Here is a 42,563-nt window from a genome sequence, read left to right as displayed (position 1 = left end):
GACCGCGGGCAGGGCGCCGGAGCCGAACAGCTCGGCTATACCGGGATCGACCGGCTGGGCCGAGTTCGGCGCGCCCAGCCGGCCAGGACCGCGTCCGGCACCGCGCGACCCGCTCTCACGCGCCTCGGCGCGGAACGGGCCGAAGGGGTCGGCCGCCGGGCGCGGACCGGCCACGCCGAGCGGATCGTTCGGATCGGGAGCGGAGAACCCCGAGTGGGGATCGAAGCGGGTGATCGGCCCCGACATCGGCGAGAACGCCGGCTCGGCCGGGCCCGGCGGCGGATACGGCGCGGGCTGATAACTCGCGGGAGGTTCGTAGACGGGAGCAGGGGCGGGCTCGGGCTGATAGACCGGGGCGGGCGGCTCGGGGTCCGGAGCGGGCGCGGCGTGCGAGGTCGGCCGGACGGCCGCGTTCTCCCCGGTCAGATCATTGACCGAGAGTCCGCGACCACTACGCCGTCGCCTGCCACCGCCACCGCCGGCCGGCGGCGAGGCGCCCTGCGCGGCATTGCGCGCGAGTAGTTCGGCGACCGATAGCTGTTTCGAATCGTCACCGCTCATGCCGACTCCGCTCTCGCCACGGGGGCGACCGGCGGGGCGACGGCCGGACCCCCGTTCGGCTCGGTATCCAGCTTGCGCAGGATCAGGCCTTCACGCAGCGCCCATGGGCAGATCTCGATGCTGTCGAGCGACAACGCCCGCATACTCGCCTCCGCGACCAGTGCGCCGGCCACCAACTGCTGGGACCGGTCCGAACTCACGCCTTCCAGCTCCGCGCGGTCGGCCGCGGTCATCCGGGAGATGAACGCGATCAGCTGGCGCAAACCGGAGCTGGTCAGTGTACGGCGCACCCGCGGACCGGCGGCCGAGGGTGCCGCTCCGGTCAGCCTGGCCAGCGAGCGGAACGTCTTCGAGGTGCCGACGGCCAGGTCGGGCTTGCCCGCCTCGATGATGGTCTTGGTGGGGACGACGAGTTCGGCGTCGAGCCAATCGCGCAGGACCGCGATCTTGCGCTTGCCCGGCGGATCGTCGCGCAACCACTCCCTGGTCAGCCTGCCCGCGCCGAGCTGCAGCGACAGCGCGACATCGGGCTCCTCGTCGCCGCCGTTGGACATCTCCAGCGAGCCGCCGCCGATATCGAGGTTGATGATGCGGCCCGCGCTCCAGCCGAACCAGCGGCGCACCGCGAGGAAGGTCAGCCTGGCTTCGTCGTCGCCGGAGAGCACCTGCAGGTCGACCCCGGTCATGGCGCGCACCCGGGCCAGCACCTCGTCGGAGTTGGTGGCCTCACGCAGGGCCGACGTGGCGAACGGCATCAGCTCGACGCACTTGGAATTGCGCGCCAGATCGGCGAACTCGTCGATGGTCGCGATCAGCCGCGCCTCGCCCGCCTCGGTGATGCGCCCGTCGCCGTCCATGTTCTCCGAGAGCCGTAACGCCGACTTCGACGAGCTCATCGGCATCGGGTGACCACCACGATGCGCGTCCACCACGAGCAGGTGAACGGTATTGCTTCCGACATCGAGAACACCAAGCCGCACAGGAATACGGTACTTGGTGATCCGGTACTACAGGTCAGGCGACTGAACTGTTAGCGTCACAAGTTGTGACCGAAGGCGCATCTGGCACCGCGGAGACCCGGCTCCGACCTGGGCGAAAGATCGACCCGAGCCCCGAGGTCGAGCTCGACTTCCCCCGTGAGTGGATCGAGTTCACCGACCCAGCAAACGACGAGCACCAGATCGTCGCCGACCTGACCTGGTTGCTGTCGCGCTGGTCGTGCGTGTTCGGCACCCCCGCCTGTCAGGGCATCATCGCCGACCGCCCCGACGACGGGTGCTGCTCGCACGGCGCTTTCCTCGCCGACAAGGACGACCGCAAGCGCCTGGCCGGTGCTGTGAAGATGCTCACACCCGAGGACTGGCAGCTGATGGGCGAGGCCACCGAGAACGGCAAGGTGGTCAAGAAGGGTTACCTCGAACTCGACGAGCTCGAGGACGAACCCGCCCTGCGGACCCGCCGCTTCGACGGCGCCTGCATCTTCCTCAACCGGCCCGGTTTCGCCGCGGGTCCCGGCTGCGCGCTGCACATCATGGCCGTGCGCAAGGGCATCGAACCGCTCGAGGTGAAGCCCGACGTCTGCTGGCAGCTGCCGATCCGCCGCACCCAGGATTGGGTGGAACGCCCTGACGGAGAACAGATCCTGCGCACGGTGGTCACCGAGTACGACCGCCGCGGCTGGGGTCCCGGCGGGCTCGACCTGGATTGGTACTGCACCGGCTCACCCGACGCGCACGTCGGCGCCAAGCCGGTCTGGCAGTCCTACGGTCCCGAACTGCGGGAACTGCTCGGCGCTCCCGCGTACGAGGAATTGGCGAAACTGTGCCGCCGTCGCGAGGGCCTCGGCCTGATCGCGGTGCATCCGGCGACGGTGGAGGCGGAGCGGATCCACCCCGAGGCTCACATTTCGAATCAGTCCGCGTGAAAACCTCGTAACCTGCTGGTTCACCCCGTGGTCATGCGCAAGTCACTCCGGTCGGGTTGGATCGTTATCCATGTCGAAGAAAGCGCTCTCCCTGGCGACCCTCGTGATCGGCGCCACCCTCTCCATGACCGGCCTGGCCAACGCCGAACCGAACGGTGACCCGGCCAAGTACGCGGACTTCACCTCGAGCTTCGTGAACTACAACTCCCCCGAGGCGCTGACCGCGGCGCAGGACGGCAAGTACATCATCGTCAGCCCGCAGGGCACCTCGACCACGATCGCCTGCCGTGGCACCGGCACCGACGTGGCGATCTACGACTGCATGCAGGAAGACCCGTGGGGCTGGGTCCCGCTGCGCAAGATCGACACCCCGCTCGGCGCCGCCTGGAGCACGATCTAATTCCCTCCGAACACGAGAGCCCCGTCGGTCCGACCGACGGGGCTCTGTTCGTTCGCGGGATCAGGCTTCGAGCTTGTACCCCAGGCCACGCACGGTGACCAGGTGCTCGGGCTTGGCCGGATCGGCCTCGATCTTCGAGCGCAGGCGCTTGACGTGCACATCCAGGGTCTTGGTGTCACCGACGTAGTCGGCGCCCCAGACGCGGTCGATGAGCTGCCCACGGGTGAGCACGCGGCCGGAGTTGCGCAGCAGGTATTCGAGCAGGTCGAACTCCTTGAGCGGCAGGGTGACCTGCCCGCCGTTGACGTGGACCGTGTGCCGGTCCACGTCCATCCGCACCGGACCGGCCTCGAGCACGCCGTTCTCGCTGCCGGAGTCCAGCTCGTCGCCCGCGCCGCGGCGCAGCACGGCGCGGATGCGGGCGATCAGCTCGCGCGCCGAGTACGGCTTGGTGACGTAGTCGTCGGCGCCCAGTTCCAGGCCCACGACCTTGTCGATCTCGCTGTCGCGGGCGGTCACCATGATCACCGGCACGCCGCTGCGGGTGCGCAGCTGCTTGCAGACGTCGGTGCCGCTCATGCCGGGCAGCATCAGGTCCAGCAGCACGATGTCGGCGCCGGAGCGGTCGAACTCGGCCAGCGCGGACGGACCGTCGCCGACGACGGTGACGTCGAAGCCCTCCTTGCGCAGCAGGAACGCCAGCGGATCGGCCAGCGACTCCTCGTCCTCGACGATCAACACACTCGTCATCTGCGTGCCTCCACACCGTTCGTTCGTCCAGCGGGGGTGCGCTGGATGATGGGTTCTCTCGTGGCGAGCTCCGGCGTCTGCTCCGCGTCCTCGTCCCCATCGGTTTCCAGATGGGCGGGGATGCGCAGCGTGAACGTCGAGCCGGTGCCCAGTTTGCTCCACAGGGTGATCTCACCGTTGTGGTTGGCCGCCACGTGTTTGACGATGGCCAGGCCGAGCCCGGTGCCGCCGGTGGACCGCGAGCGCGCCTTGTCCGAGCGGAAGAACCGCTCGAACACCCGCTCCTGGTCTTCCTTGGCGATACCGATGCCACGGTCGGTGACGGCCATCGCGACGTGATCGCCGCGCAGCGACCGGCTCACCGACACGTGCGAACCCTGCGGCGAGTACGCGATGGCGTTCTCCACCAGGTTCGACAGCGCGGTGACCAGCAGCGTCTCGTCGCCGAGCACTTCCAGCCCGCTGGGCCGGTCGGTGCTGACGGTGATGCCGGCGGCCTCGGCGGCGGTGCGCGACCGGTCCACGGCCTGCTGCACCACGGTGTCGACGTCGACGACGGCCAGATCGGGCAGCTTCTCGGCGCCCTGCAGCCGCGAGAGCGCGATCAGCTCGGTCACCATCTTGCCCAGGCGCCGCGATTCGGCCAGCACGCGCGAGCCGAAGTGGCGCACCGCGTCGGGATCGTCGGCGGATTCCAGCATGGCCTCAGCGAGCAGGCTCATCGCGCCGACGGGGGTCTTGAGCTCGTGGCTGACGTTGGCGACGAAATCGCGCCTGGTCGCCTCCATGCGCGCCTGCTCGGAGTCGTCGTCGGCGAAGAGCACGACGAAGCTGGTCTCCTCGCGCGAGAGCTTGCGGGCGATGCCGCGCACGGCGATCCGGCCACGGCCGGGCAGCGGGTTCTTGGCGGTGAGGTCGTATTCGGCGGACTCGCCGGTGGCCAGCACCTTCTCCACCGCGGCCCACGCGCGTTCGTCGAGCAACCGGTTGCGGACCAGGCCGAGTTCCTCCGCGCGCGGGTTCACCAGCACCACGTCGCGGTACTCGTCGACGACGGCGATGCCGCTCTCGGACGCCAGCACGATCAGGTCGAGCACCTGCGACATGGTCAGCCCGGTGTCTTCCTGGGTGCGGGCGGCCTGTCTGGCGTTGACGTACGGGATCAGCAGGCCTCCGACTGCCAGTCCGACGACAGCCGCGAGGACTGCCAACAGCACGGCCTGCGGAACACTCACACTTTGATCGTACGAGTGCCGACCGACGTATCGGTGGCGGGTCGTCGAAGTTTCGCGCAGGTCACAGGCCCTTGGCGTGGCGTTCTCGTGCCGTTCACCCGGCAGGCACCTGGAGTGTCGGCGGGCGTGTCAGTCCGCCGGTTCGCCGTACATCGCGAGGGTCACCGCGGCCCCGTGCCGGTCGACCCATGCGCCGAGCGCATAAATCGGCTGGAGCAGATCGCGGCCGGCTTCGGTGAGTTCGTACTCCACCCGCGGCGGCGCTTCGGCGTAGCGCTGCCTGCGTACGAGCGTCATCTGTTCCATCCGCCGCAACGTCTGGGTGAGCATCTTCTGGCTGATCCCACCGACGGCGGTACGGAGGTCACTGTGACGAAGCGGACCATCCCGCAGCATGTACACGATCACGGGTAGCCAGGAATTCCCGAACAGATCCACGCCCATCCTGGCGGGGCAGTCGGACTCGTAGTCGCCATACGGCGCGTACTGCGCCGGTTCGGCCGGTACCGCGGTCATGCGAGTCAGCCTGCCACCGCCGAAAGGCACCCGGGAGTGCCCATCGGAATTCCTACCGTCGGTGCTGTCGATGCCACCGGGCTCGGCAACCACGGATCTCGGGAGTTCTCATGCGAATCGGAATCATCGGCGCGGGTGCGATGGCGGCCGCGCTCGGCGGCGGCTGGGCGGCGGCGGGTCACGAGGTGTGGATCGGCGCGCGGTCGGCCGACGCCGGACGCGAGCCGGCCGCCCGGATCAGCTCGACTCCGCGCGATCCGCGCCCGTCGGCGACCGGATCCACCGAGGCAGCTGTCATCGCTTCGGCGGCCGAGCCCGCAGTACACGCCGGGGACATCGGCTCGGCGATCGCGGCCGCCGACGTCGTGCTGCTGGCGGTACCGGTGGACGCCCTGACCCTCTTGCTCGGCGAACACCGCGACGCCTTGGCGGGAAAGGTCCTCATCGACTGCACCAACGCCTTCCTGCCCGACGCGGCCGCACCCGAGGGCGTGACCGCGTTCGTACTGAGCGAGGACGCGGTGGCCGAACGCATCGCGGCGAGCGTTCCGAAAGCCCACGTGGTCAAGGCCTTCAACCTGCTCGCCGCCGAGGTCTGGGCCGGCGCGGATCGCGTCTTCGACGGCGAGCGGCTGGCTGTCCCGCTCTGCGGTGACAACGCCGAGGCCGTACGCGCCGTAGCGTCTCTCGCCGAAGACCTTGCCCTGCAACCGTTCCCCGCGGGCGGACTGCATCGCGCGAAATACCTGGAAGCCACCTCGGTCTTCACCGTCGGCTTGTGGTTCGCCGGTGCGAACGCACGGGCCATGCTGCCCCCGCTGTCGGCGGCGTTCGCGGTGGCCGACTCCTAAGTGGTCTTCCTCCGCCACCTGCCGCGGGCCCGGCGGTCCCCGGTGCACGGTCGCCGGTCTCAGTCACCTCGCGCGGGAGCGGTCGCGATGGCCTCGATCGCGTCGATCAGGCGTTGCTTGCCCGCGGGTTCGATGTGCAGATCCTGGTAGCGCCGGTAGCTGAGGTAGCGGCCGTCGTCGGCGACGTCGAGCCAGGTCAGGTAGCGGGCCGGGATCGCGCGCGCGGCGTGCAACCCCACCCTGGCCTCGATGTGGCCGGACGCGGCGCGTTCGGCAGCCGTGAGCCGGTGCATCCGCTCGGCGACGGAATCCGGTGCGCGCTGCCAGGATTCGAAGTGCGCGGCCAGCCGGTCGACGTCCTCGACGAGATGCCCGGCCTGCCCGGCGGGCAGTTCGCCGAGGAAGGAGGCGAACGCGCGCGACACCATCCCGGCACTGCCGGAGAACACCTCGACACTGTTGTCGTGGTACTGCCGGATCACGACCCCGCGCTCCCCCGACCGCGCGCCATAGGCACGCAACCGGGGCCCGGCCTGGTCGAAGGCCGCCATCGCGGTGTCCGGCCGCGCCGCGTGCCGCAGCACCGCGGTCAGGTCGGGATCGGCGCCGGTGGGCCAGCGCTGCGCGGCGGCCCGGGCGAGCTCCTTGTATTCGCTCTGGGTCAGGGCGTCCGAATACACGGTCAGCGGGAAGGGGTACCGGTCGTCGCCGGTCTCCCCTTGCCAGACCACGGCGAATTCGTCGGCGGTGAAGGTCCAGCTCACGATGCCCCCGCGCCGCCCTGATCCTGGTCAGCGACCCGGGTCGCCGGCGCGTCCGAGCCGATGGCTTCCGGCACCGCGGGAATGTCGTCCCCGAACAGCTCCGGCTGCACCCGGCGCAGGTAGTCGGGCGCGCTGTGTTCCTGCTCGTCGTCCTTGCCGCCGCCCCGCGCACCCGGCGCGCCCATCATGCCCGGACTCATCCCGCGCCCAGCCGAAGCCGCACCCGCCGCACCGGAAATACCGGCGGCAGCGAGGTTTTGGCCGACACCCGCCGGCGCCCTACCGGCCACGGACCCACCCGGCGTCAACGCAGCGCCACCCGGGCTCGAACCACCCGGCGACCCGGACCCCGGCGAACCACCACCGCCCGGGCTGGTCCCCGGCGTCGTTCCCGGGGTGGTCGACGCCGGTGTCGTCGAGGCGGGCGTGGTGCTAGCCGGATCGGTGGTGCTGTCGTCGCCCTGCGAGTCGTCGGAGCCGCCGCTGTCCTCGGTATCCGTGCCCGCCGTGGTCGTCTCGTCGTCGGTCGTCCCGGGTTGCGTGGTTTCCTCGGTGGTGCCGGGGTCCTCGCCGGTCGTCGTCCCGTCGTCAGTGGTGGTCCCGCTCCCGCCAGTGGTGGCGCCACCGTTGTTCGAGCCGCCACCACCGCTGCCCGGATCAAGGGGGTTTCCGGTGCCCGGCTGGGTGGGCGCGACGAAGGTCGGCACGTTCTCCCCGGCAGGGCCGTAGGTCGGCATGTAGGTCGTCTTCATTGCCGCGATCGCCTGGAGGCGCCGGTCTTCCTTTTCCCTCTCGGTAGTCGCCGCCGACCCGGGAACCGCGAGTTCCGCCAGAGTCGCGGGAACCGACGTCCCCGGGTCGGTCACCACCGTCGCGTTGATCGGCGCCGGCACAGCCACTTTCACCGCTTCGGCACCGTAGGCCGCGGCCTTCACCCGATGACCTACCGCCGACAACACCGTGTACACATCCGTCGCCTCGGTGACGAACTTCCGCCCAGCCGCCTCACCGGCGGAGGCGAACTCGCCGTGCAGGCTCGACGACGCCCGCGCGGTCTGGATCATCAGCCCGGTCACCGCACCGGAGATCTCGGTGAACATCGCGACCCACTGATCACCGAACTGCTGCATCACGCCGGGCTGCATCTGCTGCACGGCGTTGTAGATGTCCTCGTGTGAAAACCCGTCGAACGGCTCGAATTCAGAGATGTACTTCGGATCGACGCCGCCATGACTGAGCGATTCCTGCTGCTTCTCGGCACCGGACTGCTGCTGCCGCCCGCTGACCTGCTGATCCAGCCCCGGCAGAATCACGCTCAGCGGATTCTGCGACCCTCCCCCGTCAGCCATGGTCAGTTCTCCTTACCGATGGATTTCTCTACGACCGAGGCGATTTCCATGATGTTGGCGCAGGGGTCGAGGTTCTGGCGTTGGCCGAGGCTGAGGACAAGGGTCCTGACGAAAACGACACCGGCCTCGGTTCGAAGGTGCACCTTGCAGGCGTTCTCACTGCCCGGGTCGCCGCGTACCAGTCCGGCCTGGCGTCCGTTGACAGTTGTTTCCTGCAACCAGGCGCCGTTCTTCTGAAGGTTCTCGTCCCACGTGATGTTGCCGGAGTCCAGCCCGAGAGAGACGGTATTACCCGAGTCACGGAAATCGCAGGTCAAAAAGGTGTACTCGGCAACCAGGTCCGACCCCCGCTTCCGCGACGTCGGCTGGAATCCGACGGCCGTGATGTCAGCGTCGCTGATCCAAGTGCACGGGTCGAAGACCACCTTCGAGCGTCCGGTCGACTGCGTGTACTTGTTGTCCTGGGATGGCGGCTGAAGCTTGGGGTCGGTCAGCGTCGAACGCGCCGCCTGGGTCGTGGACGACCCGCCCTGAGCCGAGGGTTCGGGGCCGGCGGTGCCGGTCGACGAGCTACACGCCGAGGCCGCCAGAGCAACGAGGACGCCGCCCGCGATCACTCTCGTTTTCATGTGTTATGCCTGCCTAGCTATCTCGCTCAACGCATCCGCGTTGAGCTGGTCCGCCTCGCTCAGAATTCCCGCAGCCTGCAGATATCCATCTGCCATGCCCCTCGCTGCCGTCGCCAGCTGCTGCAACACCTGCTTCGCAGCGATCGCCTTGTTCGAGAACCCCTGCTGCAACGACAGGGCAGAGTTCAGTGACCCGAAACCACTGACATTCACCATCCGCTCAGCGTCTACGACCCACTCATCGCACATGGCCGCGAACCGCAGATACGCCTGCGCCACTTCCCGAGCCGCATCCGGCTCCATCGTCAACTGCCCCGACGACGCCGCATTCCACAGCTGCGCGGCAGCATCCCCACCGATAGCCACAGGATCCCCTCCCAACGGTGCTCTCCCCGGCATCCTAGCGCCCGATCCTCCGCACTCGACATGACGCTGTGATCAACACCTGGCCTGAGACGCCGCACCCGTCTCATCGGGCCGAGGCTCACCGGACAGCGCCCAGCTGTCGGCGTCCGTTCCCGGCAAGGTCGGTGCGCCGGCTGACTGGTAGCCTCACGCCGGACATGGAACGGGGGAGAAATGTCGCGACCAGCCACCTACGTAGAGACGACCTGCCGTCGAGTGCGCCACCCGACTTGCAGCCGCCTCGGCGCGATAGATCCGATCTCCCGAATCCGGCACGGCGGATCAGCTGAATGCGTCACTACCGCCGCGCGCCGAACTCACTTCCGCCGGAGTGCGGTCAACCCATGGAGAACAATACTCAAGGCCGACATCGACCAGATTCACGCTCTCTCGGTGAAACTCACCACTGGCAGGAAAAGTAGTTGTTCCGGCAAAGCCTGAAAAATAGGCGCGGCCGCATCCTGACTTTCATGGCATTCGCATCAGTGAGCGGGGTGATCGCGTGTGGCGCGCCTGAGCCCTCGTCGCCGAGAGATGAGATCGGGTTTCCGACCACGTTCAACCCGTGCACCGACGTTTCGGCTGCACTGCGCGGTCGGCACCATCTCGATGATCCCGAGCTCGCCAGCCTGTCACAGAACGGGAGAATGGCACCCGCGAGCGAGGCCTCCGCCAGCTGCACCTACGCCAGCAGCGGCGCTATCGGCCAGGACTACACATTGCAGGTCGCCGCGAGTAGCGACTGGATCCCTGGGTTACCAAAGATCGGAACTCGGGAGTTTCGCGCAATTCAGGTTTCCGGCCGAGCTGGCGAAATCGGGTGTGTCACGGAGGCGGTTTACGACAAGCCGTACTGCGACCTTGTAGTCCCGCAGAGCAAGGGAAAGATTTGGTTCAGCCTCCGATTCGATCTGCCTCAGGGCGACATCGAAACTTCTCGATCCGCAACCGAGGGGAAGCTCATCGAACTGGCCTCGGAAATCGCCACCGAGTTTCCTCCGGATTGATCAGGTGAGTCGACAATTAATGCGCCAGTTGTCAAACCTACCCAACAACATCCAATCCGCCATCAGTGACGCGGCCGAAACCATGATCGTCAGATATGCACTGTGCAATGGCGACGAAATTATCAGGCTAGGCAATCTGTTCGCGGATAGCGTCAAGAAGCTTTGGGAATCATTCGTCGAGCAACTGAAGGGGATTGCAGCGCCCGGCTTCTTCATAAGCACGTCGTTCGACTGGACCGACTTCACCAAGGAAGCCAACACCATGGCGTCAGACCTCGAATCCACCGCCGTAAAAGTTGACAGCTACTGGCAGGGTACAGCGGCGACCGCGTATGGAGCGGTGATCACACCTCAGCGGACAGCCACTGCTCGCGTAGGCACAATCGCCAACGCGGCCCGGTCAGCGATGATTACGGTCGGAACGGCTGGCGTCGCGTTTTACGCCTCCCTGCTGGGCGTCTGCATTTCTGTCATCGTCGAAGCGATGATGGAGGTCGGTGCCGCTGGAACTGGAGTCGGCGCTATTCCGGCAGCCATCGCCGGGCTCGTTACGGCTGCAAAATTCGCTGCAATGGTAACAGCAATAATCACAGGAATGGTGGCAATCATCAACTCCGCAGTAACCCAGGCGCAGGCCCTTCAGGTTGAACTTGACAATCCCCAAGGATTTCCAGACGGGCATTAGCCGGTCTCCGACTCCGGGAAGTATAATGACGCTACGGTCAAGGACGGCGATGCCGACTGGTCGGTGAAAGCCACATGATGAGTAGGCCCACTGAATCCAACGACATAAGTCATCGAAATCGAGACGGCACGCTAGTCCGCGCAATAACCGCTGTGAGCATTGCCGTACTGATGCTAGCCACGTCCGCCACTCTAGCGGTCCTGTCCCATCTCTCCGATCCATTTGCGACGGAGATATCGAATTCCAACAAAATCATCATTGCATTGTCGGCAATATCGGCGCTGGTTTTTTCCGCTACGGGAGTCACCGTCTGCCGACAGGGCGCGAGCGCCAATTCTATACGCATTGCGAAGTCTATGCTGTGGATCAACATAATCACGCTCGCAGCTACGGAAATCGCGTTGCTGGCAACTGGATCGATGGCAGTACTCGTCTGGATGGTCGTGATCGGAGTGGGGTTCGATCTCTCGAGGATTGGGCGTCGATGACAGGGTTTACGACAATGGTAATGCCCACGCATGTTCGTGCAGAGTTCCGGCGGGTTCGGGCGTTCTCGATTGACCAGCGCCGGTCTATCCCGATAGAACGAGGCCGATCGCGATGAAAGCGCTCGGCCTCGTCGGTTTGGCGGCGGGATCAGCCGGCGACGCCGAGGCCCAGGGCTACCGCGACCGGGAGAAGGTACAGGACTGGGAAAGCGACAGTCTTGTACGAGCGGGCGCGTAGGACCGTGATGACCGCGCCGAGGAAGTAGAGGATGAGGGCGATGGCGGCGGTGATGCCGAGGGCGGGGACCCAGAGGCCGAGGAGCAGGCCGAGGGCGCCTGCGGCTTTGGCGAGGCCGAGGGGGGTCCACCAGGTTGGGGGGACGCCGTAGTCGATCAGGGGGTCGACTACGAAGGGGGCTCGGCGGAGCAGCGAGAAGGCCGAGAAGCCGATCCAGAGGGCGGCGATGACGGTGACGATGATGTACGCGGTGTGCATGGGGAGCCTCCTTCGACAGCCGCGTTTTCGCGGCGTCTACCGAGGTGACGACGTAGCCGAGGTGGGTGTGACATCGCGGGGCTGATCGCTGAATCCTGGGGTGTCATCTGGTGATTCGTCGGTCGGGCCCCGTACTCCGGTCCGAGGCGGTGGCAGTACCGAAGACCGATGCGCGTGGCGGTCGGGGATTTCTACCGTCGGATCATGCGTACCCGAGTTCTTGCTCTCGCGATCTGCACAACCGCCGTGCTGCTGTCGTCCTGCACGACCGGTGCGGCGGAGCCGCTGTCCGTGCCCTCGGGTGCCGCTGTCCGTGCGGACACCGTTCAGGCGGATCTCGACGAGCTGATCAGCTCCGGCGCTGTCGGCGCGCTCGCGACGCTCACCGACAACGGCACCATCGTCCTGGCCGCGGGCACGACCGACCTCACGACGCCGATGCCCACCGATCCGCCGCAGCATGTCCGGGTCGGCAGTATCACCAAGACCTTCACCGCCGCGGTCGTGCTGCAACTGGTGACCGAGGGCGAGGTCGAGCTCGATCGGCCGGTCGATATGTACCTACCCGGGCTGCTCACCGGGGACGGCATCGACGGTCGCGTCATCACGGTTCGGCAGATCCTGGGTCATCGCAGCGGGCTGCCCGAGCCGATCGATGCCCTGGGCGTGAACGAGCACACGGCGGCACAGCTCGGACGCACCTTCACCCCCGCGCAGGAGATCGCCCTCGCGCTGCGGTACCCGGCGCGGTTCAGCCCGGGTGCGCGGTTCGAGTACACGAATACCAACTACATCGTCGCGGGGATGCTGATCGAGGCGGTGACCGGACGCGCCTACGGTGACGAGCTGCGTGAACGGATCCTCACGCCGCTGGGGCTGTCGGGCACGTACCTTCCGGCCACCGGCGAGACCGGTCTGCGCGATCCGCATCCGACCGGCTACACCACCGTCGACGGCACCGTCACCGACGAAACGCTGATGGAGCCGTCGGTTCCGTGGGCGTCCGGCGCGCTGGTCAGCACCGGGGCCGACCTCAATCGCTTCTACACCGCGCTGCTGGCCGGTCGGGTGGTGTCGCTGACACAACTGCTGCCCATGCTCGACGGGGTCGATATGGGCGGCGACGACGGCATGTCCTACGGCCTCGGCGTCGGCTACACCCGGCTACCGTGCGGCGCCCGTTTCGTCGGCCACATCGGCGGTGTGCGGGGCTTCACCGCCGTCTCCGGCGCCACCGAAGGCGGACGAGCGGTCACCTTCTCCTTCACCGGCATGCCCACCGCCACGGAGATCGGCACGCTGCTCACCCACGCGCTGTGCGACTGACCGGCAACGGATCGGCCCCGCACCGTGCGAACGATGCGGGGCCGTTCGGCATATCGACTACCTGCGGCCCTGGTGGCGGCGGCGCAACTGTGCCACCACCGAAACCGCTCTCCTCTCACTCGATGCGCCCGGTGATCCACCGAAGTCAACATTCAAACCAACAAGCGAACGACTTCATGCCCCAGTGACGCTTCTTGACACGCTCCACAGTGACCGTCAGAGTGTAGGCGGCAGTCGCGGTCCGTGTCGACGCGCAGAATATGGTGGGGGGATATGTTTGCTTAACTCGAATTATGCACATATGACGGCTCGTGTACAAATACGTTCAATCCAGGAGTGCTGTGCCTGAAAATAGCTACTACAATCGATACGAAGATTTCAATAGGCCATGGGATGGCCAGTCGGTCACAGATCGACGTAAAATTGACGCCAACCAGGGAACGACACCTGACATCAGGCTTCGCCAGAACGCAAAGTTGCCAAAAAGGTTCCCACCTGTCGTATATCTGCCAATCCTTTCGGAAGTCGACAAGGTCGAGCAAGCACAAATCATGTTACGACAGACACGGGATGGCCGCATAGCCTGCCTGGCTTACTCGGCGCTCGACCGACTCCTTGAATGCTGTGGAGAAGATCAGCCATGGATGTGGACACCGGTCGTCGCCCTGGATGCGCTTCAAGGCGAGCAGCCGTTCGACTTACTTCTCCTCGACCTGGACATACCCACAGAACACAGATGGGGAAGTGTTTGAATGGCTGAGCTATACATCGATTTCAACGCCCTTGAAACAATTTCCAGAACCTTGACGACATCCAGCACCGAACTCGATGGAACCAGCGAAAAGACGCCCGCTTCATTTGATGCAGGTTCGGTAAACCCATCGGCTCTGGCCATACTGTCCGTACTCCTGGAGAGCGCAGGCAACCTCGTACTCGGAATGGGAGCTAGCGCTAGTGCGGTAACCGATGCTGCAACGAAATACAAGGAGCAGGATGACACTACTGCAGACGAACTCCTCCGAGAGAATTGGAAGGCCTTGTAGAAGTGGCCCTGAATACAAAGATAGACGGAGATGCAGCTAGTACCCGCGCTGTCGCAAGTTGGCTACGCGATTCCTTGGCTCACCAACTGGATGAATCTGCAACCGACCTGAATGGCGTCAGAATGCTTGCCGAGGCCGGCTGGGATGGCGAATCCGGTGAGGTATTCGCCACGAAGGTCCGCGGCGCCTTCAACAAGACAGATACATTCGCCAATGATGTGCGAACCTACGCGACACATTTCGACACCCTTGCTGGCGATATTCAATTGGCCCAGACCGACATGGAGACCATTCGAACAAAAGCCACCGAGGCCGGGTTGTCTGTACGGGATGATCAGGTAATCGAAGAACCCAACGGCGATGATCCCGATAAGATGGCCGCATATAATACGGCAGTCCAAGCGGCGGGCCTGGTCAGACAGCGAGAGACATTCTGGGGTAACACCTGGACCAACATGCAGAACGACATCAAAGACAAGTGGTTTCTCGTCGTGGGAGATCTGGTCGGCGGTGGTGCCGCTGCCCGCGCAGTACTCAACTCGTCGATGTTGCGTTCCACTGCCGCCCAAGCATCCAGCGACGCGCTGAAGGCGCTCATCGAGGCGAAGAATGCGCCCGCTGGAACGCCACGCGAAACGATCTATCGTGACATGGATTGGTCACGTGAGCAGATGCAGAACGCCGGAAAGGCCCTGGACGACGCGGATAAGGCAAAGGCCAGAGGTAAGACGATTGGACTGAAAGTCGGCGGCGCGCTCGCCGTCGCAGGAATCGGCTACGACATCTACAACGGCAAACCGGTCGAACAGGCAGTTGTATCCGGTGCAGCCGGTTTCGCGGCGTCCGTCGCGGTCGGCGCGGCTGTCGGGTCGATTATTCCGGGCCCAGGGACTGCAGTCGGCGCCCTCGCAGGCGCCGTCGTGGGTGCCAGCGCTGGCATTTTCACTTCGGGGGCAGTCGATTCGCTCTACACAGATGGCCTCAGCGTAGGTGGTGCCGTCAACGGCGGATTGGATGCGCTGGAGGCCACCGGAGATGCAATCGGCGGCGGCGTTTCGAAGGCGTGGAATGCGATCTTCTGATAGGCGCAAGAATAATACTCCGTGGATATTACCGCCGGGACAGACACGTCGGCAGATCGTTTCGATAGTCGGTCTTTCCGCGCTCGTCGCACTCCTCGCGGCCATCAGCGCAGCGATGTGGCGAAGTGGTGACAACACGGCCGTTGCCGCCGCGAAGTACATCGCAATTTTCGCAGCTGGAATGGCATGCCTGCTTGTCGTTGCACTAACCCAGTACACCCAGATATTTCACCGTGGCGACCTCCGACCGGGAGCCGTGGCTGGAAATACTGCCACTATCGCCCCCGGCTCGAAGATATATTTCTGGGCCCAGCAAACGACGTGGCTTTGCTTCGCAGCTACTTTTCTACCAGCAGCGTATGAGACTGCAACGACCGCATGGAGAGCGTACTGGCACTTCGTTCTGATCCTCGCTTCAATCGGCACGATTGCGACAATCCCACTTGCGGCAGCATTGATCGGGCGAATTCGACCGGGAAAGCTTCTACTCACGTCCAGCGAGATCATTCATGAAGGCTGGAGTTCGCGGACCCGCTTACTTTGGGACGATGTCAACAGAGTTCGGACATCATTCGACCAGGTACCAATTATCGACATTGTGGGCCTGAGTGGTGCACGGTGGAGCTCCACATATTACTTACCGCACTCTTATATCGCGGGTAGACCGAATCCGTTCTGGAACCTCGATCGCCCGCCACACACCGGGTGGATTGTACTCGAATGCCCCAGGTTCTCTGTCGACCGAACCGTGCTGGTTAGATTTCTCAATTTCTATGCGGAGAACCCCAGACTTCGCACTGAGCTGGGGACGGACTCGGCGTTGGAGCGCTGGCGACTGCTGGCGAGCGAGCGATCTTGACCCACTGCGGCAATTGCGAAATCGGGACCGGCCCCGCACCGTGCGAACGATGCGGGGCCGATCCGGGGGAACGACTACTTGCCGCCCTGGTTGGCGACGGCGGCGGCGCCTGCGGCGGCGGCCTCCGGGTCCAGGTACTCGGCCGGCTTGACCGGGCGCAGGTTCTCGTCGAGCTCGTAGCGCAGCGGGATGCCGGTGGGGATGTTCAGGCTGGAGATGTCCTCGTCGGAGATGTTGTCGAGGTGCTTGACCAGCGCGCGCAGGGAGTTGCCGTGGGCGGCGACCAGGACGGTCTTGCCGGTGAGCAGCTCGGGGGCGATGGTGGTCTCCCAGTACGGGATCATCCGGGCGACGACGTCCTTCAGGCACTCGGTCTTGGGGACCTCGATGCCCGCGTAGCGCGGGTCGCCTTCCTGGCTGTACTCGTTGTCGTCGGCGATCGGCGGCGGCGGGGTGTCGTAGCTGCGCCGCCACAGCATGAACTGGTCCTGGCCGTACTGCTCGCGGACCTGCTCCTTGTTCTTGCCCTGCAGGTCACCGTAGTGACGCTCGTTGAGCCGCCAGTCGCGGATGACCGGGATCCAGTGCCGGTCGGCGGCGTCGAGCGCGTTGTTGGCGGTGCTGATCGCGCGGCGCAGCAGCGAGGTGTAGACGATGTCGGGCAGAACGTCGTGCTCGGCGAGCAGTTCGCCGGCCCGCTTGCCCTCGGCGATGCCCTTGTCGGTCAGGTGGACATCCACCCAGCCGGTGAACAAGTTGAGGGCATTCCATTCGCTCTCGCCGTGGCGCAGCAGCACGAGGGTGTAGGTCATGGGGTCATTCTGGCATTTCGCCGATACTTCGGGCCCACCCACCTGCTACGCGGGCGGGATGACGGCCACCGGGATGCCGCGGGGATGCCCCGCGAGGTTCACGCCGCCGCGGCTTCCGCCGCCAACACCCCCGCGCCGACGAGCGTCGCGCCGTCGGCCAGGGTCGACAACTCCACCGTGAGCCCGCGCACGAACTCCAGGCGCGCGTGCCGGGCGACCGCCGCGCGCAACGGCCCCCACAGCGGCTCGCCCGCGTGCGCGAAGCCGCCGCCGATCACTACCCGGTCCACATCGAGCAGCGCGGCCGCGCTGGACACCGCCTGTCCCAGTGCGGTTCCCGCCCGCGCCAGCGCGGCGGTGGCCACGCCGTCGCCCCGCTGCGCGGCCTCGGCGAGCTCGATTCCGGTCGTGCCGGTCCAGCCGTGCTCGCGCGCCCAGCGCACCGACGACAGGCCGCTCGCCACCGCCTCGACGCAACCGAACCCACCGCAGCCGCAGGGGGTGTCGTCCCCCCGGACCACGATGTGCCCGACATGGCCGCCGTTTCCGGTGCGCCCGACCAGGACTCGCCCGTCGGCGATGATCCCGCCGCCGACCCCGGACGACACCGTCAGCGCCAGCCCGTTGTCCACTCCGCGCAGCCCACCGACCCGGTGTTCGGCCAGCACCAGGCACGCGCCGTCGATAGCCAGCCGGACCGCTGCGGCCGGGAACAGCGCCCGCACGTGCTCGACGATCGCGAACCCGGCGCGCCACGGCGCCAGGTTCAGCGGACGGACGACCCCGGCGGGCACGTCGACCGGTCCGGCCGAACCGATCCCGACCGCCGTGACGACGGTGTCGCCCGCCACAACGCGCAGGAGCTCCCGACACACCGCCCACGGATCGTCGGCGGCGGTGGCGGCGCGGCGCACTCCGCGCAGCGTGAAATCCGGATCTACCAGTCCCGCAGCGAATTTCGTCGCCCCGATATCGAGCGCGAGTGCCGTCATCACCCCTCCTGTCCGCGCGGCGCCCGGCACCTCGTCGCCGCAGTACAACAGGGCCGCGCGGCCTATCCGATGTGAGAGATCACAGCGTGTGGCGCGCGACACTTTGACTACTGGTTGGTACGCACGGCCCATTTTCGTTAGATACTTCGACGCGGGTCGGGTCTTGTCAGCTGGGCAGCACAACTCTGATGAAGGATAGCTGTGTCGAAATTCGTTGTACTGGTGTTGAGCCTGCTGTCGGTGGGGTTCCTCGCCGCACCGGCGGGCGCGAACCCGTTGTATCCGACCCCCGATCCGGATCCGTTCTTCACGGCGCCGAGTGACATCGCGGCGCTGGCGCCCGGTGACGTCGTGCGCAAGCGTCGTATCGACACCCTGCTCTACCCCGGAACCGAGGGCTGGCAGATCGCGTTCCGCTCCACCAACTCCGCGGGCAACGCGATCATGGGCGTCACCACCGTGCTGATGCCGATCGGCGTGAAGAATCCGCCGCTGGTGTCCTACCAGGCGCTGATCAACTCCATCGGCACGCGCTGCAACCCGTCGCAGTCGCTGTTCAACGGCGAGCTGCAGGACGCGCCCGGCGCGATGCTGCCGTTGCAGCGCGGCTGGGCCATCTCGGTCCCGGACTACCTCGGCCCGACCGTCGCCTACGGCGCGGCGAGGCTCAGCGGCATGGTCACCCTCGACAGCGTGCGGGCGGTGCAGCGGGTCGCCGAACTGGGCGTGGGCAACTCGCCGGTCGCGATCGCCGGGTACTCCGGCGGCGGCATGGCCACCGCCTGGGCGGGTGCGCTGCAGCCGACCTACGCGCCGGAGCTGAAGCTGTCCGCCGTGGTCGCCGGCGGCATCCCCGCCGACCTGGAGCTGATGGCCGACGCCCTCGGTTTCGCCCCGCACCCCGGCTTCGGCCTGGCCTTCGCCGCGGCGATGGGCATCGAGCGCGAGTACCCCGAGCAGGTGCCGGTCTCGGACCAGCTCAACGAGAACGGCCTGTGGTTCCGTGAGTTCACCAAGGACGCGTGCCGTCGATTCCTGCTGTTCCACGGCATCTTCCGCAATGCCGAGCAGATGGCGGCGTCCAAGGAACTGATGACCAGCCAGGTGGCGCGCGGCGTGCTGCGCGAGAACAGCCTGGTGCACTTCACCGGCGCGCCCACCGCGCCGACCTACATCTGGCAGGGCAAGTACGACACCCTGACCCCGTACGGTCCGGTCGCCGAGTCCGTCGCCCACTTCTGCGCCAAGGGTGCCCCGGTGCAGCTGACGACGATCGAGATCTCCGAGCACATGACCGCCGCCGCGGCCGGTTTCGTCGACGCCTGGAACTACGTCGAGTCCCGGTTCCGCAACGAGCCGGTGCCGTCGAACTGCTGAGCTGACAGTGTTGCCGAAGCCCCGCCGGTCGTGACCGGCGGGGCTTCGGTTCTGTCGAGGACCAGGCCTCAGACCTGGTCGGCCTCGTCGATCAGATGCTCGAAGGCGCGCAGGTTCTTCAGCGACTCACCGCGCGAGACACGCCACTTCCATTCCTTGCGGATGGATTCCGCGAAGCCGAGTTCGAGCAGGACGTTGAAGTCGGTGTCGACGGCCTCGAGGATCTGGCCGAAGATCCGATCGAGCTCGTCGGGGGTGACCGACTCGGTCGACATCCGGCCGACGAGATAGATGTCGCCGACATTGTCGAGGGTGTAGGCCACCCCGTAGAGGCGGCGGTTGCGGCGCAGCAGGTACTTGTAGACGCCCTCGAAGTTCTCGTCGGGCTTGCGGCAGACGAACGATTCGATGCGCACGCCGTGCTTGCCGACGGTCAGCATCACCGTGGTCTTGAGCTTGCGCTCGCCGGGCAACACGACGATGAAGGTGTCGTCGGAATGGCGGGTGTATTCGATCTCACGGTCGCGCAGCGTTTCGTCGATGACCTGCGATACGGCGCTCACCTGCGTACTCCCGTCCGGCGCCGCCACAGCGCCCGCGATCTGGCCTGGCTGGTCTCGCCCGCGTGCAGGGCGATCGGGCCGCGTTCGGCGCGGAACCCGGCCATCGCGGCAGCGTAGCTGTCGAGCAGTCCCTCGGCGGTGTGCGCCCAGGAGAACTCGCTGGCGTGCGCGACGGCGGTGGCGCTCATCCGCGTCAGGCGATCCGGGTCGTCGAGCAGGGCGGCCAGCGCGTCGGCCCAGTCCGGGGTGCGGTGGCCCGGCACCAGCAGACCGGATTCGCGGTGCCGCACCGCGGTGCCGAGACCGCCGACGTCGGCGGCGAGCACCGGGGTGCCACTGGCCTGCGCCTCGATGGCGACCAGACCGAAGGATTCGTTGTAACTGGGCACGGCGACGACATCGGCCGCGCGGTATACCCGCACCAGCCGGTCGGCGGGCTGCGGCGGCAGGAAGGTGACGTGCTCGGTGATCCCGAGATCGGCCGCCAGCTCGATCAGCGCGTCGGGGCGGGCCAGGCCGGAGCCGGACGGTCCGCCGACGATCAGCACCCGCAGCTTGCGGCGGGGATCGCGGCGCAGCAGCGCGGCCGCGGCGCGCACCAGCACGTCAGGCGCCTTGAGCGGCTGGATGCGGCCGACGAAGGCCACGACCTGCTCGTCGGCCCGCAGGCCCAGCTCGGCGCGGGCCGCGAGCTTGTCGCCGGGCCGGTAGCGGGTCAGGTCGGCGCCGGGTGGCACCACGTCGATGCGATCGGGCGAGGCGCCGTAGAGGTCGACGAGCTGGCGGGCCTCGTCACCGGTGTTGGCGACGAGCCGGTCGGCCTCGGCGATGACCTGCTTCTCCCCGATCACCCTGGTCTCGGGTTCGGGGGCGTCGCCCTCGGCGAGCGCGGCGTTCTTCACCGCGGCCAGCGTGTGCGCGGTGTGCACCAGCGGCACCCGCCAGCGGTCCCGCGCCAGCCAGCCGACCTGGCCGGAGAGCCAATAGTGGGAGTGCACGAGGTCGTAGTGGCCGGGCAGGTGGCGCGCCTCCTGGCGCAGCACCTCGGCGGTGAACGGGCACAGCTGGGTGGGCAGGTCGTTCTTGTCCAGCCCCTCGAACGGTCCGGCGACCACGTGGCGCACCAGCACACCGGGGCCCGCCTCGGCGACCGGCGGCAGATCCGACGAGGTCGCGCGCGTGAAGATCTCCACCTCGGTGCCGCGTTTGGCGAGCTCGAGCGCGGTTTGCAGCACGTAGACGTTCATGCCGCCCGCATCGCCGGTTCCGGGCTGCGCCAGCGGTGACGTATGCACCGAGAGCACCGCGATGCGGTGGGGCAAAAGTTCCGGACGACGCTGACTCACACACTCCAGTGTGCACGCCGCGACACCGCCGCCGACATCCCTACCGGGATCGGTGACGGTAGTCACAGCATATTCGTGAGTGAGTTCACCTGTGCTTCGACACGAGCCTGCCGGATACGCGGCCTGTGTGCCAGCGAATTTCGGACATGGCGTTCGCGGCGGGATCAGCGGTGCAGCGCCCTCTCGAACAGCGGCCAGGACTTGTGCAGATCCTGCTGCCAGTAGCCCCAGGAGTGGGTGCCGTTGGGTCGCAGATCGACGGTCGCGGGGATCCCGAGCGATTGCAGCCGGTCGCGCAGCTGCTGGGTGCAGGTGCCGGTGACCGCCTCCAGCGACGCGCCGAAGAGCAGTTCCATGGTCCGCTGCACCGGGTCGTCCCCGACGCCGATGGTGTCGAACGGTCCGGGAATCCCGTTGCCGGAGGACAGGTACACCTCGGTGCCGCGGAAGATCTCCGCGTGCAGGTAGGGATCGTTGGCCGTCCACGCCGGATCGGTCGGCGGCCCCCACATGTTGCGGACGTTGCCGAGCCTGCTGCCGACCACCGCGCTCACGATCGCCTGTCCCCGCAGGTCGCTGGTGCGCACACACCCGCTGTAGGACCCGATCGCCCTATACAGCCCCGGTTCGGCGAGCGCGAGCTGGAACACCGCGGTGCCCGCCATCGACAGTCCCGCAATGGCATTGGCGCCGGTGCCGCCGAACGCGGCGTCGATCACCGGCGGGAGCTCCTTGGTGAGGAAGGTGGTCCAGCGCTGCTTGCCGAGCACCGGATCGTCGGCGCGCCAGTCGGCGAAGTAACTGCCCGCCCCGCCGAACGGGATCACCACATTGACCTGTTTGTCCTTGAAGAATTCGACGACGTCGGTGCGATCGAGCCAGTTCCCGTCGCTGCCGCCGCCGACCCCGTTGAGCAGATACAGCGTCGGCGCAGGCGAATTCGGGTCGGCGGCCCGCAGCACGCGTGCCCGGGCGACGGTGTCCATCGCGGGCGAGTACACCCCGATGTCGATGGTGCGATCGGCCTCGATCCGCCGGTCCTCGATCCGTGCCACGGGCTCGGCCGCGGCTGGCACCGCGACCACCGACCCCGCGAGCACCGCCAGCATCACCCCGGCGATCCGAGTGCCCACTGCCCGACCGAACATCATCGAACTCCGCTCTCGACGCCGAACCCACTTCCTCTGCGATCAAACGGCATTCCCGAACGCTACACACGAATTCACCGGAACATTGTGACGATTACCAGAAGATTTATGGCGCGCCTGTGCGTTCGAACTCCTTAGGCACAGGACACAATCACAGTCGTATCACATCGGCTCCCGACACCACGATGACCGGCCGAAACAGCGCCGACTACCTGCGGTAACAGCGCCCGAACCCGTACCCATAGAGTGCAATATTGCGAACTCCGCGGGCAGCCGGAATCGCCTCGCATTTGCTGTGAAAAGACCCACCGGATTCTTTTCCGGCATCGTTCGCTCGCGCGATCGGACAGCGAATATTCGATTCATCCGAGGCGCAGAGCGCGCGCGAACAACGGCCAGGAGCGGTGCAGGTCGTCGTTCCAGTAGCCCCAGGAATGGGTGCCGGCGGGACGCAGGTCGACGGTGGCGGGGATGCCGAGTTCGCCGAAGCGGACGGCCAATTGGCGGGTACACAGGCCGGTGACGGCATCGAGGGCGCCGCCGACGAGGAGCTGGTCGAGCAGCTTCATCGGGTCGCCGCCGATGCCGGGACCCGCCGTGGTGTCGAGGTCGCCGGGCAGGCCGGTGCCGGAGGCCACGTAGATGGCCAGGCCGCGCAGCCGGTCGGCGTGCAGGAAGGGGTCGTTGGCGGCCCAGAGCGGGTCGCCGGGTTGTCCCCACATGTTCACCGGGTCGCCGTTCTGGCCGGAGACGACAGTGTTGACGATGGCGTGGCCCTGCGGGCCGCTGGTGGACACGCAACCGCTGTAGCTACCCACCGCGCGATAGAGCTGCGGCGCGGCCAGGGCCAGCTGGAAGGCCGCGGTACCCGCCATCGAGACCCCGGCGATGGCATTGGCTCCGGTGCCGCGGAATTCGGCGTCGATCACCCGGGGGAGTTCGCGGGTGAGGAAGGTCGTCCAGCGCTGGCGGCCGAGCACCGGATCGTCGGCGCGCCAGTCGGCGTAGTAGCTGCCCGCGCCGCCGATCGGCATCACCACGGTGACCTGCTCGTCGGCGAAGAACTGCTCGGAGTCGGTGCGGGTCAGCCAGTTTCCGCCGTCGCGCCAGTCACCGGTGGCGCTGCCGCCGTCGACCCCGTTGAGCAGGTACAGCACCGGCGCCGCGGCCGCGCGGTCGGCGGCGGGCAGCACGGCGACGTGCACCGGCTTGCCCATCGCCCCCGAGTACACGACCAGGTCGACGACCCGACCCTGCCCCGGCGTCGCCGAGATCAGCCGCGCGGCGTCCACACCGCGCGGATCGGGCGGCGCCGCGCCCGCGACCGCGTGGGCGCACACCAGCCCCGCGACGAGAAGCAACCCACACCGTGCCAGGACGCTCATGCGTCACCTCCCTGCCCGGCCGAGAACGAGACCGTGCGAGAGAGGTTAGGCAGGTCAGGCTGCCCCCACCCGCATTTCTGAAACATTCACAGTTCACAGCGGCGGGGGCGCGGGTCCGCCGCCCGAACTCAGTCCAGCGCGTCGACGAACGCGCTGACCTCGGCGAAGAAGCGCGGGCGGTCCTCGATGAAGAGCCCGTGCTGGGCGCCCTCCCACAGCGAGAGGCGGGCGTTAGGGGCATTGTCGGCGATGTAGCGGCCGTTGGCGGCGGGCACCACCGGATCCTCGGTGCCGTGCAGGACCAGCACCGGAATGTCGAGACCGCGCAGGGTGTCGGTGTTGTCGATGGTCCGGTAGAACAGCGCCTTCCGCACCGAAGGCGGGGTGGCCAGGCTGGTGCCGAACAGGCGCTGGGCGTCGACGCCCTTGTCCGCGCCGGGACCGGTGTTGGCGTTGCCGAACGCCGAGAAACCGCGCACCGCGCGCCCGGCCGCCTCGTCGAAGACGCCCGGAATCGCCTTCTCCATGGCCGGACCGGTGGCGGCGCCGGGCACCTTCGGGCCGATATTGGCCGGGGCACCGCAGTAGACGACCGCGGCGACGGCGGCAGCGCCGTAGGTGGCGAGGTAGTCGGTGGCGACGATGCCGCCGTAGGACCAGCCCAGCAACACCGCCCCCGAGGCGATGCCCTCGGCCGCCAGCACGGCGGCGACATCGGCGGCCCACGCCTTGGGATCGTCGTACCCGGCGCCCGGATCGTCGGAGTACCCGTGCCCGCGCAGGTCGACGGCGACGACGCGGTAGCGCTGCGCCAGATCGTCGGCGGCCGCGCCCCAGCAGCGCAGATTGCCCGCCCAGCCGTGCAGCAGCACCAGCGGCCTGCCGGTCTCCGGGCCGCTGACCCGGTAGACGATCCTGGTTCCGTCGGCACTGACAGCATCACGAATAGCCATGCCGACAGGCTAACGCCGGTCCACATCAGCGTGATCCCAGCCATGGCGACGGCGAATCCACGGCGAATAAGATCAATCCACATGAGCACTCGCACCGCCGTCGTCACCGGAGCCAGCTCGGGAATCGGTGAAGCCACCGCCCGGGAACTCGCCAAGCAGGGCTACCACGTCTATGTGGGCGCCCGGCGGTTCGACCGGGTGCAGCGGCTCGCCGAGGAGATCGGCGGCACCGCCGTCGAGCTCGACGTCACCGCCGAGGAATCGGTGCGCGCGTTCACCGACTCGATCGACCGGGTCGACGTGCTGGTCAACAACGCCGGCGGCGCCAAGGGCCTGGCCACGGTCGCCGAGGCCGACCTCGACGACTGGCGCTGGATGTGGGAGACCAACGTCCTGGGCACCCTGCGCCTGACCAAGGCGCTGCTGCCGAAGCTGATCGACTCCGGCGACGGCCTGATCGTCACCATCACCTCCATCGCCGCCTTCCACGCCTACCCGAACGGCTCGGGCTACACCTCGGCCAAGCACGCCCAGGCCGTGCTGCACCGCACCCTGCGCGACGAACTGCTCGGGCAGCCGGTGCGGCTCACCGAGATCGCGCCCGGCGCGGTGGAGACCGAGTTCTCCCTGGTCCGCTTCGACGGCGACGCCGAGCGCGCGGCGAAGGTCTACCAGGGCATCGATCCGCTCTACGCGCAGGACATCGCCGAGATCGTCGGCTTCGTGGCGAGCAGGCCCGCACACGTGAACCTCGACACGATCGTCGTCAAGCCCCGTGACCAGGCAGGCCCCGGCAGCTTCGCGCGACGCTCCTGACCTGCGACGTTCAATCCCCGGACCGGGCAACCGAATCCGGGGGCCACGGCTGCCCGAGTGGCGAGCCGGACCGGGGGAACCGATACTGCCCAGGACCGGGCCGAGGCATAGCTGCGAATTCGCTACCGACTGGAACGGTCGATAACATCGCCACGTTTGCCGATAGCCAGTCCTAGGAGTACTTCACCGATGCGCAGTATCAAGTCCGTGTTCGACGGGTTCAAAGACTTCCTGATGCGTGGAAACGTCATCGATCTGGCGGTCGCGGTGGTCATGGGCACCGCGTTCACCGCCGTCGTGACCTCGTTCACCAAGGGAATCGTCAACCCGCTGCTCGCGGTCTTCGGCTCGACCAACGAACTGGGTCTCGGCGTCCAGCTGATCGCCGACAAGCCGGCCACCTTCATCGCGCTCGGCCCGATCATCACCGCGTTCATCGACTTCTTCATGGTCGCGGCGGTCCTGTACTTCGTGCTGATGCTGCCGATGAAGTCGCTGAAGAACAAGTTCGGCACCACCAAGGCCGCCGAGCCGACCGAGACCGAGCTGCTCATCGAGATCCGCGATCTGCTGGCCAAGCAGCAGGGACTGAGCACCGAGCAGACCGAGGCGCTGAGCAAGGAACGCGCCACCGAGTCCGCGTAGCGGATAATCGCCCGCATGAGCGAACCACCGGACGGACTACCGGCCTATCGAGTCCTGACCGGCCCGGACGACGAGACGTTCTGCCGACGGGTGAGCGCGGCGCTGGCCCTGGGCTACGAACTCCACGAGGGCCCAGCAGTCACCTTCGACGGGACGAACGTCATCGTCGCCCAGGCAGTGGTGTGGCCGACCGGGTGACGGTCGACCTCACGCTTCGGCGCGGCGCGGCAGCAGCAGCGCCGGGATCATCGCCAGGGCGATCATGACCGGGGCGATCCAGTAGGTGTGCTGGAACGCCTCGGCCAGTGCCGGAGCCAGGTCGGCGCGCTGGTCGCGACTCATGCCGTGCAGGGCCTGGAGCCCGCCGGTCACCGGGAGCAGGGCGCCCAGTGTCACGGAGCTGACCGCGGTGCCGACCGCCATCGCGGTGGTGCTGATCATGTTCAGCACCGTCGACCCGGCCGGCTGTTGCGCCCGGCTCAGTGGCCGGGTCGCGGTGGTGATCACCGGCATCATGGTGCCGCCGCCACCGGCGCCCATCAGCAGCATGGTCAGGCCGAGCGCCCAGTACGGCGCGTCCGCGTCGAGCTGGAGCACGAACAGCACGAAACCGGTGAGCGCCACCGTGATCGACACCGGCAGATAGCGGCCGGGCGGGATCCGATCGATCAGCCGGCCCGCGACCTGCATGGTGGCGCCCGAGGCCAGCGCGAACGGAATCCCGAGAGCGCCCGCCACCAGCGCCGATTCGCCACGCACCACCTGGAAGTACAACGGCAGCAACAGCATCGACCCGAAGTAGCCGCTCGCGAACAACGCCAGCAACGCGGCGGAGATCCCGGTCGTGCGATTGCCCAGGACCCGCAGATCCAGCAGCGGAACCGGGATGCTCAGCGAGCGCAGCACGAAGGCGACGATGAGCCCGGCGCCGGCCAGCAGCGGCACCAGCACCGCGGCCGAAGCGAAGCCCGCGTTCTCCCCCGCCGCGGTCACGCCGTAGATCACCAGCGCCAGCCCCGGCGACATCAGCAGCAGGCCGAGCACGTCGAGCGGACGCGGCGGCTCCGGCGCATCGTCGGGCACCACCCGGGCCGCCAACACCAGCACCAGCGCGCCCAGCGGCAGGTTCAGGAAGAACATCCAGCGCCAGGACACCTCGTCGATCAGGTAGCCGCCGATCACCGGCCCCAGCAGCGGGCCGACCAGGATCGCCAGGCCGAGGGTGCTCATCAGCCGGCCGAGCCGCTCCGGCCCGGCCGCGCGCAGCAGGATGGTCATCGCCACCGGCATCAGCAGCCCGCCGCTCGCGCCCTGCACCAGCCGGAAGGCGATGAGCGACTCGATGTTCCAGGCCAGCCCCGCCAGCACCGAGCCGACCGCGAACGCCGCGATCGCCGTCAGATACAGCCGTTTGGCGCCGAAGCGACCGACCAGCCACGCCGAGGTCGGCACCACGGCGCCGAGGGCGAGCGAGTAGCCGGTGGCCACCCACTGGATCGTGCTCAGTCCCGCGTCGAACTCGACGGAGAGTTTGTTGATGGCGACGTTGACGATCGTCTGATCGAGCGTCGCCATGATCATGCCCACCACCAGCACCAGCGCGATGCGCATCGGATCGCGGGTGACGGGTGGGGCTGTCGTGGTCGGGGTCAGCACGGCGATCACTTCCCGTACGGGCGCACGGCGCGGGCGGCGCGCAGGGCCTCGCCCCACCAGAGGAGCTGGTCGAGCAGGACCGCGGCGGCATCGGCGGCGCCCGGGTCGCTCAGTGCGCCCGCCTCGTCGAACCGGCCCCACGGATTGGGCAGGGCGACCGAGTCGCGGACGGTGACCGCGTGCAGTTCGGCGAAGACCGGGCGCAGGTGTTCCACCGCCCGCAGGCCGCCGGAGATACCGCCGTAGGAGACGAAGCCGACCGGCTTGGCCTGCCATTCGGTGTGGTGGGTGTCGATCAGGTTCTTGAGCGTGCCCGGGTAGCTGTGGTTGTACTCGGGCGTCACCACGACGAAGGCGTCGGCGCGGGCGAGCTTGTCGGTGGCCTCGGCCACCGAGGGGTGCTCGGCGGCAGCGCCGAAGACCCGCGGCAGTTCGACCTGCCCGGCGTCGACCACGTCGACCTCGATCGCGTCGCGCAGCGCCGCCTGCCGGACGAACCAGTCGGCGACGGTGGGACCGAAGCGCCCTTGCCTGGTGCTGCCGATGACGACGACGACCCGCAGCGGGCGAATGGCGGTGCGGGCGTGCTCAACCGTGGCGCTCATGTGTTCCTCCGACTAGGTGGCAGCCGCTCGGCCGCCGCTGCGCACCACGGTGCTACCTCAACCTCCCTTCAGGTCAAGCGGACACAGTCCGCCCCTTGACGGGAATACCCCCCATGGGTATATAGTTGCATCCATACGCAGATAAGAGACCATGCATTACCCAGAAGGGCCGACCATCATGACCACCTCACTGTTCGCCCACCGGGACTATCGCCTGCTGTTCACCGCCCAGGTCGCCGCCCTGTTCGGCACCGGTCTCACCACGGTCGCCCTCGGCCTGCTCGCCTACGAGCTGGCGGGCGGCAACGCCGCGATCGTGCTCGGCACCGCGCTGACGCTGAAGATGGTCGCCTACGTGATCGTCGCCCCGATCGCGGGCGCCTACGCGGGACGGCTGCCGCGCAGGCAATTCCTGATGGCGCTCAACGGCATTCGCGGCGGCATCGTGCTGGCCCTGCCGTTCGTCGACCAGATCTGGCAGATCTACGTGCTGATCACCCTGCTGCAGATCGCCTCGGCCGCCTACACCCCCACCTACCAGGCCGTGCTGCCGGACATCCTGCCCGACGAGCGCGATTACACGAAGGCGCTCTCGGCCGCCCAGCTGGCCGCGACCATGGAAACCCTGCTCAGCCCGATGCTGGCGGCGCTGGCCCTGAGCCTGATCAGCTTCCACTGGCTGTTCGTCGGCACCGGCATCGGCTTCGCGGTCTCGGTCGCCCTGGTCATGGCGGCGCGGATCCCGAACGCGGTGGTCGGCGACGGCGCGATCGGGCAGCGTCTCGCCGCCGGCCTGCGGCTGTTCGCGGCCACCCCACGACTGCGCGGGCTACTCGGACTGAACCTGGTGGTCGCCGCGGCGGGCTCGGTGGTCATGGTCAACACCGTCAACTACGCCCGCGACGTGCTCGGCGGCGACCAGTCCGGCGTCGCGCTGCTGCTGGCCGCCAACGGGTTCGGCACCATGCTCGTCGCCCTGACCCTGCCCAAGATCCTGGACCGGCGCGGCGAACGTCCGGTGATGCTCACCGGCGCGGCCGTCCTGGTCACCGGCCTGGTCGCGGCGATCACCCTGTCGACCGCGAGCATCGGCGACTGGAGTTGGGCCGCCGCCCTGGCCACCTGGGCCGTCATCGGCGCGGGCACCGGCCTGGTCCTCACCCCCACCGGTCGCGTGCTGCGCCGCTCGGCCCGCGCGCAGGACCGCCCCGCCCTCTTCGCCGCCCAGTTCTCGCTCTCGCACCTAGCCTGGCTGATCACCTACCCGATCACCGGCTGGCTGGCCACCACCGCGGGCTTCACCACCACCTGGATCACCCTGGCCGTCATCGCCGCCCTCGGCGTCACCGCCGCGATCCGCCTGTGGCCCCGCCACGACCCCGCCGAGATCACCCACATCCACGACTTCGGCACCGTCGACCCGGCCATCCTCACCGACGCCACCGAAATCGCCCCCGGCCGCTACCAGCACACCCACCCCTACGTCATCGACCCCAACCACACCCGCTGGCCCACCCGCGTCCCCGCCCTGGTCTGACCGTCGCGAACGGAATGAACCCCGAACCGTCTCGGCCGGGGTTCATTCTTCGGATCAGAACCAGGATCGAGCCCGTCAGTCACCGATGAACATGAGATACCCATTGGCGCGGAGCGCGATCGACGCGGACCTCCGCAGCAGGTCGACGGCCACCCGTTCGGCATCGGTCCGCACCTCGATTCCGTCGATCTGATCGAGGATCATGCCCAGTTGGTGCCGGTTGAACATGGTGTCGCCGTAGCGGTAGACCCCCCGGACCACGCTGGTATCGGGCTGGGCCGCGCACAGCCGGAACAACGTCTCCTCCGCATCGTCCCCGAAGCGCTGCAGCTCAGCGTGGTTCATGTCCTGCACAACAATGTCCAACGCCACCTGGTACCTACTCGTCTCCCGCGGGGTGCATTTTCTGATAATCCCTGGCATCGATGTCCCAGCCCACACTCGCCCACAGCGACGTAGCGGTCTCGCGCCGGTCGGGCCGACGTGCCCGCGGTACGCACGCTGTCGATGCGGCGATACCGCTCCAACTGCCAGACAGGACCTCGCCGACGCGGCCGTCGAGACTATCGAGCTTCAGCGGCGTTGGTCTCACCCTGTTGCAGATAGCTGCCGACCGCTACTCCGAGCGAAACTGGTCCAGCGCGGCAAGGGAATTCAGCAGTTGCGAGCCCCCGTCATAGATCAGGTCGGACAGATAATTGCCGAGCCCACTTACTTCATCGGATACGACGGACAGACCGTCACCCGGATTCCGGGTCCCCCCGGAGATGCTCACATCGGCCAATGCTATTCGCGCACTGACAGTTTGAACAGAGTGGACACGTTCCGCGAAGCTACCTCGGCGCAGCTGCTCCGGTGGTGGGCGCACCCGCGGGGAGGGCCGACATCGACTGCCAGGTGGGCCAGTCGATGGACCAGTCGTAGATGTCGCCGTCGGCCTGGGAGAGGGGAATGGAGGTGCCGGTGACCTCGACCGGGTCGCCGTAGCGGGCGGTCGGGAAGTAGGCCTGGGCGTCGGCGGGTGAGAGGTTGATGCAGCCGTTGGTGACGTTGGACGAGCCCTGGGCCGACAGGGATTCGGGGTTGGCGTGGATGAATTCGCCGTTGTTGGAGATGCGCACGGCCCAACGTTCGCGAACGTTGGTGTAGTACGGCGGATTCGACATCATGAAGTCCTCGTACTTCTCGGTGACCACGTGGGTGCCCGAGCGGGTGACGTTGCGCGGCTCGTTGCCCTCGCCGTAGGAGACGGCGAAATCGAAGACGGTGACGCCGTCGCGGACCACCTGCATGCGATGACTCGGCGCGTCGGCGATCACGATCTGACTGCGGCCGATGGTGAAATCGGAAGTCAGGTCGGAGTCGCCGTAGGCGCCGCCGCCCAGGTCGACGCCATAGAGCTCGGCCGCGACATGCACGGTGGTGCCGGGCGTCCAGTAGTCCTTGGGCCGCCAGTGCACCCGCGAACCGCCGTCGTCGGGCAGCCACGCCCACGAGCCCTCGGTGCCGGGGTCGGTGGTGACGGTGAGCGCCTTCTCCACCGCCGCCTTGTTCGTGACCGGGCCCGTGAACTTGATGATGATCGGGGCCGCGATGCCGACCTCCTGACCGTCCCCGATGTTGATCGTGGCCGGGATCGTCGACTTCGGCGTCAACGTGGTGAAGGTGCCGTCGATCGGGACCGGCTTGCCGTCGGTGCCGATCGTCGTGCCGGTCCAGGTGTAGGTGGTGTCGTAGCCCAGCGGCTCGGTGACCTGGTAGCTCGCGCGATCGGGCCCGAAGGTGCCCGCGACCTGCTTGCCGTTGGCGTTGGTGAGTGCGATCTGATCGATCCGGCCGTCGGCGACGGTCACCGACACGGGGGTGACCGGCGCGACGTCGGTCGCGCCCGCCGCGGGCGTCACGGTGACCCGGGCGACCGGGCCCGCGGGTGCGGCGTCGCCGCCGGGTCGGTCGATGGTGCAGCCCGTCAGCACGACGAGCACCGCCAGCAAGATCACCGCAACCACGGGGCGTCCGCGCCGAACACCCACGCCACGCCTGTCGGCGGCCAACGCGCGCCGGACATGCCGAACTGCCGTCCCGCGCGCACGCGACGAGGCGGTTACCGAAGGTTTGCTCACGGCATCGAATGTACGCCGGGCTACCGACCGGGCCGCGCGACCGCCGGGCTCAGAGGGTCAGGCCGACCGTCACCGGCTCCGGTTCCAGCCGCACGCCGAACCGTTCCTCGACGCCGGCGCGGACCGTGCGAGCCAGCTCGACGATGTCGGCGGCGGTGGCCGCGCCACGGTTGGTCAGCGCGAGGGTGTGCTTGGTGGAGAGCCGGGCCGCGGCCTGCTCGCCGGGGAAGCCCTTGGCGAAGCCGGCGCGCTCGATCAGCCAGCCCGCCGAGAGCTTGGTGCCGTCGGGCGCGGGGTAGGTCGGCACCGACACCTCGCCGAGATGAGCGGTGATGGCCCCGAGCACCTGCGGCAGCCGGTCCTCGGGCACCACGGGATTGGTGAAGAACGAGCCCGCGCTCCAGGTGTCGTGGTCGGCGGGGTCGAGCACCATGCCCTTGCCCGCGCGCAGCCGCAGCACCTCCGCGCGCACGGCCGCGGCCGGACGGGACTCGCCGTCGCCCGCGCCGAGCACCCTGGCCAGTTCGCCGTAGCGCAGTGGGGCGCTCAGCCCGGACGGGTCGAGCGCGAACTCCACCGCCAGCACCACCGCGTCGTCGCTGTGCTTGAGCACGCTGGTGCGGTACGCGAAGCCGAGTTCGCCCGGCTCGGCCCAGCGGACCGCACCGGTCGTGCGATCGAGCAACCGCACCCGGCGCAGCAGCGTGGACACCTCGGCGCCGTACGCGCCGACGTTCTGCACCGGCGTCGCCCCGGCCGAGCCGGGAATCCCCGACAGGCATTCCAGCCCGCCCAGGCCGGCCGCCACGGTCGCCGCGACGACCGCGTCCCAGTTCGCCCCCGCCTCGGCGAACACGCTGTCCGCGCCGATCCGCACACCGGTGGTGCCCACCCGGACGACGACCCCGTCGAAGCCGGCGTCGTCGATGAGCAGGTTGGACCCACCGGCGATCAGCAGCACCCGGATCCCGGCCGCGTCCAGCGCCGACACCGTGGCGATCAGCGCCTCGGTGCTGTCGCATTCGGCGACCAGCGCGGGCCCGCCGACCCGCAGGGTCGTCAGTTCGGACAAACGCACCGATTCCCGCACCACCGCGCCGGTATCGGCGAGGAGGTCACGCACCTGATCGGCGGACACCACCTGAGTTGTTCCCACGTCACAAGACGGTAGCCTGTCGCGCATGGCTACACCTCTGGCGTACACGGCTCGCTACACCAAGCCGGTCGAGGCCGTGCGCGCGGCGTTCTCCGACGAGCAGTACTGGAAGGCTCGTATCGAGGAGGTCGGCGGGCCCGGCGCCCGGCTGGATTCCTTCGGCATCACCGGTGACCAGGTGCGCGTGCAGATGGTCCAGTCGATCCCCGCCGATCAGCTGCCGCCCGCGATCACCGCGGTGCGCCCTGGCGACCTGGTGATTCCGCGCACCGAGAGCTACACCGGCACGACCGGCACCATCGAGGCGCACGTCGACGGCGCGCCCGCCAAGGTCAGCGCCATCGTCACCCTGACCGACGAGGGCACCGGCTCGGTCGCCACCATCAGCGGCAGCATCGAGGTGAAGATCCCGCTGTTCGGCGGCAAGATCGAGGCCGCGATCTCCGAGCACCTGCTGGAACTGCTGGCCAACGAGGCCGGCTTCACCGAGCAGTGGCTCGCCACCCGCTGACTCCTTCCGCAGGCCGACACAGTCGGCCGTCGGCGGCCGTCCCGCCGGTCAGGCGCCGTGGCGTACGCGACGAAGGAGCAAGCCACGGTGCCTGACCGGCGGGACACAAGGGGCCGCCGACTCGAGCGCGCCAGCGCTCCAAATACACTGCTCCCTCATGGCACGTCGACTTGACTACTCCGCCCGCTACCCGCTGCACACCGCCGAAGAGCTCTACGCGGCGCTGCAGAGCAGGGATTACTGGGAAGCGCGCGTCGCCGAGATGCGGAAGTACTCCCCGCACAACGAGGTGATCAGCCACGAGGTGAGCGACTCCGGCATCGATGTGGTGCTCGCCCACACCCTGCCGCGCGAGATGCTCCCCGAGATCGCCCAGACGGTGATGCGCAAGGACATGGTCATCACCCGCAAGGAGAGCTGGGGCCCGTTCGAGCGCGAGGAGACCGAGGGCACCTTCTCCGCCTCGATCCCGGCCGGCCCGGGCAGCCTCAACGGCGACATCCGGCTGTTCCCCACCGAGACCGGCGCGACCATGCGCTTCTCCCCCACCGCCAAGGTGTTCATCCCGATGGTCGGCCCGCGCCTGGAACAGCTGATGCTGGTGAACCTCGTCGACCTGTTCCGGGCCGAGCAAGAGGAGACCTCGCGCTGGCTGGAAGAGGCCGCCGCGAAGAAGACGGTCTGACGCACTCGCGCCCCGACGACCGCCGTGGACCGCAAACGACCGCTCCCGGTCGGCACCATCACCCGCGGCACGACCGGCGTCAACCGCCTGCGCCGCAGCGACCGCTGGCTGACCCACGACGACTTGGTGACCGAGCGCCTGCGCGCGGCCGCCGATCCGCTGATCGTCGACCTCGGCTACGGCGCCGCGCCGTGGACGACGTTCGAACTGGCCGCGCGGCTGCGCACCGTGCGCCCCGATCTGCGGGTGGTCGGGCTCGAGATCGACCCCGCCAGGGTCGTCGAGGGCCGCGACGGTGTGCGCTTCGCCCGCGGCGGTTTCGAGTTGGCCGGACTGCGCCCGGTGCTGGTCCGCGCGTTCAACGTGCTGCGCCAGTACCCGGAGGACGCCGTCCCCGACGCGTGGTCGCGCATCCGGTCGAATCTCGCGCCGGGCGGTCTGCTCGTCGACGGCACCTGCGACGAACTCGGCCGCCGCTGCGCCTGGGTGCTGCTCGACCGGCACCGCCCGCTCTCGCTGACGCTGGCCTGGGACCCGTTCACCGTCGAGCGCCCGTCCGATATCGCCGAGCGACTCCCGAAAGTGCTGATCCACCGCAATATTCCGGGCGAACCGGTGCACGCGCTGCTCACCGCGGCCGACCGCGCCTGGGATCGCTCGGCGGCGCTGGCCCCGTTCGGTCCGCGTATCCGCTGGCGCGGGGCCTCGGAGCTGTTGCGCGAGAGCGGTTTTCCGGTGCGCGCGTATCGCCGCCGGATGCGCGACTGCGTGCTGTCGGTGCCGTGGCAGGTGGTCGCGCCGAACGGCTGGTCAGACGCCGGTTAACGCCCGGCGCACCCGTGCGGCCGCACGCGGGGCGAGTTGCTGTCCGCCCCACCAGATCTCGTCGATGTCGCAGCGGTGGATGGCGACCGCGTCGGCGACCACCTCGTCCAGCGCCGACTGCGAGATCTCGGTCTCGGCCAGATCGAGCACGGTGCGCACCGGCGTGGTGACCAGGAACGGCCCGGCCGACTCGACATCGGGCCCGTCCAGTTTGCGCCGGGTCAGCACCAGTCGCGGCGTCACCGGCGGACGCCCCGCCGACACCGACAGGTGCAGGAACCGCGGCTGTAATCGGCCGATCCCGTGCAGCTCGGCAGCGCTCTGATACGACACCGCCGCGGCGCCGTCGAACCAGGCCGCCCACATCGCGTACTCGTCGAGCGGACCGGCCCGCCATTGCGCCAGCCGCATCATCCCGACACCGGCCCTGGTCACCGAGCCGTCCCCGAGCGCCGCTCTGACCTGCACCTCACACCCGGTCCGCAATACCTGACGGGTCGTGAAGAAGCCCGCGTGCCGACCGGCGAGCCGCCGTAGCACGCGCCACCGATGATCCGCCGTCCCCTGCACCCGGCGCACACCCTCGCCAGTCATGGATCCAGGCTACGCCCGCCGGAGTGTGCCAGGTCACACTTTGCTGCGAAGGCTTTCACGCCGTCCTCAGAGCAGACACAGAAAGTTCGGGAAGAATCCGATGCCATGACCACGCAGACACCCCAACGCCCCAAGGTAGGTCGGCGCACGCTGGTGATCGCCTTGGTCGTGGTCGCCGCGCTGCTGGTGGCCGCGATCGTGGGCACCGAAGCCTATGCCCGCCACCAGATCTCGCGCTGCATCAGCAGCTCGTTCGAGCAGCAGATGGGGTCCACCATCGACGTGGGCTTCGGCCCGAAGCCGATGCTGCTCACCTACCTCGACGGCAAGGTCGGCTCGGTCACCATCGACAGCGAGGACAACAAGTTCGGTCCCGCGGTCGGGATGGTGGTGCACGCGGAGTTCGACGACATCGAGCTCACCGACCACGGCCGCGGCGGCGGCACCATCGGCGGTTCCTCGGCCGAGGTGACCTGGAACAACGACGGCATCCAGCAGACCCTCGGCGGCATGGTCAGCGGCGTGAGCTCCTCGCGCACCACCGGCGTGCTCACCCTCGACGTGATCGGCGGCCTGGCCCAGCTGCAGGTGCAGCCCATGGTGCGCAACGGCAATGTCGTGGTGGAGACCAAGTCGGCGCAGCTGCTCGGTATCGGCCTGCCCACCGACCTGGTGCAGGGCATCGTCGAGACCTTCACCCAGAGCCTGCAGAGCTACCCGCTCGGCCTGCGCGCGCAGGAGGTGCGGGTCACCGACGACGGCGTCACCGTGCACCTCGCGGGTGGCAAGACCACGCTCGAGAGCGCGCCCGACGGTCGGCAGGCCGACTTCACCTGCTGATGGCGCTAGCCGGGAAACCCGTCGAGCACCGCGGCGGACTTGGACAGCCCGAGCCGGGTGGCGCCCGCCGCGATCATCGCGGCCGCGTCCTCGGCGGTGCGGATGCCACCGCTGGCCTTGACGCCGAGGCGGCCGCCGACGGTCTCGGCCATCAGCCGGACCGCGTGCACGCTGGCCCCGCCCGCCGGGTGGAATCCGGTGGAGGTCTTCACGAAGTCGGCGCCGCCCTCCTCGGCGGCCCGGCACGCGCCGACGATCGCCTCGTCGGTGAGCGCGGCCGATTCGATGATCACCTTGAGCACGGCGCCGCGATCGGTGGTCGCCTCGCGCACCGTGATGACGTCGGTGAGCACGGCGTTGAAATCACCGGCCAGCGCGGCGCCCACATCGATGACCATGTCGACCTCGGCCGCGCCCTGCTCGACCGCGAAGCGCGCCTCGGCGCCCTTGACCAGCGAGTGGTGTTTGCCGGACGGGAAACCGGCGACGGTCGCGACGACCAGCCCCGGCGCCCGCACCGGCAGCATCGAGGGCGACACGCAGATCGCGTACACGCCGAGCGTGCGCGCCTCGGCGATCAGCTCCTGGACCTGGGCCGGTGTGGCTTCGGGGGCGAGCAGGGTGTGATCGATCATCGCGGCCACGTCGGCCCGGGTCAGCGGTGTCGAGACGGTCATGGTCTCGAGCATGACACACCGCAACACGGCCGCCGCCGCGCAGGCCGCCACGCGAACAGCGTTGCGCGGGTGTACCCGAATCCGGGAGACTTAAGCGTGGCGGTTTTCGACCGGCGCCGGCCGCCGAGGATACGGAGACGATTGTGCTGATCCGTCGAGAGACCCCAGCGGACGCCGCGGCCATCGCCGCCATCCACCGCGACGCCTTCACCCCCCACTACGCCGACGACCCGGCGATCACCGAACCACCCGAGGTAGCGCTCGTCGACGCGCTGCGCACCGACGAATCGTGGATGCCCACGCTGTCGCTGGTCGCGCTCGAGTACGACACCGTCGTCGGGCACCTGTGCCTCACCAGGGCGGGAATCGGCCCGTTCCCGGTGCTCGCGCTCGGCCCGCTCGGCGTCGATCCCGACCATCAGAAGACCGGGGTCGGTTCGGCGTTGATGCACGCCGCGCTCGGGGCCGCCGACGCGCTCGACGAATCGGTCGTCGGCCTGGTCGGCAATCCCGACTACTACACCCGCTTCGGGTTCGTGCCCGGCGCCCGGCTCGGCATCGTGCCGGACGAGGCCGACTGGACGGAGTTCTTCCAGGTCCGTCCGATGACGGCCTACGACCCGGCCGTCACCGGCGAGTTCCGCTACCCGGCGCCGTTCTACGACCTCTGAGCAGTTACTCGAAGACGACCGTGCGGCGGCCGTGCACGAGCACCCGGCCCTCCAGGTGCCACCGCAGCCCGCGCGCCAGCACGACCCGCTCGATGTCGCGGCCCTGCCGCACCATGTCGCGCACGTCGTCGGCGTGGTCGACGCGGATGACGTCCTGCTCGATGATCGGCCCCGCGTCCAGTTCGGCGGTGACGTAGTGACAGGTCGCGCCGATCAGCTTCACCCCGCGCGCGTAGGCCTGGTGGTACGGGCGCGCGCCGACGAACGACGGCAGGAAGCTGTGGTGGATGTTGATCGCCCGGCCCGCCCAGTGCGCGCACAGTTCGGCGGGCAGCACCTGCATGAAGCGGGCGAGGACGACGGCATGCGGATCGTGGGCGTCGACGAGATCGCGGACCTGTTCGAAGGCCGGGCCCCGCTCGGCCGGGTCCTTCGGAAACGGCACGTAGTGGAACTTCACGCCGTGCGCCTCGGTCATCCCGGCCAGGTCGGGGTGGTTGCCGATGACGGCCTCGATGGTGGCGGGCAGCTCGCCGGCGGCCGCGCGCCCGAGCAGGTCGTGCAGGCAGTGCCCGTCCTTGCTGACCAGCAGCACCGCCCGGCGCGGCGCCCCCGAGTCGTGCAGCTGCCAGTCGGTCTCGGGACCGAACTCGGCGGCCACCTCGGCGAAGCGGGCGCGCAGTTCGTCGATGCCGAACGGCACGGTCGCGGCCTTGACCGCCTGCCGGGTGAAGAACCAGCCGATGTCACCGTCGGAGTGGTAGCCGGCCTCCACGATCGAGCCGCCGAAATCGGCGATGAACGAGGAGATCCGGGCGATGATGCCCGGCCGGTCCGGGCAGCCCAGGGTCAGCACGAACCGGCGGTCATCCGAGGTCACAGGGGCAGAACTCATCCGCCCATCCTCGCAGGCGCTCAGCTCACCGCGTACACAGGCTCACGGACGGCGGCCATGACCTCGGCCAGTTCGGCGTTGAACAGGTCGTGGCGTTCGACGTTGCCCAGATGGCCGGTCGGCAGCACCTTGTGCCGGGCGAGGTTGCCGGCGCGGCGCAGCAGCTCGGCGAGGCGCTCGGCGTGCAGCGGCGGGGTGAGGTCGTCGCGGTCACCGGCCAGCACGGTGGTGGGCACCACGAGGTTGGCGGCGTCGTCGCCCAGGTGGAGTTCGGCCAGGACCAGGCCCCAGCGCGAGCGCGTCATCGCCGGACAACCACGGACCACCGAGAGCGCGTAGTCGAGGGTCGGGCGCGGGGTGTCCAGCGTCATCACCTGGCGGGCGAAGATCCAGCGCACGGGCTTGATCGGCGGGAACAGCACGGGGGTGCCGAGGATGATCCTGCCCAGCCAGTCCGGCGTCGGCAGGTGCTTGCCGCGCAGGATCCGCAGCGGCCGGTTCAGGCCGGGGACCATGGTCGACACCTCGACGAGCGAATGCGCGCCGGTGTTGGTGAGCACCACCGCGGCGGCCTGATCGGCCACGCGCTCGGAGAAACGACCGGCCCAGGAGATCAGCGTCATGCCGCCCATGCTGTGGCCGACGAGCACGGCCCGCTGACCGGGCAGCAGCACGGCGTCGAGGACGTCGGCCAGGTCGTCGGCGAGCAGGGCCGGGCTCGGCTTGGCGTAGCCGTTGGTGCTCTCACCGTGGCCGCGCTGGTCGTAGGCGACCACGCGGTACTCGCCGGCGAAGGCGTTGATCTGGGCGTTCCAGTACTCGATGGAGCAGGTCCAGCCGTGCACCAGCACCATGACCGGCGCGTCGACGGGCCCGTAGGCGTGCACTCGCAGCCGGGCGCCGTCGGCGGTGACCACGGGGATCACGTCCGCGGGCACGGTCGGCGGATCGAACGCCGCGACCCCGTGGGTTCGCGTCCGCAGATCGGCCCGGTGGGCCGCCAGGGTGGTCTTGACCACGAGGGACGCGGAATCGACCAGGTTCAGCAGAGCCGTCGGCAGCTTTGCACGCATCGGCACACTCCTTTGTGTTACTGCCAGATACAGTAACACCGCGTACCACTGAACCGCGAGGGATCCGCGCCGGAAATTCGGCGCGCGTCGTCACCAGCGCGGGCCGCGCTGCACCTCGTCGACCTTGGGACGCACATCCGCGAGGTACACACCCGTCGCGATGATCGCGATGAACGAGGTCAACATGCCGAAGCCGGCGATGCCGAGCAGCAGGAAGACCAGCGCGCCGGCGAGAATCGCCAGCCAGATCGGCTTGGTCATCTTGTCGACCGCCGTGAAGGCGTCCGCGCGCTGACGCACAGCGTGGATGAGCGCGAACACCGTCGCGCCGAAGGCCGCCACCCACAGGGCCAGCAGGATCAGCGACGTCAGACCGTTCACCATGTTCACTCCCCCATCATACGAACAGCGGCCCCGCTCACCAGTGGTGTGCGGGGCCGCTGTGCGCGGTGCTGTGTCAGGCCTTCTTGGGGGCGGCCTTCTTCGCGGGGGCCTTCTTGGCCGGCGCCTTCTTGGCAGCGGGGGCCTTGGCGGCCGGAGCCGGCGCGGGCTCCTCGGTGGTCACGGCGACGACCTCGGCATCGACGACAGCCGCGACCTCGTCGGCGACGGCCTCGGCCTCGGCCTTGCCACGGCCCAGCAGGTCGGTGACCTTGGCGAGGGCATCCTCGGCGCGGGCGGAGGCATCCTTGTACAGGCTCTCCACGCGACCGATCTGCTCGTCGACGGCCTGGTTGGCGCGCAGGCGGTCGACGGCCTCCTCACCGCGGACGGCGAGGTCGGCGTAGATGTCGAGGGCCTGGCGGTAGTACTGCTCGGCCAGCTTGCGCAGCTCTTCCGGGGTGAACTTCTCGCGCAGCTCGGCGAGGTCCTCGGGCAGCTCCGACGGCAGGCCGGCGATGCGCTCACGGATGGTGTCGAACTGGGCCTGCACGTCGGCGGGCACGTTGGCGATGCGCTCGCGGGCCTCGTCGACGCGGGCCTGCACATCGGTGGTGGCGACGCGCTCGCGGACGTCGGCGACGACCTCGTTCACGGCGGTGTAGATGGCGTCACCGGCACCGACGGTGGCGAACAGCGGCTTGGTCACGGTAGCGGTCTTCTCGGTCATCAGTCTTCGTTCTCCTGGCGTGGCGGAGTGTCAGTTGTCGTGAACGAAACGTCGCTGTCCCGTTCGATCCCCCCTGAGCCGGTTTCTTCCCCGTTTTCCCGGCGAAACGACTCATAGATTTCCAGCAACACCTGTTTCTGCCGCTCGGTCACCGAAGTGTCCGCGAGCAGGGCGTCCCTGACCGGGCTGTGCGGGCGCTGCTCGAGATATCCGGCCCGCACATACAACACCTCCGAGGACACCCGCAGCGCCTTGGCGATCTGCGCGAGTACTTCGGCGGAGGGGTTACGCAATCCGCGTTCGATCTGGCTCAGGTACGGATTACTCACCCCCGCCAGTGCGGCGAGCTGACGTAAGGACACCTGCGCGGCTTCGCGCTGGGACCTGATGAACCCTCCGATGTCTTGTGCCGCGTGCGCTACACGTCCCTCGGGCTGGTCTGCCATCACTCACCTTCTGGCGGTTGTACGGTCAATACTAAATCAGGGTGCTAGCTATTGCAAGCACTCCTGTTAGCACAGGTTCGGCTAACAGTTCGGCTCAGTGGAACAGCAACTGCGAGATCGTGTAGATGGCCAAGCCGGCCAGCGCGCCGACGACCGTGCCGTTGATCCTGATGAACTGCAGATCCCGGCCGACCTGCAGTTCGATCTTGCGACTCGCCTCGTCGGCGTCCCAGCGCGCGACGGTGTCGGTCACCAGGGTCGTGATCTCGGCCGAGTAGTTACCGACCAGATAGCGGGCGCCGCGGTCGATCCAGCCGTCCACCTTGCCGCGCATGGCCGGGTCGTCGCGCAAGCGTTCACCGAGCTGCTGCACATTCTCGGCCACCTTGCGGCGCAACGTGGAATCGGGGTCGTCGGCCGATTCCAGAATCAGCCGCTTGGCCGCGCGCCAGGTCGCCTCGGCCATGCCGGTGATCTGCTCGCGGCCCATGATCTCGGCCTTGACCTTCTCCGCCTTGGCGATCATCGCGTCGTCGTGCTGCAGATCGTCGGCGAAATCCTGGAGGAAGCGATCGGCGGCCTTGCGGAGTTCGTGATCGGGATTCGACCGCACCTTCCAGGTGAATTCGACCAGTTCCCGGTAGATCCGCTCGGACAGCAGCGTGTTGACGAATTTCGGCGCCCACTGCGGCGCGTCGCGCAGCACGATCCGATCGATCGTCTCCTGCGAACCCAGCGCCCACTGATGCGC

The 42,563-nt window shown here is 68.1% G+C and carries 48 protein-coding genes and 1 pseudogene (1 of these 49 running past the window's edge); 19 read left to right on the top strand and 30 right to left on the bottom strand.

Annotation, left to right across the window (positions count from 1 at the left end):
* Positions 1-561: pseudogene (locus V8688_RS02775) on the bottom strand (hypothetical protein); the annotation flags it as partial.
* On the bottom strand, positions 558-1,541 hold the full coding sequence (locus tag V8688_RS02770; RefSeq protein ID WP_218721983.1) for a Ppx/GppA phosphatase family protein: 984 nt from the start codon (positions 1,539-1,541) through the stop codon (positions 558-560). The gene V8688_RS02770 and the pseudogene V8688_RS02775, both read right to left, overlap by 4 nt.
* A 65-nt stretch (positions 1,542-1,606) precedes the next feature.
* Here V8688_RS02770 and V8688_RS02765 point away from each other — a divergent pair, with 65 nt between their 5' ends.
* On the top strand, positions 1,607-2,485 hold the full coding sequence (locus V8688_RS02765) for a hypothetical protein (RefSeq protein WP_308248698.1): 879 nt from the start codon (positions 1,607-1,609) through the stop codon (positions 2,483-2,485).
* Between the two features lie 70 nt (positions 2,486-2,555).
* Positions 2,556-2,885 carry a hypothetical protein gene (locus V8688_RS02760; protein ID WP_218721984.1) on the top strand — a complete coding sequence of 110 codons (330 nt, stop codon included), beginning with the start codon at positions 2,556-2,558 and terminating at the stop codon, positions 2,883-2,885.
* A 60-nt stretch (positions 2,886-2,945) separates the two neighbouring features.
* Here V8688_RS02760 and V8688_RS02755 read toward each other — a convergent pair whose 3' ends face one another.
* The 3 genes from V8688_RS02755 to V8688_RS02745 form a co-directional block, all read right to left on the bottom strand.
* A complete protein-coding gene (locus tag V8688_RS02755; protein ID WP_019049472.1) occupies positions 2,946-3,635 on the bottom strand; it encodes a response regulator transcription factor in 690 nt (229 codons plus the stop codon).
* The gene (locus tag V8688_RS02750) at positions 3,632-4,870 is read right to left on the bottom strand and encodes an ATP-binding protein (RefSeq protein ID WP_218721985.1); all 1,239 of its coding nucleotides are present in this window, start codon (positions 4,868-4,870) and stop codon (positions 3,632-3,634) included. Before V8688_RS02750 ends, V8688_RS02755 begins: the two co-directional genes overlap by 4 nt.
* Before the next feature lie 129 nt (positions 4,871-4,999).
* The gene (locus tag V8688_RS02745; RefSeq protein WP_218721986.1) at positions 5,000-5,386 is read right to left on the bottom strand and encodes a helix-turn-helix domain-containing protein; all 387 of its coding nucleotides are present in this window, start codon (positions 5,384-5,386) and stop codon (positions 5,000-5,002) included.
* Positions 5,387-5,496: 110 nt separating this feature from the next.
* On the opposite strand from V8688_RS02745, the gene V8688_RS02740 reads away from it, so the two are divergent.
* Entirely contained in the window at positions 5,497-6,237 is a 741-nt protein-coding gene (locus tag V8688_RS02740) for an NAD(P)-binding domain-containing protein (protein WP_342800084.1), read from the top strand.
* A 59-nt stretch (positions 6,238-6,296) separates the two neighbouring features.
* Here the strand turns inward: V8688_RS02740 and V8688_RS02735 are convergent, their stop codons facing one another.
* Genes V8688_RS02735 through V8688_RS02720 form a run of 4 tightly spaced genes read right to left on the bottom strand, consistent with a single transcriptional unit; the run spans position 6,297 to position 9,345 of the window.
* Positions 6,297-7,001, bottom strand: coding sequence for a hypothetical protein (locus tag V8688_RS02735; protein ID WP_342800083.1), 705 nt, complete (start codon positions 6,999-7,001; stop codon positions 6,297-6,299).
* Entirely contained in the window at positions 6,998-8,350 is a 1,353-nt protein-coding gene (locus V8688_RS02730; protein ID WP_218721989.1) for a hypothetical protein, read from the bottom strand. The genes V8688_RS02735 and V8688_RS02730 overlap by 4 nt, the downstream gene beginning before the upstream one ends.
* A gap of 2 nt (positions 8,351-8,352) precedes the next feature.
* Positions 8,353-8,979: a DUF3558 domain-containing protein gene (locus V8688_RS02725; protein WP_218721990.1), complete on the bottom strand. Its 627-nt coding sequence runs from the start codon at positions 8,977-8,979 to the stop codon at positions 8,353-8,355.
* Between the two features lie 3 nt (positions 8,980-8,982).
* The gene (locus V8688_RS02720) at positions 8,983-9,345 is read right to left on the bottom strand and encodes a hypothetical protein (protein WP_218721991.1); all 363 of its coding nucleotides are present in this window, start codon (positions 9,343-9,345) and stop codon (positions 8,983-8,985) included.
* A 509-nt stretch (positions 9,346-9,854) separates the two neighbouring features.
* Between V8688_RS02720 and V8688_RS02715 the strand changes: the two genes are divergently transcribed.
* From V8688_RS02715 to V8688_RS02705, 3 genes are all read left to right on the top strand, one after another.
* Positions 9,855-10,391 (top strand): hypothetical protein, encoded by a 537-nt coding sequence (locus V8688_RS02715; RefSeq protein ID WP_218721992.1) that lies wholly within the window; start codon positions 9,855-9,857, stop codon positions 10,389-10,391.
* 4 nt (positions 10,392-10,395) lie between these two features.
* Positions 10,396-11,076 (top strand): hypothetical protein, encoded by a 681-nt coding sequence (locus V8688_RS02710; protein WP_342800082.1) that lies wholly within the window; start codon positions 10,396-10,398, stop codon positions 11,074-11,076.
* A gap of 152 nt (positions 11,077-11,228) precedes the next feature.
* Positions 11,229-11,564 carry a hypothetical protein gene (locus V8688_RS02705; RefSeq protein ID WP_218721994.1) on the top strand — a complete coding sequence of 112 codons (336 nt, stop codon included), beginning with the start codon at positions 11,229-11,231 and terminating at the stop codon, positions 11,562-11,564.
* A 148-nt stretch (positions 11,565-11,712) separates the two neighbouring features.
* On the opposite strand, the gene V8688_RS02700 is transcribed toward V8688_RS02705, so the two are convergent.
* Complete coding sequence (locus tag V8688_RS02700) at positions 11,713-12,060, bottom strand: DoxX family protein (RefSeq protein ID WP_218721995.1); 348 nt, start codon at positions 12,058-12,060, stop codon at positions 11,713-11,715.
* 204 nt (positions 12,061-12,264) lie between these two features.
* Here V8688_RS02700 and V8688_RS02695 point away from each other — a divergent pair, with 204 nt between their 5' ends.
* The 3 genes from V8688_RS02695 to V8688_RS02685 all read left to right on the top strand — a co-directional run bounded on the left by V8688_RS02695 (position 12,265) and on the right by V8688_RS02685 (position 15,511).
* A complete protein-coding gene (locus tag V8688_RS02695) occupies positions 12,265-13,386 on the top strand; it encodes a serine hydrolase domain-containing protein (protein WP_218721996.1) in 1,122 nt (373 codons plus the stop codon).
* Between the two features lie 341 nt (positions 13,387-13,727).
* Positions 13,728-14,138, top strand: coding sequence for an SAV_915 family protein (locus tag V8688_RS02690; protein ID WP_308248699.1), 411 nt, complete (start codon positions 13,728-13,730; stop codon positions 14,136-14,138).
* A gap of 413 nt (positions 14,139-14,551) precedes the next feature.
* The gene (locus tag V8688_RS02685; RefSeq protein ID WP_218721998.1) at positions 14,552-15,511 is read left to right on the top strand and encodes a hypothetical protein; all 960 of its coding nucleotides are present in this window, start codon (positions 14,552-14,554) and stop codon (positions 15,509-15,511) included.
* A gap of 933 nt (positions 15,512-16,444) precedes the next feature.
* Here V8688_RS02685 and V8688_RS02680 read toward each other — a convergent pair.
* A complete protein-coding gene (locus V8688_RS02680; protein ID WP_019049486.1) occupies positions 16,445-17,182 on the bottom strand; it encodes a phosphoglyceromutase in 738 nt (245 codons plus the stop codon).
* 98 nt (positions 17,183-17,280) lie between these two features.
* Positions 17,281-18,174, bottom strand: a complete 894-nt coding sequence (locus tag V8688_RS02675) for an ROK family protein (protein ID WP_342800081.1) — start codon at positions 18,172-18,174, stop codon at positions 17,281-17,283.
* A gap of 201 nt (positions 18,175-18,375) precedes the next feature.
* On the opposite strand from V8688_RS02675, the gene V8688_RS02670 reads away from it, so the two are divergent.
* The gene (locus tag V8688_RS02670; RefSeq protein ID WP_308248700.1) at positions 18,376-19,551 is read left to right on the top strand and encodes a lipase family protein; all 1,176 of its coding nucleotides are present in this window, start codon (positions 18,376-18,378) and stop codon (positions 19,549-19,551) included.
* A gap of 68 nt (positions 19,552-19,619) precedes the next feature.
* Here the strand turns inward: V8688_RS02670 and V8688_RS02665 are convergent, their stop codons facing one another.
* The 5 genes from V8688_RS02665 to V8688_RS02645 all read right to left on the bottom strand — a co-directional run bounded on the left by V8688_RS02665 (position 19,620) and on the right by V8688_RS02645 (position 24,946).
* Entirely contained in the window at positions 19,620-20,114 is a 495-nt protein-coding gene (locus V8688_RS02665; protein WP_218722000.1) for a YbjN domain-containing protein, read from the bottom strand.
* Positions 20,111-21,469, bottom strand: coding sequence for a D-inositol-3-phosphate glycosyltransferase (gene mshA / locus V8688_RS02660; RefSeq protein WP_218722198.1), 1,359 nt, complete (start codon positions 21,467-21,469; stop codon positions 20,111-20,113). The genes V8688_RS02665 and mshA overlap by 4 nt, the downstream gene beginning before the upstream one ends.
* A gap of 155 nt (positions 21,470-21,624) precedes the next feature.
* Complete coding sequence (locus V8688_RS02655; RefSeq protein WP_342800088.1) at positions 21,625-22,569, bottom strand: alpha/beta hydrolase family protein; 945 nt, start codon at positions 22,567-22,569, stop codon at positions 21,625-21,627.
* Between the two features lie 401 nt (positions 22,570-22,970).
* A complete protein-coding gene (locus V8688_RS02650; RefSeq protein ID WP_218722001.1) occupies positions 22,971-23,993 on the bottom strand; it encodes an alpha/beta hydrolase family protein in 1,023 nt (340 codons plus the stop codon).
* Between the two features lie 128 nt (positions 23,994-24,121).
* Positions 24,122-24,946, bottom strand: coding sequence for an alpha/beta hydrolase (locus V8688_RS02645; RefSeq protein WP_316576217.1), 825 nt, complete (start codon positions 24,944-24,946; stop codon positions 24,122-24,124).
* Positions 24,947-25,027: 81 nt separating this feature from the next.
* On the opposite strand from V8688_RS02645, the gene V8688_RS02640 reads away from it, so the two are divergent.
* From V8688_RS02640 to V8688_RS02630, 3 genes are all read left to right on the top strand, one after another.
* A complete protein-coding gene (locus V8688_RS02640; protein WP_316576218.1) occupies positions 25,028-25,762 on the top strand; it encodes an SDR family NAD(P)-dependent oxidoreductase in 735 nt (244 codons plus the stop codon).
* Positions 25,763-25,951: 189 nt separating this feature from the next.
* A complete protein-coding gene (gene mscL / locus V8688_RS02635; RefSeq protein ID WP_255588734.1) occupies positions 25,952-26,407 on the top strand; it encodes a large conductance mechanosensitive channel protein MscL in 456 nt (151 codons plus the stop codon).
* Positions 26,408-26,422: 15 nt separating this feature from the next.
* Positions 26,423-26,605: a DUF1737 domain-containing protein gene (locus tag V8688_RS02630; RefSeq protein WP_218722004.1), complete on the top strand. Its 183-nt coding sequence runs from the start codon at positions 26,423-26,425 to the stop codon at positions 26,603-26,605.
* A 9-nt stretch (positions 26,606-26,614) separates the two neighbouring features.
* Here the strand turns inward: V8688_RS02630 and V8688_RS02625 are convergent, their stop codons facing one another.
* Positions 26,615-28,063: a DHA2 family efflux MFS transporter permease subunit gene (locus tag V8688_RS02625; RefSeq protein ID WP_316576219.1), complete on the bottom strand. Its 1,449-nt coding sequence runs from the start codon at positions 28,061-28,063 to the stop codon at positions 26,615-26,617.
* Positions 28,064-28,068: 5 nt separating this feature from the next.
* The gene (locus V8688_RS02620) at positions 28,069-28,668 is read right to left on the bottom strand and encodes an NAD(P)H-dependent oxidoreductase (protein ID WP_218722006.1); all 600 of its coding nucleotides are present in this window, start codon (positions 28,666-28,668) and stop codon (positions 28,069-28,071) included.
* Positions 28,669-28,846: 178 nt separating this feature from the next.
* Between V8688_RS02620 and V8688_RS02615 the strand changes: the two genes are divergently transcribed.
* Positions 28,847-30,205, top strand: a complete 1,359-nt coding sequence (locus V8688_RS02615; RefSeq protein WP_218722007.1) for an MFS transporter — start codon at positions 28,847-28,849, stop codon at positions 30,203-30,205.
* Between the two features lie 75 nt (positions 30,206-30,280).
* On the opposite strand, the gene V8688_RS02610 is transcribed toward V8688_RS02615, so the two are convergent.
* From V8688_RS02610 to V8688_RS02600, 3 genes are all read right to left on the bottom strand, one after another.
* A complete protein-coding gene (locus V8688_RS02610; RefSeq protein ID WP_218722008.1) occupies positions 30,281-30,550 on the bottom strand; it encodes a hypothetical protein in 270 nt (89 codons plus the stop codon).
* Between the two features lie 488 nt (positions 30,551-31,038).
* Positions 31,039-32,178 carry an Ig-like domain-containing protein gene (locus V8688_RS02605; protein WP_342800087.1) on the bottom strand — a complete coding sequence of 380 codons (1,140 nt, stop codon included), beginning with the start codon at positions 32,176-32,178 and terminating at the stop codon, positions 31,039-31,041.
* 199 nt (positions 32,179-32,377) lie between these two features.
* On the bottom strand, positions 32,378-33,469 hold the full coding sequence (locus tag V8688_RS02600) for a UDP-N-acetylmuramate dehydrogenase (RefSeq protein ID WP_342800086.1): 1,092 nt from the start codon (positions 33,467-33,469) through the stop codon (positions 32,378-32,380).
* A gap of 40 nt (positions 33,470-33,509) precedes the next feature.
* Between V8688_RS02600 and V8688_RS02595 the strand changes: the two genes are divergently transcribed.
* The 3 genes from V8688_RS02595 (at position 33,510) to V8688_RS02585 (ending at position 35,505) form a co-directional block, all read left to right on the top strand.
* Positions 33,510-33,995 (top strand): DUF2505 domain-containing protein, encoded by a 486-nt coding sequence (locus V8688_RS02595; protein ID WP_218722010.1) that lies wholly within the window; start codon positions 33,510-33,512, stop codon positions 33,993-33,995.
* Between the two features lie 157 nt (positions 33,996-34,152).
* On the top strand, positions 34,153-34,680 hold the full coding sequence (locus V8688_RS02590; protein WP_218722011.1) for a DUF2505 domain-containing protein: 528 nt from the start codon (positions 34,153-34,155) through the stop codon (positions 34,678-34,680).
* A gap of 24 nt (positions 34,681-34,704) precedes the next feature.
* Positions 34,705-35,505, top strand: a complete 801-nt coding sequence (locus V8688_RS02585; protein ID WP_342800080.1) for a class I SAM-dependent methyltransferase — start codon at positions 34,705-34,707, stop codon at positions 35,503-35,505.
* Here V8688_RS02585 and V8688_RS02580 read toward each other — a convergent pair.
* Positions 35,491-36,099 carry a hypothetical protein gene (locus V8688_RS02580; protein ID WP_218722013.1) on the bottom strand — a complete coding sequence of 203 codons (609 nt, stop codon included), beginning with the start codon at positions 36,097-36,099 and terminating at the stop codon, positions 35,491-35,493. The two genes, V8688_RS02585 and V8688_RS02580, sit on opposite strands and share 15 nt — an antisense overlap.
* 105 nt (positions 36,100-36,204) lie before the next feature.
* Between V8688_RS02580 and V8688_RS02575 the strand changes: the two genes are divergently transcribed.
* Positions 36,205-36,939 (top strand): DUF2993 domain-containing protein, encoded by a 735-nt coding sequence (locus tag V8688_RS02575; protein ID WP_218722014.1) that lies wholly within the window; start codon positions 36,205-36,207, stop codon positions 36,937-36,939.
* 5 nt (positions 36,940-36,944) lie between these two features.
* On the opposite strand, the gene deoC is transcribed toward V8688_RS02575, so the two are convergent.
* Positions 36,945-37,616, bottom strand: a complete 672-nt coding sequence (deoC, locus tag V8688_RS02570; RefSeq protein WP_255588735.1) for a deoxyribose-phosphate aldolase — start codon at positions 37,614-37,616, stop codon at positions 36,945-36,947.
* Positions 37,617-37,759: 143 nt separating this feature from the next.
* On the opposite strand from deoC, the gene V8688_RS02565 reads away from it, so the two are divergent.
* Complete coding sequence (locus tag V8688_RS02565) at positions 37,760-38,287, top strand: N-acetyltransferase (RefSeq protein WP_218722016.1); 528 nt, start codon at positions 37,760-37,762, stop codon at positions 38,285-38,287.
* Positions 38,288-38,291: 4 nt separating this feature from the next.
* Here V8688_RS02565 and purU read toward each other — a convergent pair whose 3' ends face one another.
* The 6 genes from purU to V8688_RS02535 all read right to left on the bottom strand — a co-directional run.
* Positions 38,292-39,182, bottom strand: a complete 891-nt coding sequence (gene purU, locus V8688_RS02560; RefSeq protein WP_218722017.1) for a formyltetrahydrofolate deformylase — start codon at positions 39,180-39,182, stop codon at positions 38,292-38,294.
* Positions 39,183-39,202: 20 nt separating this feature from the next.
* The gene (locus tag V8688_RS02555; protein WP_316576223.1) at positions 39,203-40,255 is read right to left on the bottom strand and encodes an alpha/beta hydrolase; all 1,053 of its coding nucleotides are present in this window, start codon (positions 40,253-40,255) and stop codon (positions 39,203-39,205) included.
* A gap of 90 nt (positions 40,256-40,345) precedes the next feature.
* A complete protein-coding gene (locus V8688_RS02550; RefSeq protein WP_342800085.1) occupies positions 40,346-40,639 on the bottom strand; it encodes a DUF2516 family protein in 294 nt (97 codons plus the stop codon).
* A 73-nt stretch (positions 40,640-40,712) separates the two neighbouring features.
* Positions 40,713-41,366 (bottom strand): heparin-binding hemagglutinin, encoded by a 654-nt coding sequence (locus V8688_RS02545; protein WP_342800079.1) that lies wholly within the window; start codon positions 41,364-41,366, stop codon positions 40,713-40,715.
* A complete protein-coding gene (locus V8688_RS02540; protein WP_071932013.1) occupies positions 41,366-41,812 on the bottom strand; it encodes a helix-turn-helix transcriptional regulator in 447 nt (148 codons plus the stop codon). Before V8688_RS02540 ends, V8688_RS02545 begins: the two co-directional genes overlap by 1 nt.
* Positions 41,813-41,906: 94 nt before the next feature.
* Positions 41,907-42,563: the 3' end of a DUF445 family protein gene (locus V8688_RS02535; RefSeq protein WP_218722018.1), read on the bottom strand. 675 nt of this gene lie beyond the right edge of the window; the window shows 657 of its 1,332 coding nt (coding positions 676-1,332); its start codon lies beyond the right edge, outside the window; it ends in the stop codon at positions 41,907-41,909.

The organism is Nocardia sp. No.11 (genome assembly GCF_038752175.1).
GTDB lineage: Bacteria > Actinomycetota > Actinomycetes > Mycobacteriales > Mycobacteriaceae > Nocardia > Nocardia canadensis.
The sequence above is the reverse complement of the archived record's forward strand: the minus strand, read 5'-3'. Positions and strand labels throughout refer to the sequence as shown.

Coding starts and splice junctions, on each gene's coding strand:
- V8688_RS02760 (WP_218721984.1), top strand. CDS start 2,556: ATGTCGAAGAAAGCGCTCTCCCTGGCGACCCTCGTGATCGGCGCCACC.
- V8688_RS02755 (WP_019049472.1), bottom strand. CDS start 3,635: ATGACGAGTGTGTTGATCGTCGAGGACGAGGAGTCGCTGGCCGATCCG.
- V8688_RS02745 (WP_218721986.1), bottom strand. CDS start 5,386: ATGACCGCGGTACCGGCCGAACCGGCGCAGTACGCGCCGTATGGCGAC.
- V8688_RS02740 (WP_342800084.1), top strand. CDS start 5,497: ATGCGAATCGGAATCATCGGCGCGGGTGCGATGGCGGCCGCGCTCGGC.
- V8688_RS02730 (WP_218721989.1), bottom strand. CDS start 8,350: ATGGCTGACGGGGGAGGGTCGCAGAATCCGCTGAGCGTGATTCTGCCG.
- V8688_RS02725 (WP_218721990.1), bottom strand. CDS start 8,979: ATGAAAACGAGAGTGATCGCGGGCGGCGTCCTCGTTGCTCTGGCGGCC.
- V8688_RS02715 (WP_218721992.1), top strand. CDS start 9,855: ATGGCATTCGCATCAGTGAGCGGGGTGATCGCGTGTGGCGCGCCTGAG.
- V8688_RS02700 (WP_218721995.1), bottom strand. CDS start 12,060: ATGCACACCGCGTACATCATCGTCACCGTCATCGCCGCCCTCTGGATC.
- V8688_RS02695 (WP_218721996.1), top strand. CDS start 12,265: ATGCGTACCCGAGTTCTTGCTCTCGCGATCTGCACAACCGCCGTGCTG.
- V8688_RS02685 (WP_218721998.1), top strand. CDS start 14,552: ATGCTTGCCGAGGCCGGCTGGGATGGCGAATCCGGTGAGGTATTCGCC.
- V8688_RS02680 (WP_019049486.1), bottom strand. CDS start 17,182: ATGACCTACACCCTCGTGCTGCTGCGCCACGGCGAGAGCGAATGGAAT.
- V8688_RS02675 (WP_342800081.1), bottom strand. CDS start 18,174: ATGACGGCACTCGCGCTCGATATCGGGGCGACGAAATTCGCTGCGGGA.
- V8688_RS02655 (WP_342800088.1), bottom strand. CDS start 22,569: ATGCTGGCGGTGCTCGCGGGGTCGGTGGTCGCGGTGCCAGCCGCGGCC.
- V8688_RS02650 (WP_218722001.1), bottom strand. CDS start 23,993: ATGAGCGTCCTGGCACGGTGTGGGTTGCTTCTCGTCGCGGGGCTGGTG.
- V8688_RS02645 (WP_316576217.1), bottom strand. CDS start 24,946: ATGGCTATTCGTGATGCTGTCAGTGCCGACGGAACCAGGATCGTCTAC.
- V8688_RS02640 (WP_316576218.1), top strand. CDS start 25,028: ATGAGCACTCGCACCGCCGTCGTCACCGGAGCCAGCTCGGGAATCGGT.
- mscL (WP_255588734.1), top strand. CDS start 25,952: ATGCGCAGTATCAAGTCCGTGTTCGACGGGTTCAAAGACTTCCTGATG.
- V8688_RS02630 (WP_218722004.1), top strand. CDS start 26,423: ATGAGCGAACCACCGGACGGACTACCGGCCTATCGAGTCCTGACCGGC.
- V8688_RS02620 (WP_218722006.1), bottom strand. CDS start 28,668: ATGAGCGCCACGGTTGAGCACGCCCGCACCGCCATTCGCCCGCTGCGG.
- V8688_RS02615 (WP_218722007.1), top strand. CDS start 28,847: ATGACCACCTCACTGTTCGCCCACCGGGACTATCGCCTGCTGTTCACC.
- V8688_RS02610 (WP_218722008.1), bottom strand. CDS start 30,550: ATGAACCACGCTGAGCTGCAGCGCTTCGGGGACGATGCGGAGGAGACG.
- V8688_RS02595 (WP_218722010.1), top strand. CDS start 33,510: ATGGCTACACCTCTGGCGTACACGGCTCGCTACACCAAGCCGGTCGAG.
- V8688_RS02590 (WP_218722011.1), top strand. CDS start 34,153: ATGGCACGTCGACTTGACTACTCCGCCCGCTACCCGCTGCACACCGCC.
- V8688_RS02580 (WP_218722013.1), bottom strand. CDS start 36,099: ATGACTGGCGAGGGTGTGCGCCGGGTGCAGGGGACGGCGGATCATCGG.
- V8688_RS02575 (WP_218722014.1), top strand. CDS start 36,205: ATGACCACGCAGACACCCCAACGCCCCAAGGTAGGTCGGCGCACGCTG.
- deoC (WP_255588735.1), bottom strand. CDS start 37,616: ATGACCGTCTCGACACCGCTGACCCGGGCCGACGTGGCCGCGATGATC.
- purU (WP_218722017.1), bottom strand. CDS start 39,182: ATGAGTTCTGCCCCTGTGACCTCGGATGACCGCCGGTTCGTGCTGACC.
- V8688_RS02555 (WP_316576223.1), bottom strand. CDS start 40,255: ATGCGTGCAAAGCTGCCGACGGCTCTGCTGAACCTGGTCGATTCCGCG.
- V8688_RS02550 (WP_342800085.1), bottom strand. CDS start 40,639: ATGGTGAACGGTCTGACGTCGCTGATCCTGCTGGCCCTGTGGGTGGCG.
- V8688_RS02545 (WP_342800079.1), bottom strand. CDS start 41,366: ATGACCGAGAAGACCGCTACCGTGACCAAGCCGCTGTTCGCCACCGTC.
- V8688_RS02540 (WP_071932013.1), bottom strand. CDS start 41,812: ATGGCAGACCAGCCCGAGGGACGTGTAGCGCACGCGGCACAAGACATC.